The 56,285-nt window shown below is 46.7% G+C and carries 52 protein-coding genes and 1 riboswitch; of the genes, 49 read left to right on the top strand and 3 right to left on the bottom strand.

The annotated features are described in order from the left end of the window. Positions 1 to 470: 470 nt before the first annotated feature. Entirely contained in the window at positions 471 to 995 is a 525-nt protein-coding gene (locus WH46_RS22995; RefSeq protein ID WP_017815555.1) for a hypothetical protein, read from the bottom strand. 279 nt (positions 996 to 1,274) lie between these two features. Between WH46_RS22995 and WH46_RS22990 the strand changes: the two genes are divergently transcribed. The 9 genes from WH46_RS22990 (at position 1,275) to rsmI (ending at position 9,402) form a co-directional block, all read left to right on the top strand. After that, the gene (locus WH46_RS22990) at positions 1,275 to 3,017 is read left to right on the top strand and encodes an aminotransferase class I/II-fold pyridoxal phosphate-dependent enzyme (protein WP_052714346.1); all 1,743 of its coding nucleotides are present in this window, start codon (positions 1,275 to 1,277) and stop codon (positions 3,015 to 3,017) included. Positions 3,018 to 3,141: 124 nt separating this feature from the next. After that, on the top strand, positions 3,142 to 3,813 hold the full coding sequence (gene tmk / locus WH46_RS22985) for a dTMP kinase (protein WP_017815553.1): 672 nt from the start codon (positions 3,142 to 3,144) through the stop codon (positions 3,811 to 3,813). A 114-nt stretch (positions 3,814 to 3,927) separates the two neighbouring features. Continuing rightward, positions 3,928 to 4,257: a cyclic-di-AMP receptor gene (locus WH46_RS22980; protein ID WP_017815552.1), complete on the top strand. Its 330-nt coding sequence runs from the start codon at positions 3,928 to 3,930 to the stop codon at positions 4,255 to 4,257. A 379-nt stretch (positions 4,258 to 4,636) separates the two neighbouring features. Continuing rightward, a complete protein-coding gene (locus WH46_RS22975; protein WP_017815551.1) occupies positions 4,637 to 5,080 on the top strand; it encodes a YaaR family protein in 444 nt (147 codons plus the stop codon). Positions 5,081 to 5,322: 242 nt separating this feature from the next. After that, a complete protein-coding gene (gene holB / locus WH46_RS22970) occupies positions 5,323 to 6,297 on the top strand; it encodes a DNA polymerase III subunit delta' (protein ID WP_046228498.1) in 975 nt (324 codons plus the stop codon). 176 nt (positions 6,298 to 6,473) lie between these two features. Beyond that, positions 6,474 to 7,274 (top strand): PSP1 domain-containing protein, encoded by an 801-nt coding sequence (locus WH46_RS22965; RefSeq protein ID WP_017815549.1) that lies wholly within the window; start codon positions 6,474 to 6,476, stop codon positions 7,272 to 7,274. Positions 7,275 to 7,305: 31 nt separating this feature from the next. Next, on the top strand, positions 7,306 to 7,683 hold the full coding sequence (yabA, locus tag WH46_RS22960; RefSeq protein WP_017815548.1) for a DNA replication initiation control protein YabA: 378 nt from the start codon (positions 7,306 to 7,308) through the stop codon (positions 7,681 to 7,683). A 67-nt stretch (positions 7,684 to 7,750) separates the two neighbouring features. Then, positions 7,751 to 8,503 (top strand): tRNA1(Val) (adenine(37)-N6)-methyltransferase, encoded by a 753-nt coding sequence (locus tag WH46_RS22955; RefSeq protein ID WP_046228497.1) that lies wholly within the window; start codon positions 7,751 to 7,753, stop codon positions 8,501 to 8,503. Next, positions 8,500 to 9,402 carry a 16S rRNA (cytidine(1402)-2'-O)-methyltransferase gene (rsmI, locus tag WH46_RS22950; protein ID WP_046228496.1) on the top strand — a complete coding sequence of 301 codons (903 nt, stop codon included), beginning with the start codon at positions 8,500 to 8,502 and terminating at the stop codon, positions 9,400 to 9,402. Before WH46_RS22955 ends, rsmI begins: the two co-directional genes overlap by 4 nt. Positions 9,403 to 9,666: 264 nt before the next feature. On the opposite strand, the gene WH46_RS22945 is transcribed toward rsmI, so the two are convergent. Beyond that, positions 9,667 to 9,921: an AbrB/MazE/SpoVT family DNA-binding domain-containing protein gene (locus tag WH46_RS22945; RefSeq protein WP_017815545.1), complete on the bottom strand. Its 255-nt coding sequence runs from the start codon at positions 9,919 to 9,921 to the stop codon at positions 9,667 to 9,669. Positions 9,922 to 10,253: 332 nt separating this feature from the next. Between WH46_RS22945 and WH46_RS22940 the strand changes: the two genes are divergently transcribed. The 11 genes from WH46_RS22940 to WH46_RS22890 all read left to right on the top strand — a co-directional run bounded on the left by WH46_RS22940 (position 10,254) and on the right by WH46_RS22890 (position 21,513). Next, positions 10,254 to 11,576: an HD domain-containing protein gene (locus WH46_RS22940; RefSeq protein WP_017815544.1), complete on the top strand. Its 1,323-nt coding sequence runs from the start codon at positions 10,254 to 10,256 to the stop codon at positions 11,574 to 11,576. A gap of 49 nt (positions 11,577 to 11,625) precedes the next feature. Further along, the gene (locus tag WH46_RS22935) at positions 11,626 to 12,393 is read left to right on the top strand and encodes a TatD family hydrolase (RefSeq protein WP_017815543.1); all 768 of its coding nucleotides are present in this window, start codon (positions 11,626 to 11,628) and stop codon (positions 12,391 to 12,393) included. A gap of 195 nt (positions 12,394 to 12,588) precedes the next feature. Continuing rightward, a riboswitch (cyclic di-AMP (ydaO/yuaA leader) is annotated at positions 12,589 to 12,821 on the top strand. Positions 12,822 to 13,135: 314 nt separating this feature from the next. Next, entirely contained in the window at positions 13,136 to 14,239 is a 1,104-nt protein-coding gene (locus WH46_RS22930) for a 3D domain-containing protein (protein ID WP_046228495.1), read from the top strand. A gap of 176 nt (positions 14,240 to 14,415) precedes the next feature. Beyond that, positions 14,416 to 14,961, top strand: a complete 546-nt coding sequence (rnmV, locus tag WH46_RS22925) for a ribonuclease M5 (protein WP_026136410.1) — start codon at positions 14,416 to 14,418, stop codon at positions 14,959 to 14,961. 4 nt (positions 14,962 to 14,965) lie between these two features. Further along, complete coding sequence (gene rsmA / locus WH46_RS22920; protein ID WP_046228494.1) at positions 14,966 to 15,850, top strand: 16S rRNA (adenine(1518)-N(6)/adenine(1519)-N(6))-dimethyltransferase RsmA; 885 nt, start codon at positions 14,966 to 14,968, stop codon at positions 15,848 to 15,850. 106 nt (positions 15,851 to 15,956) lie between these two features. Then, positions 15,957 to 16,232 (top strand): biofilm formation stimulator Veg, encoded by a 276-nt coding sequence (gene veg, locus WH46_RS22915; protein ID WP_017815539.1) that lies wholly within the window; start codon positions 15,957 to 15,959, stop codon positions 16,230 to 16,232. 176 nt (positions 16,233 to 16,408) lie between these two features. Beyond that, the gene (gene ispE, locus WH46_RS22910) at positions 16,409 to 17,263 is read left to right on the top strand and encodes a 4-(cytidine 5'-diphospho)-2-C-methyl-D-erythritol kinase (RefSeq protein ID WP_046228493.1); all 855 of its coding nucleotides are present in this window, start codon (positions 16,409 to 16,411) and stop codon (positions 17,261 to 17,263) included. 169 nt (positions 17,264 to 17,432) lie between these two features. Continuing rightward, on the top strand, positions 17,433 to 18,266 hold the full coding sequence (gene purR, locus WH46_RS22905) for a pur operon repressor (protein ID WP_017815537.1): 834 nt from the start codon (positions 17,433 to 17,435) through the stop codon (positions 18,264 to 18,266). 197 nt (positions 18,267 to 18,463) lie between these two features. Beyond that, on the top strand, positions 18,464 to 18,748 hold the full coding sequence (gene spoVG, locus WH46_RS22900) for a septation regulator SpoVG (RefSeq protein WP_017815536.1): 285 nt from the start codon (positions 18,464 to 18,466) through the stop codon (positions 18,746 to 18,748). Between the two features lie 225 nt (positions 18,749 to 18,973). Continuing rightward, positions 18,974 to 20,365, top strand: coding sequence for a bifunctional UDP-N-acetylglucosamine diphosphorylase/glucosamine-1-phosphate N-acetyltransferase GlmU (glmU, locus tag WH46_RS22895; protein WP_046228492.1), 1,392 nt, complete (start codon positions 18,974 to 18,976; stop codon positions 20,363 to 20,365). Positions 20,366 to 20,559: 194 nt separating this feature from the next. Then, a complete protein-coding gene (locus tag WH46_RS22890) occupies positions 20,560 to 21,513 on the top strand; it encodes a ribose-phosphate diphosphokinase (protein ID WP_017815534.1) in 954 nt (317 codons plus the stop codon). An 82-nt stretch (positions 21,514 to 21,595) separates the two neighbouring features. Here WH46_RS22890 and WH46_RS22885 read toward each other — a convergent pair whose 3' ends face one another. Then, on the bottom strand, positions 21,596 to 21,796 hold the full coding sequence (locus WH46_RS22885) for a hypothetical protein (protein ID WP_017815533.1): 201 nt from the start codon (positions 21,794 to 21,796) through the stop codon (positions 21,596 to 21,598). 124 nt (positions 21,797 to 21,920) lie between these two features. Between WH46_RS22885 and pth the strand changes: the two genes are divergently transcribed. The 29 genes from pth (at position 21,921) to lysS (ending at position 55,171) form a co-directional block, all read left to right on the top strand. Next, positions 21,921 to 22,481 (top strand): aminoacyl-tRNA hydrolase, encoded by a 561-nt coding sequence (gene pth / locus WH46_RS22880; RefSeq protein ID WP_017815532.1) that lies wholly within the window; start codon positions 21,921 to 21,923, stop codon positions 22,479 to 22,481. Positions 22,482 to 22,682: 201 nt separating this feature from the next. Beyond that, the gene (gene mfd, locus WH46_RS22875; protein WP_046228491.1) at positions 22,683 to 26,207 is read left to right on the top strand and encodes a transcription-repair coupling factor; all 3,525 of its coding nucleotides are present in this window, start codon (positions 22,683 to 22,685) and stop codon (positions 26,205 to 26,207) included. Beyond that, positions 26,194 to 27,372: a peptidylprolyl isomerase gene (locus tag WH46_RS22870; RefSeq protein WP_046228490.1), complete on the top strand. Its 1,179-nt coding sequence runs from the start codon at positions 26,194 to 26,196 to the stop codon at positions 27,370 to 27,372. Before mfd ends, WH46_RS22870 begins: the two co-directional genes overlap by 14 nt. 143 nt (positions 27,373 to 27,515) lie before the next feature. Beyond that, a complete protein-coding gene (locus WH46_RS22865; protein ID WP_046228489.1) occupies positions 27,516 to 29,156 on the top strand; it encodes a putative polysaccharide biosynthesis protein in 1,641 nt (546 codons plus the stop codon). Between the two features lie 48 nt (positions 29,157 to 29,204). After that, positions 29,205 to 30,689 (top strand): bifunctional methyltransferase/pyrophosphohydrolase YabN, encoded by a 1,485-nt coding sequence (yabN, locus tag WH46_RS22860; RefSeq protein ID WP_046228488.1) that lies wholly within the window; start codon positions 29,205 to 29,207, stop codon positions 30,687 to 30,689. A gap of 133 nt (positions 30,690 to 30,822) precedes the next feature. Further along, positions 30,823 to 31,095: an HU family DNA-binding protein gene (locus tag WH46_RS22855; RefSeq protein ID WP_017815527.1), complete on the top strand. Its 273-nt coding sequence runs from the start codon at positions 30,823 to 30,825 to the stop codon at positions 31,093 to 31,095. Between the two features lie 2 nt (positions 31,096 to 31,097). Next, complete coding sequence (locus WH46_RS22850) at positions 31,098 to 31,376, top strand: RNA-binding S4 domain-containing protein (RefSeq protein WP_017815526.1); 279 nt, start codon at positions 31,098 to 31,100, stop codon at positions 31,374 to 31,376. Positions 31,377 to 31,539: 163 nt separating this feature from the next. Then, the gene (locus WH46_RS22845; protein ID WP_017815525.1) at positions 31,540 to 31,902 is read left to right on the top strand and encodes an FtsB family cell division protein; all 363 of its coding nucleotides are present in this window, start codon (positions 31,540 to 31,542) and stop codon (positions 31,900 to 31,902) included. A gap of 137 nt (positions 31,903 to 32,039) precedes the next feature. Then, positions 32,040 to 32,543 (top strand): S1 domain-containing RNA-binding protein, encoded by a 504-nt coding sequence (locus tag WH46_RS22840; protein ID WP_046228487.1) that lies wholly within the window; start codon positions 32,040 to 32,042, stop codon positions 32,541 to 32,543. Between the two features lie 204 nt (positions 32,544 to 32,747). Then, on the top strand, positions 32,748 to 33,686 hold the full coding sequence (locus WH46_RS22835; RefSeq protein WP_046228501.1) for a protein kinase domain-containing protein: 939 nt from the start codon (positions 32,748 to 32,750) through the stop codon (positions 33,684 to 33,686). A gap of 17 nt (positions 33,687 to 33,703) precedes the next feature. Next, positions 33,704 to 35,137, top strand: a complete 1,434-nt coding sequence (tilS, locus tag WH46_RS22830) for a tRNA lysidine(34) synthetase TilS (RefSeq protein WP_052714344.1) — start codon at positions 33,704 to 33,706, stop codon at positions 35,135 to 35,137. Positions 35,138 to 35,192: 55 nt separating this feature from the next. Further along, positions 35,193 to 35,732: a hypoxanthine phosphoribosyltransferase gene (gene hpt / locus WH46_RS22825; RefSeq protein ID WP_017815521.1), complete on the top strand. Its 540-nt coding sequence runs from the start codon at positions 35,193 to 35,195 to the stop codon at positions 35,730 to 35,732. A gap of 148 nt (positions 35,733 to 35,880) precedes the next feature. Next, positions 35,881 to 37,926 (top strand): ATP-dependent zinc metalloprotease FtsH, encoded by a 2,046-nt coding sequence (gene ftsH, locus WH46_RS22820; RefSeq protein ID WP_017815520.1) that lies wholly within the window; start codon positions 35,881 to 35,883, stop codon positions 37,924 to 37,926. Between the two features lie 358 nt (positions 37,927 to 38,284). Next, positions 38,285 to 39,229, top strand: a complete 945-nt coding sequence (gene nadA, locus WH46_RS22815) for a quinolinate synthase NadA (RefSeq protein WP_017815519.1) — start codon at positions 38,285 to 38,287, stop codon at positions 39,227 to 39,229. 30 nt (positions 39,230 to 39,259) lie between these two features. Continuing rightward, positions 39,260 to 41,071, top strand: coding sequence for an L-aspartate oxidase (gene nadB, locus WH46_RS22810; RefSeq protein WP_046228486.1), 1,812 nt, complete (start codon positions 39,260 to 39,262; stop codon positions 41,069 to 41,071). Continuing rightward, a complete protein-coding gene (gene nadC, locus WH46_RS22805; RefSeq protein ID WP_017815517.1) occupies positions 41,061 to 41,927 on the top strand; it encodes a carboxylating nicotinate-nucleotide diphosphorylase in 867 nt (288 codons plus the stop codon). The genes nadB and nadC overlap by 11 nt, the downstream gene beginning before the upstream one ends. A gap of 6 nt (positions 41,928 to 41,933) precedes the next feature. Next, positions 41,934 to 42,731 carry a type III pantothenate kinase gene (locus WH46_RS22800; RefSeq protein ID WP_017815516.1) on the top strand — a complete coding sequence of 266 codons (798 nt, stop codon included), beginning with the start codon at positions 41,934 to 41,936 and terminating at the stop codon, positions 42,729 to 42,731. A 221-nt stretch (positions 42,732 to 42,952) separates the two neighbouring features. Then, entirely contained in the window at positions 42,953 to 43,852 is a 900-nt protein-coding gene (gene hslO, locus WH46_RS22795; RefSeq protein ID WP_046228485.1) for an Hsp33 family molecular chaperone HslO, read from the top strand. 15 nt (positions 43,853 to 43,867) lie between these two features. Then, positions 43,868 to 44,779, top strand: coding sequence for a peptidylprolyl isomerase (locus WH46_RS22790; RefSeq protein ID WP_046228484.1), 912 nt, complete (start codon positions 43,868 to 43,870; stop codon positions 44,777 to 44,779). 156 nt (positions 44,780 to 44,935) lie between these two features. After that, complete coding sequence (gene cysK / locus WH46_RS22785; protein ID WP_017815513.1) at positions 44,936 to 45,874, top strand: cysteine synthase A; 939 nt, start codon at positions 44,936 to 44,938, stop codon at positions 45,872 to 45,874. A 235-nt stretch (positions 45,875 to 46,109) separates the two neighbouring features. Beyond that, positions 46,110 to 47,753: an anthranilate synthase component I family protein gene (locus tag WH46_RS22780; protein WP_046228483.1), complete on the top strand. Its 1,644-nt coding sequence runs from the start codon at positions 46,110 to 46,112 to the stop codon at positions 47,751 to 47,753. A 2-nt stretch (positions 47,754 to 47,755) separates the two neighbouring features. After that, positions 47,756 to 48,340, top strand: a complete 585-nt coding sequence (pabA, locus tag WH46_RS22775) for an aminodeoxychorismate/anthranilate synthase component II (protein WP_046228482.1) — start codon at positions 47,756 to 47,758, stop codon at positions 48,338 to 48,340. Continuing rightward, the gene (locus WH46_RS22770; RefSeq protein ID WP_046228499.1) at positions 48,340 to 49,287 is read left to right on the top strand and encodes an aminotransferase class IV; all 948 of its coding nucleotides are present in this window, start codon (positions 48,340 to 48,342) and stop codon (positions 49,285 to 49,287) included. The genes pabA and WH46_RS22770 overlap by 1 nt, the downstream gene beginning before the upstream one ends. Further along, complete coding sequence (folP, locus tag WH46_RS22765) at positions 49,284 to 50,150, top strand: dihydropteroate synthase (RefSeq protein ID WP_046228481.1); 867 nt, start codon at positions 49,284 to 49,286, stop codon at positions 50,148 to 50,150. The genes WH46_RS22770 and folP overlap by 4 nt, the downstream gene beginning before the upstream one ends. A 25-nt stretch (positions 50,151 to 50,175) precedes the next feature. Further along, complete coding sequence (gene folB / locus WH46_RS22760; RefSeq protein ID WP_017815508.1) at positions 50,176 to 50,538, top strand: dihydroneopterin aldolase; 363 nt, start codon at positions 50,176 to 50,178, stop codon at positions 50,536 to 50,538. A 9-nt stretch (positions 50,539 to 50,547) separates the two neighbouring features. Further along, complete coding sequence (folK, locus tag WH46_RS22755; protein ID WP_046228480.1) at positions 50,548 to 51,090, top strand: 2-amino-4-hydroxy-6-hydroxymethyldihydropteridine diphosphokinase; 543 nt, start codon at positions 50,548 to 50,550, stop codon at positions 51,088 to 51,090. A gap of 150 nt (positions 51,091 to 51,240) precedes the next feature. After that, entirely contained in the window at positions 51,241 to 52,287 is a 1,047-nt protein-coding gene (gene dusB, locus WH46_RS22750; RefSeq protein WP_017815506.1) for a tRNA dihydrouridine synthase DusB, read from the top strand. A 443-nt stretch (positions 52,288 to 52,730) separates the two neighbouring features. Further along, positions 52,731 to 53,207, top strand: a complete 477-nt coding sequence (gene greA, locus WH46_RS22745) for a transcription elongation factor GreA (RefSeq protein ID WP_017815504.1) — start codon at positions 52,731 to 52,733, stop codon at positions 53,205 to 53,207. A gap of 425 nt (positions 53,208 to 53,632) precedes the next feature. Further along, positions 53,633 to 55,171, top strand: a complete 1,539-nt coding sequence (gene lysS / locus WH46_RS22740; protein WP_017815503.1) for a lysine--tRNA ligase — start codon at positions 53,633 to 53,635, stop codon at positions 55,169 to 55,171. Positions 55,172 to 56,285 lie beyond the last annotated feature (1,114 nt).

The raw sequence follows: 56,285 nt of genomic DNA, 5'->3' as shown, positions 1-56,285 counted from the left end.
TAGGACGTTGCCAAGCGACGCAAAAAGAAAGACGTTATCCACTGGATAGCGTCTTTTTTGTTTGCTTTTGTAAGCTTATATAGACTTTTTGAAGTGTTAGCTATGTATAGAACGGATTTATATATACTAAAATTTTAATTTTATGCAGTATACATTTTAAGTTTGAATTATGAGTTAATTGATATCGATCTTCAATCAGATTTTGGCAGCTTTATCGCAATGTTATAAGTTATACTATTATAGATTTTGTTAGGATAGAAGATTTAATAATACAATGTTGTATAGCCTATTTTATAATAAATGACTTTATGACAAGGTATTATTTATTCTGAGGTTTTAAAATAACGAAAAACCACGTACGGATTCTCTCTACATAAGAGATAAGAAGTACGTGGTTTTTATATAGGTAAAGGAAATGTCAGTATATTCGAATACAGATAGCAACTACTTTTACCGTCGTTTTTTGTTTGTTAACTGATATAGTAGGAAACGTCTTCTTTACTGAGTTTGAGCATACCATCTTTGCGCTGTCGTGTTAGTCTTAATAAGATCATCAGACGTGGAATGCATAGCCAGAGATGCCACACAATCAGCGAGGCTGAGAAGGATACCGGCAACCACATAAACAACACGGCAGTAAAACAAAGACCGATCCATGTGGTATGCAGCAGTACACGCCGGAATATCATATATCCCATGTATTGATCAGGCAGATAGCCTATCCATGGATACTGGAATTGGAACCGCCACCTTTTACGCAAATGATTTACTGTCATAATAAGTACAGATCGGGATATAACAAATTGTACCCATAGTACGAGAGGGAAAGATAGTATCCAGAAGCCGATACTTTCCCAGGAAAAATAGAACAGTTCTATAATCAATGCGATGATAGGCAGAGATAGATAGCTCCAGAACCATAGCTTGGAGATTGTCCATTTTTTGATAAGTTTATATTGATAGAATGTTGCGTTTTGCTGAGGCTCTGCTGCCATAGGGGAGCAATCCACCTTTCTGCATGTGTTTGGATAGTATTCCATATGTATATCGGTTATCTGCCATTATTTCAATACAGAACTTTAGGCTCAATTCTTGTACAGTGAGTCCCACATGATTGGGATAGAAAAATAGAGAAAACAACACCGTCTTAATTGATCAGTATCCAGTGGTAAATGATCAATTAGTATCGTATTCAGCATCACAGGACAATGCCTATTGTTATGATTATAATAAGAATACGCGGCAGCGTACAATAAATTTATGGGAATGACACGATGAATCATAAAAAAAATAAGCCATACCAAATAAAGAGCAAGAATAATACTGTTTTTAATGTAAATAACAGTACTGCGCCTTTGTATGAAAGACTGGTACAATATGCCTCTTCCGGGCAGCGCAGTTTTCATGTACCGGGTCACAAAAATGGCTCAATATATCAAACAGCTGGTATGTCTGAAGCATTAAAGCAAGATATCTGGGAAGCGATACTCAGGATAGACGTTACAGAAATTGAAGGAACCGATGATCTTCATCATCCGGAGGAAGTGATCCTCAAAGGACAGCAGCTGGCTTCAGCATGTTTTGGAGCAGATGAATCACACTGGCTGGTCGGTGGAAGTACATCGGGTAATCTGGCTTTATTACTCACTGTATGTGCTCATCCTGGTGATATTGTGATTGTACAGAGAAATGTACACAAGTCTATTATTCATGGACTCATGATGGCAGGCGCAAAAGCTGTCTTTCTAACACCCGATGTAGAGCCACATAGTCAACTGGCCGTTATTCCTGATCTGCAAAGTGTAAAACAAGCGCTTCATCAATATCCAGAAGCCAAGGCAGTTATGCTGACCTCTCCCAATTATTATGGAATAGGGATAGATCTGACCGCAATTGCAGCAGAATGCCATCTGCATAGTATTCCTTTATTAATAGATGAAGCGCATGGAGCACATTACAGTCATCATTCTAGATTTCCCTCCAATGCGCTGAAGGCAGGAGCCGACGGTGTTGTACAGTCCACGCATAAAATGCTCGCAGCTATGACAATGGGCGCTATGCTGCATATACAAGGACCCTTAATTAATCGTACGCTTTTGAAGCAGCGTCTCACCATGCTGCAAAGCTCCAGCCCTTCTTATCCGATTATGGCTTCGCTTGATCTGAGCCGGTATCTGATTGATCAGTATGGAGAAGAGCTGTTTGCCAAGGGACTGGAAGCAAGAGATCACTTTGTACAAGGAGTAAAGAAGAGCACTCGTTTTGGAGTACTGGAGGTAAGTTACTCTAATACCGAACACATGGAAAGTATAAAGTCAGCTGAACCCCTTAGTATGAATGGAGATAAACTGGAAGGAAGTAAGGATGACGTGATCTCCTACTGGACACAGGACCCTTTTAAAGTCGTTATCTACGATCGTATGGATCGTCTTCCGGGAACTCAGCTGCAGAAGATGCTGGAGCAGTATGGGTGCTTTCCTGAAATGAGTGATGATCGATACGTGGTACTGGTGTTCAGTCTCGGCTCACAGATGGAAGATACTTTGCATGCATTGCAGGCACTGGAACAAATCGAAGAGCAGCTTGTTAGAAAAGAGGCTCAAGAGCAAATACAGGAGAACCATCAGGATGAAGGCACAGCAGGAAAAGAACTTCTGTATTCACATGGGTATCATGAATCCGATAAGGCAAGTCAGTATGAATTGTGCGAAGTGAATCCCCAGGATACCCGCACACCACTACTGTCTGAACCTGTTGAGTTTACGATGATCCCTGTATCCGAGGAACAGATTGAGACTATTCCTTTGGAGGAAGCGAATGGTAGACAAAGTGCGGAAATGATTATTCCATATCCTCCAGGTATCCCTGTACTATATCCAGGTGAATATATTGGCGAACAGATGCATAGACAGTTAATGCTTGTGCGTAGCCACCCTATAAAAGTACAGGGAGCTGCGGACTCTTCATTACACACTATTCGGGTCTATATCGTATCGTACGATCAATCAAAAGACTGAAAAACGCATATGATATAATACAAGTATATAAAACATGCATCAGCCTATATGCTGCTGTCATGTTATCAAAAGATGAGGCCAGTAATTGTGATCTGGACCGGTGAACATGGAAAGCAGGAATACAATGAAGCAAAATGGATTGTTTATTGCAATTGAGGGCATGGATGGTAGCGGCAAAACAAGCCAGCTAGAACGGATCAAACAGTATCTGACCGAGCAAGATGTTTCTTTTTTATCTACAAGGGAGCCTGGCGGCATTCCGGTATCCGAGCAGATTCGCAATGTGATTCTGAATGTGGACAATCATATGAGCGGTCTCACAGAGTGTCTGCTGTACGCCAGCGCGCGTAGAGAGCATCTGATTCAGAAAGTGATTCCGGCTGTACAGTCAGGCCAGCTGGTCATCTGTGACCGGTATGTTATGTCGTCGCTCGCTTATCAAGGATACGGTCGCGAACTGGGTAAGGCTGTTCTGGATATTAATCGTCTGGCAATTCAGGTCGATCAGCGTGAATATTGGGCAGATGTGAATATTTATATTAATGTCCGTCCGGAAGTAGGACTGAAGCGGATCATGGCCAAAACGAGTGACCGAGAGATCAACCGACTGGATCTGGAAGCGATTGATTTCCACCATCGTGTATATCAGGGCTATACGGAACTGTCAAAACAATATGCCGACCAGTTCATTATGGTTAATGGTGAACAGACTGAAGAAGAGGTGTTTGAAGAGATTAGACAGGTGATCGATCGGCTGATTGCTTCTCAAGCTGGACAAGCAAGTGAGTTAGAATAGAAGAAAGTGGTTACAATATTGGAACCAGGGTTGAAAAAAAGGATTTTGTATAGGTTGTGTCAAATGAGTAATAGAGGAATAAGATGCTAGATTCTGATCGAGGAGGCCATGATAATGAAACTGATTATAGCGATCGTACAAGATAAAGACAGTAACCGTTTATCTGGAGAGCTGGTAAAGGCGAACTTCCGTGCAACCAAGCTGGCAAGTACTGGGGGATTTCTGCGAGCAGGAAATACGACTTTTCTGATCGGTGTAGATGACAGTCAGATTGAAGCAGTTATGGACGTTATCCGTAACAGCTGTAAGATTCGTGAACAACTGGTTACTCCGGTCACACCGATGAGCGGCACAACCGATTCGTATCTGCCACTTCCGGTAGAAGTCCAAGTGGGCGGAGCAACGGTATTTGTACTGCCAGTTGAGCGTTTCGAGCACTTCTAAGCTCTTTTATTTCATATTATTCAGTAAAAGTGTAAATTTACGTAATTCCTATGCAACATAGCATGCAATAAATAGTATAATAAATAGAAGGTAAGGATCGGGGACAGTTACTGGCACCGGTCCATCTTCTTTATATGGACGTAAATAAACAGCAGGGATATAAGGTAGTGCTGTAGGATAAACCTGTATAGATGAAATATAAATTTCTTTTTTCCGTTTTGCTATTCTTAAATGGCTGCATTTGAACGATACTGATATATATATCAGTATTTGGCAGACCATTCACACAGGCAATGATTTAGCTTAGGCTAATTACGATAAAAGGATGGTTACGAGCCAGTGTATTCCTATTACAGGTGCAATGGAAAGGAAGAGATTTATGAAAATTAATCCCGGTTACCCGATGATGAAGAGTAACCCTATTATAGCGGATACACCCAACAAGGTTGTTCAACCAAAGAATTTCTCGGATGTGCTGCAGAATCATGGCACACAGGCTACACATGATGAAGTACAGCGCCAATTCAGAGAGATTCAGATGCAGGGTGAACGTCTGGCCAAATCCATGACACTGCGTGAATTGAAATCCTATCAGATGCTGGTCAAGCGCTTTCTGGAAGATACGGTTCGTCGTGGTATCAAGTTAAAAGAAACGCACAGCTTTGATCGTCGTGGACGCAGCAAGAAATACAAGCTGCTTGATGAAGTAGATGCTGCCTTGATCAGTATGGCAGAAGAACTGCTGAACAGCGAGCAGGGACGAATCGAGTTGCTGCAGCGAATGGGCGAAATTCGCGGCATGCTGGTTAATTTTCTATACTGATCCATTTCAATATTCGCTGATAAACATGCGTTCATTCTCTATGAAGAAGTGGATGATAGAAGCAAAGCTACCAGGATCAAATGTAATGGACCGCTCATCTGATCACAAAGATGAACGTGATTCTGGATCTGACCGCATAGATGTAATATCAAGGCAGGACAGGAAGCCTGCAGTTATACGACATGTTAGCCGATACAGGCCATGTTGATGACTGCAGGCTTCGGGTACGGTAAGGAGGAAGTATGTCTTTTCAGGAGATTATTGGACAGGAAATGGCAAAGCGTGTGTTGCAGAACGGACTGCGAAGCCAGAAAATCTCACATGCCTATTTGTTTAACGGACCTGCAGGCAGTGGCCAGTTGAAAATGGCCCGCAGCTTTGCCCAGGCACTGGTATGCATACACCAGGGGGATGAAGGATGCGGAGAATGTATCGAATGCCGCAAAATGGAGCATGGCAATCATCCGGATTTTCATGTGGTGGTACCGGATGGCAACTCGATCAAAATTGAACAGATTCGCGAATTACAGCGAATTTTTTCTTATCGTTCCGAGGCGGGCAACCGCAAAATATATATTATCAAAGATGCCGATAAAATGACGGTACAGGCTTCCAACAGCCTGCTCAAATTTCTGGAAGAGCCGCCTGCGCCAGCGGTTGCGATTCTGCTGACCGAAAATGTACAGTCTATTCTGCCAACTATTCGTTCACGTACACAACCGGTTATGTTTACCGCGCTCGACCCGCAGCAAATGACGCAAATTCTGGCTGATGAGAACTTTCCGATGCCACTTATACGCTGTGCGGTACAGATCGCTTCCGACCCGGATGAATGTCGTGAACTTCTAAGTGAGAATTGGTTTGCAGAAATTAGAAACGTAGTGTTACAATTAGGGAAGGAATCCGCAGGTAGAGGGAGCATAAGCCTTATTACCGCGCAGCAAAAGCTGTTCAAGGGCGGACTGGGAGATCATCTGGATCGAATATTTGATCTTTTCCATCTATGGTTCAAAGATATGATCCATATCCAGATCGGCAGAAATGAAAGTATCGTTTTTATAGATCAGTTAGAGTCTCTCTCCAAGGTGGCTCACACCCGCAGCATGCAGCATTGGGTATCCTGTATGGCGCTTGCTGCCGAAAGTAAGAAAATGCTCCGCTCCCATGTGAATGGGCAGCTGTGTATGGAGCAGTTTCTCATAGGGGTAAGTGGCTAAGGTATAGAAGAAACTTCTGTAACTGGACAGGCAGTGTACACATCATGCGCAACACATTACTGGAAGAGCAGCGACTTTTTCAAAACACGCCATGTCCGTGAGAACTAGAAGGGATCTTCTTATCGTTTTTGCAGCAAGTAGTAGGAACGGTATTGGCAAATGAGGAGGCTTATCTTTTGTATAACGTAGTAGGCGTCCGCTTCAAAAAGGCGGGTAAAATATATTACTTTGATCCGCTTGAATTTGCAGTGGATAGCGAACAGCATGTTATTGTCGAGACAGCAAGAGGGATCGAATATGGCAAGGTTGTGATTGGGCGCAAGCAGGTCAATGAGGATGATGTGGTTCTTCCTTTGAAGAAGGTCATTCGGATTGCCGGTAATGAAGATGCTCAGATCGTTGAAGAAAATCGGGTGGCGGCGAAGAATGCATTTGCGACCTGTCTGAAGAAAATCAAAGAACACCAGCTCAAAATGAAGCTGGTCGACGTTGAATATACATTCGACCGTAACAAGATCATCTTTTACTTTACTGCGGAAGGCCGAGTAGATTTTCGGGAATTGGTCAAAGATCTGGCTAGCATTTTCCGTACACGGATCGAGCTCCGGCAAATCGGGGTTCGGGATGAAGCGAAAATGCTGGGAGGGATTGGTCCCTGCGGACGAATCCTGTGTTGTTCTTCCTGGCTGGGTGATTTTGAACCCGTGTCGATCAAAATGGCCAAAGATCAGAGCTTGTCTCTGAACCCGACCAAAATCTCGGGATTGTGCGGCCGTCTGATGTGTTGTCTGAAGTTTGAACATGACAATTATGAAAGTATCAAAGAAGAACTTCCTGCTGTGGGAAAATTTGTCGTTACCTCTTTGGGGGATGGCAAAGTTGTGGGCATCAATGCGAATTCCAGAACTGTGCATGTCCAGATCTTCGATATCAGCAAGGTCAAGGAACTGCCGTTTGATGAGGTGGTTGTGAAGTAAACCGGTCAAAGGCTGCTTTTGAGGTGGAAACTTGGAAAAGAAAAATCTTTTTGAGCATATTCATGAACTGGAGACACAAATGAACCATATGCACGGAGATATGGGAAGATTAAAGCTCGCCGTCAAAGAATTACTGGAGGAAAACCAGCGTCTCACCATTGAGAACGAACAGCTGCGCCGTGTACTCAAAAAAGAAGTACCGCTTGAAGTGAAAGTGGCAGAACCTCAAATCGCCGAGATTTTCAAAGACACGCACAGTCATCCTTATCCGGAAGTAGTTGGAGAAGGATATGATAATCTGGCTCGTCTGTACCATGAAGGATTCCATATCTGTAATGTCTATTATGGACATCTGCGTACAGAAGGCGACTGTCTGTTCTGTCTATCGTTTTTGAATAAATCCGAATAAATTGATCCTATAAGCCGCGGAGTGCATCCGCGGTTTTTATGTAGCCGGAATAAGGAAAGGAATAACCATGAACCAGGAATTTACCGAACCCGGAGAACGGATCGATGATCTGTTAACCAATAATCTCAAAATTATTCAAAGCCGCGAAGTCTTCAGCTTCTCGATGGATGCTGTACTGCTCGCACGCTTCGCCAGCGTACCGCCACAGGGACGAATCATGGATCTCTGTACCGGAAATGGGGTTATCCCCCTTTTGCTAAGTACACGAACCCGTGCAGCTATTGAAGGTGTGGAGATTCAGGAGCGTCTGGCCAGTATGGCACGCCGCAGTGTAGCGCTGAATCAGATGGAGGAACGGATTACGATCCGCGAACAGGACCTAAAGGAAATGCCTTTGGCAGGAGAGCATGGAAGTTATGATGCTGTTACCGTGAATCCTCCGTATGCCCAGATGACAGGCAGTGATATCAAGCTGAATATGCATCAGGCAATGGCGCGTCACGAGATTGGATGTACACTCGAAGATGTGGTTCGTACAGCATCCCAGCTGCTGCGTACAGGCGGCAAGCTGGCTATGGTACACCGTCCGCATCGTCTGGTTGATATTCTGTCACTGATGCGTACGTATGGAGTAGAGCCAAAACGTGTACGTTATGTACATCCTCGCGCTCATATGGAAGCCAACATGGTACTGGTCGAGGGACTGCGCGCCGGCAAGCCGGAGCTGCGTATCCTACCGCCGCTGATTGTATATAACGAGAATAACGAATATGTACCTGAGATTATGGATATTTATTATGGACAAAAGGAGTCATTATGAGCATACAGATTCAGAAAAGCTTTGTCGCTGGGGATACAGAAAATAAAAATACAATAGAACCCGGTATTCTGTATCTGGTGGCGACGCCGATTGGTAATCTCGAAGATATGACATACCGGGCAGTACGAACCCTGCAGGAGTGCGATATCCTGGCTGCAGAGGATACCCGCCAGACACGCAAACTGCTAAACCACTTTGAGATTACACCGCGCAAGCTGGTCAGCTACCACGAGCATAATAAAAAGGCGAGCGGACCGGAGTTGATTCGTCTGATCTGTGAAGGACAGAGCCTGGCTCTGGTTAGTGATGCTGGTCTGCCGGCTATATCGGATCCTGGACAGGATCTTGTACAACTGGCGCTGGAGCAGGGAGTACGTGTCGTGCCGATTCCAGGAGCCAATGCAGCACTGTCGGCATTGATTGCGTCCGGATTATCGACGGAACGATTTACGTTTATTGGCTTCCTGCCACGAGATGCCAAAGGACAAGAAGCTATTTTGCAAGGAGCACGTGCTGCGGAAGGAACGCTTTTATTTTATGAATCGCCTCACCGTGTGATCAAGACGCTTAGAACCATGCTGGAGCATCTTGGCAATCGACCGGTTGTACTGGCCCGGGAATTGACCAAGCGTCATGAGGAATGGCTACGAGGGACGATCGAGGAAGCTCTGCTCTGGCTGGAGGAACATCCGCCGCTAGGAGAATACTGTATTGTACTGCAGGGACAGTCTGCCAGTGAAGCAGAGGCAGAAGCGAATGAGTGGTGGCAACAGATGACGATCGAAGAGCATGTAGAGCATTATGAACAGCGAGAGCAGCTTCCACGCAAGGATGCAATGAAAAAAGCAGCCAAAGATCGCGGTCTCTCCAAAAGAGACGTGTATCAGGCACTACTATAAACGGTATTTTTTATAGTAAAATGGGTAAAAACATTATAATAGTAGAAACGAGAAAAAAAGGGATATTGACGACGTCAAGGTCCCTTTTTCCTATGTAAGTTGGAAGTGGTCACAAAAAGAAAGTATAATGTAATTTAGGATATTCATAGGAGCGTATAAACAAAAAAATACCTTTACCCAGACAGTAACTGCCGGGTAAAGGCCCAAGGAGATATATAAAGGTTAGAATTAATAAGTGTATGGATCTATTATAACCTATTTTATTTATTTTGTCACAGGAACAGGAATTTCTGAAATACATTCGTTACAAACGATTTTACCTTTGAAGTAAGTTACATTTTCAGCATTGCCACAGAAGATACAAGCTGGCTCGTATTTTTTCAACATGATGCGCTCGCCATCTACGTAGATTTCCAGAGCGTCTTTTTCACCAATACCCAGTGTGCGGCGCAATTCGATAGGAATAACAACGCGTCCCAATTCGTCTACTTTTCTTACAATACCAGTTGATTTCATCATACTGATCAATCCTCTCAATTTTGGTTTTATTAGTTTAAGTTGTTTTATTAAGTGTCAGTGTTCGACAAATTTCTATCTTTTATGATATTCATAATACCAACGTTTCCCAAATCAGTCAACCTAAAAATTATATAAAAACGCCTTTTTTAGAGGAAAAACGCAATTTTTTTTTATATAAAGCAGGTTTTGGGCTATATTATTATTATAAAAAGCGTTTGTCGATTTGGAAAATGATTTATTGTATATAACGACACTGTTCGACAATAAAGGCATGATTCTATTTTAACGCATAGAAAATACTGGAATCAAGTTTCGGTGAAGGAGGGCTAAAATTGAAACCTATACAACCTTTGGAAGAAGAAAAAGTATTTAAAGATCCCGTTCATAATTATATTCATGTACAGGACCGTCTGATTTGGACATTGATCAACACGCCCGAATTTCAACGATTGCGGCGGATTCGTCAGCTGGGTACTTCCTATCTGACATTTCATGGTGCCGAGCACAGTCGATTCTCCCACTCTCTCGGTGTGTACGAGATTACAAGACGAATCATCTCTCAGTTCGAACGTGGAGGTTATGAAGACTGGCCAAGTGAAGAGCGGATGGTCGCGCTGTGTGCCGCGCTGCTGCATGATCTGGGACACGGCCCCTTCTCTCATTCCATCGAAGAAGCTTTTGATATGAATCATGAAGAGTGGACCTGTCGAATTCTGCTTGGTAACACCGAGATCAACCGGATTCTGGAAGAAGTAGAACCAGGATTCGCCGAGAAGGTTGCAGCAGTCATTCGCAAAGACTATGAAAAAGCGATTGTGGTTAATCTGGTATCCAGTCCCCTAGATGCAGATCGCATGGATTACTTGCTCCGGGATGCCTATTTTACCGGCGTCAATTATGGAACGATTGATATGGATCGGATTATCCGGGTGCTGCGCCCGCATGATGGACGAATTGTCGTCAAGGAATCAGGTATGCATGCAATTGAAGATTATCTGATGTCGAGATACCAGATGTACTGGCAGGTATACTTCCACCCGGTTACCCGGAGCTCGGATATTGTACTGCGGCATATTTTCCAGCGGGCCAAAGAACTGTTTGATCAGGGATATGCTTTCAAATTCCTGCCGCATCCGCTGCCTTCCTTATTTGAAGGAACATTGAATGTAAATGAGTATCTTCTATTGGATGAAGCACTGGTACAAACTACATTTATGCAGTGGACACTGGAGCAGGACGAGATCCTCGCAGATGTATGTTCACGCTTTATGGAACGCAGACTTTATAAATATGTAGAAACAGAATTAATCGACCTTGATATGATCGATGAAATCCGTTCCGAATTTGAGCGAGCCGGGCTTCATCCCCACTACGATCTGGAGATCGATTTCCCGACTGATCTGCCTTATGATGTATTTCGTCCGGGAGATCCCAAAAAAGAGAAACAAATTCTGCTGTTGAATCGTCAAAACAAGGTACAGGAAATCTCGGAAGTGTCTGACGTGGTACGATCCATTAGCGGCATCCATCGTGGTCGTTATCATCTGTACTTTCCACAGGAAAAGCTGGAAAGGGTAAAAAATCAGCTGTCCAAGCAGGTAGCGGATATCTTTGAAGACAAACTTGGCCCTGCACAGATGGAATTCGAAATTTAAGTCTACGGATTAAAAATAGAGTATTAGGGAGTAAAGGAGAGTTAAACATATGTTATTTGATACACATACGCATCTGGATTCCAAAGATTTTGATGAAGATCGCAAAGAAGTCATCGAGCGTGCTTATGCAGAGGGTGTAACGCGGATGGTAAATGTAGGATTTGACCGTGAGACGATTCCGACTACTATGGAACTTGTCGAAGCCTATGATTTCATCTATGCAGCTGTCGGATGGCATCCGGTCGAAGCGATTACGATGCAGCCTGGAGATCTGGAATGGATTGAATCTTTATGCAAACATGAAAAAGTGGTTGCTATCGGCGAAATCGGACTGGATTATCACTGGGATAAATCGCCAAAAGATGTTCAACATCGTGTATTGCGCGAGCAAATTGGTCTGGCACGCTCCATTAATATGCCGATCGTTATCCACAATCGTGAAGCCCATGAAGATATTGTACGTATCCTGAGAGAGGAAAAAGCATCTGAAGTCGGCGGCATTATGCACTCGTTTTCGGGCAGCTGGGAGACCGCCAAAATGTGCCTTGATATGGGCTTCCATTTATCGTTTGGCGGGCCGATTACTTTCAAGAATGCGAAGCAGCCCAAAGAGGTGCTTCAACAGGTGCCAATGGACCGGTTGTTACTCGAAACGGACTCCCCTTATTTGACACCTCATCCTTATCGTGGGAAAAGAAATGAGTCTGCTCATGTGCGTCTTGTAGCCGAGGCAGCTGCCGAGCTAAAAGGGGTCTCACTGGAAGAAATTAGTGAAATCACGACGAAAAACGCCCTTACATTATTTGGCATACGGTGAAAAAGGGAGAAAAACCACTGAAAAACCGAGCTATACCGATATATAAATGAATTTTAACGAATAAATGCTAAAATGTTACAAGATTTTAACTACTTTTTAAGAAAAACGGAGTTGCCTATCGCTTTACAGTGGGGTTGGGTTCAGGATATCATTTCATCAGTGATTTAATCTTGTTATTGATAAACGAGATTCCATGATTCGGTCTCGCTGAGTTTCCTACATAGGAGAACGGGGGAACCAACAGCTGCCTTCAGCATTTAAACCAGTAGTAACGGAAGGCAACTTGTCTGATTCCTGATACAGGGTCTATGGGGTGAATTGGGGATACTTGCGCCATGAGCGGAGGACTCTTCAAAGGGCATGAAATACAAGTAGTTCAAAATGTCCGAACCCGACAGCTAACCTCGTAAGCGATGCAGAGGCAACCTCGCATTTTCTAGTGTTTCCCGAATGTTGTAATCGTCGGAAGCCAGGAAGAGTTGCTCTTGCGCTTTTCCATAGGCTTCTTTTTGTTTTGGCCAAAAGGGAAAGCAAGAGTGTATTATTCTGAATTTTGCTGTTCAGAATCAGGAAGCCACTAAGACTGACCATGGCGCAGGTACCTATTACATCATGAAAGATTATCGCAATATGCGGATGATCTTACAGCTTTACAAACGGCCTGCGAAAATTCTTATATAGTCGCGTCATATTGTATTTACGTCACAGCTAGACGGCGAGACTATGAAGGAGGACGGAAGAAGTGGGAATGGCTCCTTTCGAAGAAACCCATGGTTCACGCTCATCCAGCATGTCTTACGCGCTGAGTTGGAAGCAGAAAAATCTACGCTTTGCCTCGTTAACTGCATTGGCGGTCATTGCGGTCATCGTTATGCTGCTCGCTATTCTGTATAATCAGGCAGGCAAAAATATTTATGTTGTCATTGACGGTAAAGCCCAGGAGATGGAAACACGCAAGCTGATGCTTTCCGACATGCTGACAGAACACCAGATTCAACTGGCACCGCAGGATAAAGTATCCATGCCTCTAAACGGCGCGATCCAGGATGGAGATAAGGTCTATATCAACCATGCGGTAGCAGTAAACATTACGGCTGATGGAGGTACCAAAAAGGTATACACCACTGCCAAGACAGTAGGCAATACACTGGATCAGGCCGGAATCGATTTGAAGGAACAAGACAAATTGAATCCACCAGTCGAAGCTTCGGTTAAGCAGGACATGGATATCAAAGTAATCCGAACAACTTCATTTGTTACGAAGCAGACAGTCAAGCTTCCGTATGAGGTAGTGAAGAAAACCAGCAGTACCATGCTGGAAGGCAAAACCAAGCTGGTCCAATCCGGACAAACGGGTAAAGTGGTCCAGTACATCGAGAAAGTATACGAAGATGGAGAATTCGTCTCCAAACGTATGATTGACAAGAAGACAACAACCGAGGTTCAGGACAAGATTGTAATGGTGGGTACCAAGAAAGAACAACCCAAGCTGCTTGCAGCGAATACATCTGATAGTTCTTCCAAATCGGATAAAGGCTTCTCTTATGCTAAAGTCCTCAACAATGTAACTCTTACCGCCTATTCTTCAGGCGAACCGGGTCTGGGTACCACTACTGCTTCCGGTACAAGAGTAACCGAAGGACGTACGATTGCTGTAGATACCAGTGTAATCCCGATGGGATGGTGGGTATACATTGAAGGTATCGGTTACCGCCGTGCGGAAGATACCGGCAGTGCCATTAACGGCAATAAAATTGATGTGTATATAGACAGTCTGAGTCAGGCCAGAGCATTCGGACGCAAGACAGGTTATACCGTGTATGTGATTGGACCGGTAAAACCTTAGTATAGCGCCAGGATAGCTGTTGCCTGCATCAAAGCAGCTGTTGTATGATATAGTTATTATATTAACCATGAGCGTGAATAGAACCGACAAAAAGAAGAGGATGAATCCTCTTCTTTTTGTTTGTTATACTGGAGACAGATTCATAGATGAACGCAGAAGGGAAGCGTACGGCAAAAGTGATTAAAGAAGTGATTGTGGTAGAAGGCAGAGACGATACCGTAGCCATCAAGCGTGCAGTGGAGGCGGATACGATTGAGACAGGCGGATCAGCAATAGGTCCGGAAGTAATCAGACGCGTAAAGCTGGCACAGGAGCGCAGAGGAGTCATTATTCTGACCGATCCCGATCACGCCGGAGAACGTATACGCAAAATTGTGGCCCAGCAGGTGCCCGGCTGCAAACATGCCTTTATCCCGGAAAGCGAAGCTACACGCAAAGGGGATATCGGGGTCGAGAATGCTTCCCCCGATTCTATTCGCGCAGCTCTCGCGCGAGTGCATACGGAGATGCCATCGGCAGAAACTCTGATTGACTGGGATGATCTGCTTATGACAGGACTCGTCATGCACAAGGATGCGTCCGAACGACGTATGAAAATGGGCAACCTGCTCGGAATCGGCTATTGCAACGGCAAACAATTTCATAAGCGACTGCGTATATTTGGCATCACCCGTGAAGAATTTGCCGCAGCACTTTCACAACTGGAATCGGAGGAACAATAAATCAATGAGTGACCAACACGATATCGCTACACCCAGACGAACCAAGGAAATTATTAGCAAGCACGGATTTTCGTTCAAGAAAAGTCTGGGACAGAACTTTCTGATCGATGCAAATATTCTAAATAAAATTGTAGAGGCAGCCGGTCTGACACCGGAACGCGGCGCTCTGGAGATCGGTCCAGGGATCGGAGCGCTCACAGAACGTCTTGCCCAGCAGGCCAAAGCAGTAACAGCTGTCGAGATCGATCAGCGTCTGATCCCGATTCTGAAAGATTCACTGCAGACGTATTCCAATGTGAATGTTCGTCACGGCGATATTCTTAAAGTAGATCTGCATGAGCTGTTCCGTGAAGACTTCGGTAATGTCGATAAAGTCAGTGTGGTGGCCAACCTGCCTTATTACGTGACGACACCGATCCTGATGAAGCTTCTGGAAGAGCGCCTGCCGCTGGATAACATCGTTGTCATGATTCAGAAGGAAGTAGCCCAACGCATGGCTGCAAAGCCGGGAGGCAAGGAGTACGGCAGTCTGAGCATTGCTGTCCAGTATTACTGTGAGCCGGAACTCGTCTGCATTGTGCCAAAAACGGTATTTATTCCCCAGCCCAATGTAGAATCGGCAGTTATTCGTCTTAAGCTGCGCGAACAGCCTGCCGTACAGGTAGAAGACGAACAGCATTTCTTCGAGATTGTGCAGTCTTCTTTTGTTCAGCGCCGCAAGACCATCGCCAATAATCTGAAAACACGCTATTTTGCAGGTGGAGACCGGGAGCAGCTGGAGCAGTTGTTGAACCGTGCAGGGATCGAGCCAACACGACGTGGCGAGACGCTCAGCCTGGAGGAATATGCGATACTTAGCAGGGTATTTTTGGAAGCAGGCATCCGCTGAAAAAAATCGTTGACAAGATAAATTTCTGACTGCTATAATTTAATGTTCCTTTGACAACTCTTTCTTTTTCTGGTATACTGGAATAGGAAAAGAGGTGGTTGTAGGCATGGCTAACAATGCGCTTACGGAAATTAAACGCAATCTTGATGCTCACGTTGGGCACAAAATTACTTTGCGTGCAAATGGTGGTCGCAAGAAGACCATTGAACGGACTGGCGTTTTAGAAGAAACCTACCCTTCTGTTTTTACAGTAAAGCTTGATGATGATCATCAAACTTTTGAACGAGTGTCTTACAGCTACGCTGACGTGTTAACCGACTCTGTCGAGATCACGGTTTGCGATGAAGATTCCCAGACGCAGATCGAATACGCAGGGAATTGAATAACTGTTTTATCATAAAACAGTCTTTATCTCCTTTCGGGGTAGAGACTGTTTTGTTTTGTGAATGGACTTCATAATCTATTTTTTTTATAATATGGATTATTCATGCTGACTGGCAGAACGCCGGTCTGAATATAGATGTAGAACGGACGGACTGTTGAAGGTGGAGGAACCTCATGAAGTTATATGAAAAAGCGCCCGCTAAAATTAATCTGATGCTGGATGTATTACATAAGCGGCCGGATGGCTACCATGAAGTCGAGATGATTATGACGATGGTAGATCTGGCGGACCGGCTTACCATATCGGAACTGGCAGGGGATACGATCAAAATATCCAGCCAGGCCGGTTATATTCCGCTGGACGAGAAAAATCTCGCTTATCAGGCAGCCAGAAAAGTAAAAGAAAAGTATCATATTCGTCAAGGTGTACACATTCATATTGATAAGAAAATTCCGGTAGCTGCCGGATTGGCAGGAGGCAGCAGTGATGCGGCGGCAGCACTGCGCGGTTTGGATCGCCTCTGGAACCTTCATATCCCGCATGAGGACATGATGGAGCTGGGAGCTTCGATCGGCTCGGATGTGCCTTTCTGCATTACAGGTGGTACAGCGCTGGCTACAGGCCGCGGAGAGATCCTGACGCCGCTTCAGAGCCCACCAGACTGCTGGGTGATTCTGGCCAAGCCGCCGATCAATGTATCGACAGCGAACGTATATGGCCGTCTGCAGGCGGATCGTATAGCTCATCATCCATCAGCTGCCAATATGCGTGCAGCGTTGGAGCAGCACTCCTTTGAACAAATCTGCAGCGAACTGGGCAATGTATTGGAGGATGTGACACTGTCGCATTATCCAGAAGTACGCCAGCTCAAGCAGGCTATGATTCAACTGGGTGCAGATGGCGTATTGATGTCGGGAAGCGGTCCTACGGTCTTTGGACTGGTGTCCAAAGAATCCAAGGTAGCCCGTATTTATAATGGGCTGCGAGGCTTCTGTCATGAGGTCTATGCTGTCAGAATGTTAACCTGAATGAATACAGGTCGCAATCTTGTTCATACCATTGTGCAGAATTTAGGCAGAATGGATGAAAAAGATTGCGATTTTCTTTTACAAACACGTACAAAAATGTTATATTCACTTTAATTATTCGGGTTTGGGTATATAATTGTAAATTTTTTGGAGATAGTGAGGAGTCAAAGTGAAAAAATTAAAAAGGAGTGCGCGTCTGGTTGAGCTGACCCAGTATTTGACATCCCGACCACACACGCTGATTCCATTAACCACGTTTGCTGACCGATATGGAGCGGCCAAGTCATCGATCAGTGAAGATTTGACCATTATTAAGGAAGTCTTTGAAGAAGAAGGTGTCGGAGAACTTTTGACACTGGCAGGGGCAGCCGGCGGAGTGAAATATATTCCAAGACTGTCGCGGGAAAAAGCTTTTTCTTTTATGAGCAATCTGTGTAATCAGCTGGAGCAGCCGGAGCGTCTATTGCCTGGCGATTATATTTACATGTCCGATCTATTGGGACAGCCGGCTATTCTGAATGAAGTTGGCAAAATTTTCGCGTCGGTATTTGCGGATACGCCGATCGATGTAATCATGACGGTAGAGACCAAAGGTATTCCTCTGGCGCATGCCACAGGTACGCAGCTGAATCTGCCGGTTGTACTGGTACGCCGGGATCATCAGATGACCGAGGGATCGGCAGTGAGTATTAATTATGTATCCGGTTCGCACAAGAGTCTGCATACGATGACGCTGTCCCGCCGTGCACTCAAGGAAAAATCGCGTGTATTGATTATCGACGATTTTATGAAAGCCGGAGGAACGATTCAGGGTATGGTCGATCTACTGGATGAATTCAATGCTACCGTCGCTGGTGTCGGCGTCCTGCTGGAATCAGGTGCAGTGGATACGGAAGACCGTCTCTGGGCAGATTATGTGTCGCTGGCAACATTGACCGAAGTTGATGCCAAAAGCAAGAAAATCATGGTCAAACCGGGCAATTACTTTGAAAATGAAAAGTAATACGCATCGCAGCCTATAGAACCCATTTTCATATTGAGAATGTCTATCAATCAAATTTTTCGCAATTCGTCGAAAAACGGCAAAAAAAGCAAAAAGACAAAAAAATGCGCAATAAATTTTCAGAAAAAAAGAGGGATTTCCCTGCCATGTGTGGAATTACACAACCAAGTCTTTATGGAAAAAGGTGGTGAACACATATGGAAATAACGGATGTACGACTCCGCCGGGTGAACTCCGAAGGCAGAATGAAAGCCATTGCATCTATCACAATCGACAGCGAATTTGTCGTTCACGACATTCGCGTTATCGACGGTAACAATGGCATGTTTGTCGCAATGCCAAGCAAACGGACACCGGATGGCGAGTTCCGCGATATCGCGCATCCTATTTCTTCAAGCACTCGCGAGAAGATTCAGACAGCCGTGCTGACTGAATACGAACGTGCCGGTGTAGAAGAAGAAGTTATTGAAGAAGGCGCATAATCAAGTACTTATTGGGGTTTAAAAGAAAAGGGAGTCACAGGGAGCAAGAGCTGTGGCTCCCTTTTCTTTTTGTCCGGAATAAGATATATTCAGTATGGAGTTTTTTTGACGGCTGTATAATTCTGGTTGAAGAATAAGATTACAAAGTCCCGCAAACAGGCTTATTTCCAAGCAAATCAGGGATTATATGTATAAATGGATTTAATTATAGAGGGGGCAATTTTTTTGAAAAGGATGGCAGTAGTACTGGCGGCAGGTAAAGGCAAACGGATGAAATCCAAGCTGTATAAAGTGCTTCATCCGGTATGCGGCAAGCCAATGGTAGGTCATGTACTGGACGCTGTGCAAAAGGTGAATTGCGAGCGCAGTGTAGTGGTAGTAGGACATGGAGCAGAAGCAGTACAATCCTTCCTGGGAGATCGCGCAGAGTATGCACTGCAAAGCGAGCAGCTGGGTACAGGACATGCGGTTCGTCAGGCTGAACCACTAATTGGATCCGAGCAGGGTACAACGATTGTAATCTGTGGAGATACACCACTGGTTACACCGGAGACGCTGGAAAATCTGATTCATCAGCATGAATCCGAAGGCGCCGCTGTTACGATTTTGACAGCAGTAATGGAAGACCCTACAGGTTATGGCCGCATTATTCGCGATGCCGACGGCAGTGTAATCAAGATTGTAGAGCAAAAGGATGGTACTCCGGAAGAACTGGCTGTACAGGAAATCAATACAGGCACGTACTGTTTTGACAATTCCCTGCTGTTCTCCGCACTATCCAAAGTAACCAACAACAATGCTCAACAAGAATATTATCTGCCAGATTGCATCACTATTTTGCGTGAACAGGGTAAACGTATCTCCGCTTACGTAACAGCTGACATTTCCGAATCGATCGGGGTTAATGATCGTGTGGCTCTGTCGGAAGCCGAGCAGTTCATGCGCAGACGCCTGACTCGTTATCATATGCTGAACGGTGTTACTATTATTGATCCGGACTCTACCTATATCGGTGCAGACGTACAGATCGGTTCAGACACTGTATTGCACCCGGGCACAATCCTCAAGGGAAACACCGTGATTGGTGAAGACTGCGTGATCGGTCCAAATACGGAGATTGAAGATTCCAGAGTGGCGAGTGGCACAACAATTCGTCAATCCGTATTGTCGGAGACCGAAGTGGGCCAGGAAGGCATGATCGGACCGTTCGCATATTTGCGTCCGGGTACTGTACTGGGTGACCAGGTCAAGGTAGGCGATTTTGTTGAATTGAAAAATGCCAAAATCGGCAATGGTTCTAAAATACCTCATCTGAGCTATGTCGGCGATGCAGAAGTGGGTTCTGGCGTAAATATCGGCTGTGGCGCGATTACAGCCAACTATGACGGACTGAACAAGTTCCAAACGATCATCGAAGATGATGTATTTATCGGCAGCAACTCCAACCTGATCGCACCAGTGCGTGTAGGCAAAGGTGCTTATGTCGTAGCCGGCTCCACGATCACAAAGAATGTAGATGCGAATGATCTGGCGATCGCTCGTGCACGCCAGGAAAACAAGGCTGGATACGCGGATAAAATCCGTGCCAAAGCCAAAGCAATCAAGGAACAAAAGTAAGAATTTGTGAATCATCGTGCCATTTGATTAAATTATTATCCATTTGCACTAACATAATGCCACTATTCGCTAGAAAATTATTATATAATGTTAAGTGTATGATGCTTGTTGAATGATCTGATCGACCATATAGAGAGAAATAAGACCGATATGATGAGCATTCCAATGAACCACCACGGAGGGTTTTAACCATTATGACTTATTGTGATTCCAAACTAAAGATTTTCACTTGTAATTCCAATCCCAAGTTGGCGGGTCAGATTGCCGACTACATCGGTATTCCCATGGGCGAATCCCGTACGACCAGCTTCAGTGATGGCGAAATTCAGGTGAAATTATCCGAAAGCGTCCGCGGTTGTCATGTGTATATCATCCAATCAACTTGCGCGCCGGTAAATGATAACCTGATGGAACTGCTTGTCATGGTAGATGCACTCAAACGTGCTTCGGCCAAGAGCATTAACGTCGTGATTCCTTATTACGGTTATGCACGTCAGGATCGCAAAGCACGTTCACGTGATCCAATCACAGCAAAACTGGTAGCGAACCTGATTGAAAAAGCAGGCGCTCACCGTGTTATCGCGATGGATTTGCACGCGATGCAGATTCAGGGCTTCTTCGATATTCCGGTAGATCATCTGCTCGGCGTACCAATTCTGGCTCAATATTTCCGTTCCAAGCAAATCGAAAACCCGGTTGTCGTGTCCCCTGACCATGGTGGTGTAGTACGTGCACGCAAACTGGCTGATCTGCTCAGCGCACCGCTGGCAATCATCGACAAGCGCCGTCCGGAACCAAATGTCAGCGAAGTCATGAATATTATCGGTAATATCGAAGGCAAAACCGCGATCCTGGTCGATGATATCATCGATACGGCAGGTACGATTGTATTGGGTGCGAATGCACTGATCGAAGGCGGCGTCAAAGAAGTGTATGCATGTTGTACGCATCCGGTGCTGTCTGGTCCGGCGATGGATCGTCTGGAAAACTCTCCGCTTAAGGAAGTCATTGTAACGGATACAATTCCGATCACGCATCCGAATCCGACCAGCAAGCTGAAAGTATTGTCGGTTGCTCCTCTGATGGGTGAAGCAATCATCCGTGTACACGAAGAACTATCGATCAGCAAGCTGTTTGAAATCGAATAATCAGGTATATAAACAAAGGGTTACTTCCTCACTTGGAGGCAAGTAACCCTTATCGTTGTATCTATCGAAATAGGCTTTGCATCTAATAACCTGGTCTGGATACAAAGGTATGACGCTGTCGATGATACAGAATATGGTTCATCTCAATAAACTGATGATCATAGGCGGTAATCAGACCAATATCCACAGGAATACCATGACGGTAAATCTGTACAGGCATTTCCTGTCTGAAATGATCGTAGAAATGACGGTTTTTCAGCAGCTGCTGCCCAAAGGTATACATGCTGAGTGTCCTCCTTGTTAGACTTATCCGTGTGGTGTAACCCAATTTTAACAAAAAATGAAAATTACTGCACCGTAGACATATGCATATCGACATATACCGAAGAAATGAGGATTATGAAACAATGAAATGGATTGTAGGATTGGGTAACCCGGGGCCGGAATATGCCAAAACACGCCATAACGTAGGCTTTATGGCGCTGGATCGACTGGCTGAACGGCACGGTATATCCATCAGTCAAAGCAAAAGCAAATCGCTGATTGGTGAAGGCCATATCGGCGGAGTCAAAGCCGTGCTGATCAAACCGATGACTTATATGAATCTGTCGGGTGAAGCCGTACGTGCCTATATGGATTATTACAAAGTCGCTCTGGAAGACCTGATCGTTGTCTATGACGATATGGATACAGAGACCGGCAAAATTCGTCTGCGCTTTCAGGGTAGTGCGGGCGGCCATAATGGAATCAAGTCCATTATCCAGCATACCGGTACCCAGAAGTTTGACCGGATTCGCATGGGCATCTCCCGGCCGGAGCCCGGGTATGCGATTGTAGATTATGTACTGGCTACTTTTCCCAAGAAGGAAAAGGAATTATTGGATCAAATGATCGAGAATACATGTGACGCACTCGAATTTAGTATGAAGCATACGTTTGAGCAGACCATGGCTAAGTTTAATGGATAATGGTATAATAAAGCTTAATAATTATATCTTTTAAATCGTATATATACCGCCTTCCGGACCCGCAATGAACAGGTTAAGAAGGCGGTTGTTTGTAGGCAAATCGGTATTTTATCCGGTTTGTCGTTTTACCGTTGTGTTATGTGTGTATAATCCTTTGTTTATATATTTTGATACTGATCCAAGAATAAGTGAGGTGCCGCTTTGTTACACAATCTGATACAAGCATTTGCCAAAGATAATGACTTTGGTTCTGTTCGCGATGGTATTGTGTCCGGAATGAAAGATCAACTCATTTCCGGATTGTCTGGCTCGGCTCGGCATTTACTGATTGCGGGCCTTTTTGCAGAGACGCAAAGACCAATGCTGGTCGTTACTCATAATATGTTCCATGCTCACAAAATAGCTGAAGATCTGCAAGAAGCACTCACGCCGGAGCAGGTACTGCTTTATCCAGCGAATGAGCTGGTAGCTGCAGAGTCTGCTATTTCCAGCCCGGAGACGCTGGCGCAGCGTATTGATGTATTGACGCAGTGTGCCGCCGGATTCCGCGGCGTTGTTGTTGTGCCATTTTCCGGTGTACGCCGTTATTTACCAGCGCGTGAAAATATTGCCGGCGCAGAAATTATTCTGAAGGATGGCGGCACACTGGAACTGGAAGCTTTCCTCAAACGCATGGTAGAGCTGGGGTATGAGCGCGTAGAACGTGTAGAATCCCGCGGAGAGATGAGCGTTCGTGGAGGCATTATCGACTTTTACCCAGTGACGACGAGTCTCGCCTATCGGGTAGAGTTATTCGATGAAGAGATTGATTCGATCCGTACTTTTGATCCGGATGATCAGCGCTCGATTGATAAAGTGAAATCGGTCACCATTACGCCATGCCGCGAGATTATTGCGGATGAAGAGCGCATGCGCAAGGCTGCTGATCTGGTATCGGCTCGTCTGGATATGCAGCTGGAGAAAATGAGCGACCGTCAGGCCAAAACACGATTGAAAGAAGAGATTGGCCGTGAAATCGAGCTGCTGCGTCAGCATGTCTATTTCCCGGAAATCTACAAATATATCGCTCTGCTGTATCCGGAGCAGGTGACTCTGTATGATTACCTGCCGGAGGATACGGTAGTTATTATGGAAGAACCGGCACGTCTGCAGGAAACAGCGCGTCAATTGGAACGCGACGAGAGCGAATGGGATATGCATCTCTTGCAAAATGGCAAAAGTCTGCCTTCTTTGGAGCTGGCTGCCCATACGGATGATGTAATGTACCGCAGTCCTTTCCAGAGCATCTGGATGTCGGTGTTCCTGCGTCAGGTGCCGCATGTACAACCGGGCAATATCGTAAACTTTGTCAGTCGGACGATGCAGGATTTCCATGGACAGATGAATGTACTTAAGTCCGAGATGGAACGCTGGAAAAAAACCGGTATCCATGTCGTGATGGTGGCAAGCGGCGAAGAGCGGATGGAACGAGTTCGCCGTGTGCTGGATGACTACGATATCGAGACGCCTGTCATGATGGATGGTAATCTGCAAGCCGGCTTTGAACTGCCATCGATTCAGCTGGCAGTGATTACCGAAGGAGAAATGTTCTCCAAAAAGCAGCGTAAAGTACGCAAAGTCAGCAAAAACGTGGATAATGCAGAACGTATCCGCAGTTATACCGAGCTGAAGGTAGGCGACTATGTCGTTCACCAGAACCATGGTATCGGTAAATACATGGGAATTGGTACGCTTGAGGTAGGCGGTATCCATAAGGACTACATGCATATTATGTATGCCGGTGGAGACAAGCTGTCCGTACCGATCGAACAGATCGATCTGATTCAGAAATATGTTGGCTCCGAGGAAAAAGAGCCTAAAGTCTACAAGCTGGGCGGCAATGAATGGATTCGGGTCAAAAACAAAGTTCGTTCCTCGGTACAGGATATTGCCGATGATCTGATCAAGCTGTATGCCGAGCGCCAGGCAGCACCGGGGTATGCTTTTGAAAAGGATACCAACGAGCAAAACGAATTCGAGAATACGTTCCCGTATGATGAGACTCGTGACCAGCTGCGTGCGATTGATGAGATCAAGGGTGATATGGAGAAAAACCGTCCGATGGATCGTCTGCTCTGCGGCGACGTGGGTTACGGCAAAACAGAAGTGGCGATTCGTGCAGCATTCAAAGCGGCGATCGAAGGCAAGCAGGTAGCGATCCTGGTGCCGACGACGATTCTTGCCCAGCAGCACTATGAGACGTTCCGTGAGCGGTTTGCCGAGTATCCATTTAATATCGGGGTACTGAGCCGCTTCCGTACACGCAAGGAGCAGAATGAGACGATCAAGGGGATCAAGCAAGGCACGATCGATGTCGTGATCGGTACGCATCGTCTGCTGTCCCAGGATCTGGTGTTTAAGGATCTGGGTCTGCTGATCGTCGATGAAGAGCAGCGGTTCGGCGTATCGCACAAGGAGAAGCTGAAGCGTCTCAAAACCAATGTAGATGTACTGACTCTGACAGCAACGCCAATTCCGCGCACGCTGCATATGTCGATGCTCGGTGTGCGTGATCTGTCGGTTATCGAGACACCTCCGGAAAACCGCTTCCCGGTACAGACCTATGTAGTGGAACATAGTCCTACACTGGTACGCGAAGCGGTCGAGCGTGAATTGAACCGCGGCGGACAGGTGTACTATTTGTACAACAAGGTACAGGGTATTCATGAGATGGCTGCCCATATCTCCGAACTGGTGCCCGATGCACGGGTAGCAGTAGGACACGGACAAATGTCCGAGCAAGAGCTGGAGAAGACGATTCTGGACTTCCTGGATGGTGAGTTCGATGTACTGGTTAGCACCAGCATTATCGAGACCGGCGTCGATATCCCGAATGTAAATACGCTGATTGTACATGATGCAGACAAGATGGGGCTGTCCCAACTGTATCAGCTGCGTGGCCGGGTAGGACGTTCCAACCGGATCGCGTACGCCTACTTTACGTATCAGCGGGATAAAGTACTGACCGAGGTCGCCGAGAAGCGTCTCCAGTCAATCAAAGAATTCACAGAGCTCGGTTCCGGATTCAAAATCGCCATGCGTGACCTGTCGATCCGTGGGGCAGGTAATCTGCTTGGTGCAGAACAGTCAGGCTTTATCGCTTCGGTCGGTTTTGATCTGTATTCGCAGATGCTGGCAGAAGAAATCCAGAAGCGTAAAGTTACCATGCTGGGTGAGCAGGATCTCAAAGCCAATGACTGGAATACGACGATTGATCTGTCCATTGATGCGTATTTGCCTTCCGATTATATTTATGATAGTATCCAAAAAATAGAAATTTACAAGAAAGTGGCAGCTGTATCTTCCTTTGATGATATTGCAGAGCTGGAAGACGAATTGCTAGACCGCTTTGGCGAATTGCCGGAAGCTGTTATCCAGCTAATGCAGGTGGCCCGCCTGAAACTGTATGGCAAACGTTATGGTATTGAGCATATTTCCCGTCAGGGCGATAATGTACAGCTCAAATTCCATGCTGGTCAGGAAAAAGCATTCGATATGACCCTTCTGTCCGAGATTGGCAATCGCTACGAAAGACGTGTACAATTTAATCAGGGTTCCAACATGATCATTCAGGTTAAAGGCAAAGGAATGACAGATGGCGAGCTGCTGGAGCTATTGCGCCAGTTTCTTGAGGCTGTCATGGAATCATTCAAATTAAAGGGGGAACTACAGAATGTGGCCAATTAAAAAAGCTGCTCGTAAAACAGCGGTATTGACAGCAGGAGCTGTACTTAGCATCAGTCTGTTGGCAGCTTGCAACAACGGCAATAACGCGGCAGCTCCACAACAGCCCAAAGCGGCAGAGCAAGCCAAGGATAGCAGCCCGGTTGTTGCTGAATATGAAGGTGGAACCATCACCGAAAATGAATTTAACAAAGAAGTCAGTATGCTGAAATTCCTGACTCCTCAATATGCTCAAATGTTCGATATGGATCAATATAGAGAAGTACTGCTGGAACAGGAAGTTGCTTACGAATCTCTGGCACAAAAAGCCAGTGAGGCTGCACAAAAAGCAGGAGCAACCCAAGCGGAAGAGCAGTTGACTCAGCTGAAATCCAGTGTTGACCCGGAACAGCTGTCTCAAATGCTGAAAACGTCCAAACTGACAGAGCAGGATATCAAGGACTATATGACACGCGTTCTGACTGCTTCTGAAGTAATGAAAGAAAAAGTAACGGATGACAAAGTCGAAGCGTACTTCAACGAGCACAAAAAAGACTATACAACGGCTACAGTACGCCACGTGCTGATCGGTCTGCAAAGTGCAGACGGCAAAACAACCCGTACCGATGCACAGGCACTGAAACTGGCTAAAGAAGTCAAAGCCAAGCTGGACAAAGGCGCTGACTTTGCAACAATTGCCAAGAAATATACAGACGATACTGGTTCCAAGGAACAAGGTGGTCAGTACAAAGATCAAAAAGTCGGTAACTGGGTGGAAGGCTTCAAAAATGCAGTGCTGACGCAAAAAATCGGTGTAGTCGGCCCACCGGTTAAAACCGATTATGGCTATCATGTGATCAAGGTAGAATCCCGTACGGAAAAAGAATTCAAAGATCTGACTGCCGAAGAAAAGGATACCATCAAGTCCCAACTGGCTTCCCAGAACTTCAGCAACTATATGGCCAATGATGTTCCAAAAATGATCAAGAGCAAAAACCTGCCTAAAGCACCGGCACCTGCCGCTACTGAAGGAGCAGGCGATGCTACAGGTGGTGCTACCAGCACGCCGGGAACAACAGAAAGCCCGGGAACTGCCGGGGATGCTTCGACAGGCAAGAGCACGACTGAAAGTGGTGCAAAATCTACTGAAACTGCACCAGCAGAAAGCACAACCGAAAGCAGCAAGTAATCGTTCATGGAGAAGCCCTCAGGGCTTCTCATGCACTGTTATACTGAATAGCGCGGATTTCCGCGCTATTTTTGCGTGATACGGCTGAATTCTGTTATTCTTACTCGGAGATAAGTAGAAAATCAGGAAAGGAGATCCTCGTTATGAAAGAATCAGCGACCCCATCATCACGGATGCTGCAAGGAGCATTTATACTTATCGCGGCAGCTGTACTATCCAAGCTGATCGGGACCATACAGAAAATTCCTCTTCAGAATATGGGAGGTGATGGGGTATTTGGCATTTATAATGCTGTTTATCCATTTTATACGCTGGTTCTTCTGGTAGCGACAGCCGGATTTCCGGCAGCGGTCTCCAAGTTTGTCGCCGAAGAAATGGCTTCCGGCAATCCAGCCGGCGCCCGCCGGGTAATGCGTTTGTCGTCTTTGCTGCTGATGGTGCTGGGAATTGGCTGCGGTATCTGTATGTATGTATCTGCGCCGCTGCTGGCCAGCTGGATCGATAACAAGCATACCGAACTTGCCATCCGCAGTGCAGCGCTTGCGCTGCCGCTGGTGCCCATTATGGCAGGGCTGAGGGGGTATTTTCAGGGATTGCATGATATGGTCCCTACAGCAGTATCCCAGGTGACGGAGCAGACGATACGTGTAGCATCGATGGTGGTACTGCTGGTCATTCTGAATCAAGCAGGCCAATCCGATGACTGGATTGCTGCTGGAGCTACATTTGGCTCTGCTGCAGGCGGAGCTGCGGGGCTGATCGTGATGCTGATTTACTGGTGGATTCACCGGCGGCGTACCGGCACTATAGCTACCGAGAGCGTTGTACTGCCCGGAGGCGAACGTGAGCCGGTCTGGCCGCTGTTCAAGGCATTGCTGCTGTACGCACTGCCTGTCTGTCTTGGTTCGCTCTCTGCGCCGCTGATCAGCCTGGTCGATACCTTTACCATGCCTCGTCTGCTCAAAGGAACAGGCTGGAGCGAAGCCGAGGCGATGATCCAGTTCGGGATCTATAATCGCGGTATTCCGCTGGTGCAGCTGCTGGCCATGCTGGCAACGTCCATGTCGGTGCTGTTTATCCCTGCACTGGCGGAAGCAAGGGTGCGGCAAAGAATGGATCTGATCCGCAGCCAGACGCAGCAGACGGTCAATTGGTTCTGGCTGCTAGGGTTCGCTTCATCTGTAGGCATAGCTTTGCTCGCGGTACCGGTCGATATTATGCTGTATCAGGATGATGCAGGCAGCGCGGCTATCCGCTGGCTCGCTTTTACCGGTATAGGAGCAACATTGTCGATTGTTACGGCAGCGATGCTGCAGGGAATGGGTTCAGTACGCGCACCGGCAGTTCATCTGCTGCTGTCTACTGTCGTCAAGGCCATACTGAATATTCTGCTGGTTCCACTGTATGGTATTAACGGAGCCGCTATTGCAGGCATTGTTGCTTATAGTCTGGGAGCTGTGCTAAACATCCTGCTGCTGGTTCGCCTGACCCGTTTCTCAATGTCCTGGCGGGATCTGCTCTGGAAGCCGCTTCTTGTTACGACGGTAATGGGTGTATGTGTGATCGGATGGATGTGGGCAGCAGGAATGATGATGGACATGATGCATATTCATCCGCGAATGGAAGCACTGGTAGTTACGCTGGGTGGAGTGGTCATTGGCGGATTGGTATTCCTGATCGGACTATTCCGTACACAGCTGATGACCGAGGAACAGGCATTGGCATTGCCAAAGATTGGCGGCAAGCTGGTGAAGCTGCTTAGAACGATGCGAATTACAGGCTAGACGAATATAGACAAGTATCAAATACAGATCAGGACAGGAGGAGAGCCAATGAGTGGAATATTAACGATTGTGGGGCTTGGATCGGGCGATGTGGATCAGCTGACTGTCGGCATTTTTCGCAGACTTCAGCAGGCGAGTCGTCTGTATGTACGAACCAAGGATCACCCCGCACTGGATTCAGTAACTGCCGAATTTATAACTTTTGATGATGTATATGAGACGAAAGAATCTTTTCCGGAAGTATATGCAGAGATTGCTGAGCGGCTGCTGAATATTGCTGCAGAGGCGCAGGACAGCGAAGAGATTATCTACGCCGTACCGGGACATCCGATGGTTGCCGAGCGTACTGTACAGATTCTGCGCGAGCAGGGCGAAGCCAGAGGCATTACCGTTCGTATACTGGGCGGAGAAAGTTTCTTGGATGAGACGTTTACCCGTCTTGGATTTGATCCGATCGAAGGGTTCCAGCTGCTGGATGCTGCCCAGCTTAATGCCCAGCTGCTTCAGCCGCAGATGCATACGGTAATTGGACAGGTATATGATACCTTTACCGCATCCGATGTAAAGCTGAGTCTGATGGAGCTGTATCCGGATGATTATGAAGTTCAAGTATGCCATTATCTCGGTGTAGAGGGCAAAGAAGTCATTGCTTCTGTACCTGTATACGAGCTGGATCATATCCAGGATTATGGCAATCTGTCTCTTATCTATGTGCCGCGTACCGACGATGAAATGATCCGCAACCGTACCTTTGCCCGTCTGCATGAGATCGTGGAGACGCTGCGCAGCCCGGGTGGCTGTCCATGGGACCGCGAGCAGACTCACCAGTCGCTGCGTCAGAACTTTATCGAAGAGACCTATGAGGTTCTGGAGACGATCGATGATGATGATCCGGAGCATATGCAGGAGGAGCTCGGCGATGTGCTGCTGCAGATTATGCTGCATGCCCAGATTGAGGAAGAGACCGGTACATTTAACGTGTATGACGTTATTGAAGGATTGAACCGTAAGCTGATCTTCCGTCACCCGCATGTATTTGGTGATAAGCATGCCGGTGATGCCCAGGCGGCTCTGCAGAACTGGGATGCCATGAAAGCCGAGGAAAAGCGTCTCAAGGGGATAGATACAGCAGCCGTTTCTGTACTGGACGGCGTACCACGTGATCTGCCCGCACTACTCAGTGCCTACAAGATCCAGAAAAAAGCAGCCAAGGTGGGCTTTAACTGGGAAGATGTTGAAGGGGCTCTTGGCAAACTGGATGAAGAACTGGCCGAGCTCAAGGAAGCGATCCGCGAAGGCCATGATTCTCTGGATCAGCAGCTGGAATTGGGAGATCTGCTTTTCTGCGCGGTCAATATTGCCCGCTTTATCAAGGCGGATCCCGAACAAGCGCTCGCACTGGTCAATCGCAAGTTCAAGCAGCGTTTCCAGTATATCGAGCAGTCGCTTCAGGCTCAGGGTACCGCTATCGACCAGGCCAGCCTAGAAGAGATGGATCGGCTCTGGGACGAGGCAAAAAGCAAAAATCTGTGAATATTGCACAGGAATTTGGGCTGAGAGCAAGAATGTACTATACTAGAGAAGCAGCTATATGTTAACATGCTGTTCATGGGACAGAACATGTTATCCAGTTGAATTTTTTTGAAAATTTGGGAGGCTTTTAATAATGAACAAAACAGATCTGATTAACAACATTTCCAACAATAGCGGTTTGACTAAAAGAGACGTAGAAACTGTCTTGAACGGTTTTCTTGATGAAATCACAAGCGCACTGTCCAGCGGTGACAAAGTTCAGTTGATCGGCTTCGGAACTTTCGAAACTCGCAAACGTGCTGCACGTACCGGACGCAACCCACAAACGGGTGCAGAAATTAACATTCCTGAGTCCAATGTTCCTGCATTTAAAGCGGGTAACAAACTCAAAGAAGCGGTTAACTAAAAATGCGTCTGGACAAATTCCTGAAAGTATCAAGACTGATCAAGCGCCGTACCGTGGCCAAAGATGTGTCTGAGCAGGGAAGAGTCCTGTTGAACGGGCGTGAAGCGAAGCCGAGCGCCACGGTAAAGGTAGGCGACGAGATCACTGTCCAGTTTGGACAGAAGCTGGTCACCGTCCGCGTCGAAAGACTTGCTGATACAACACGCAAAGAAGAAGCGGCAACCATGTATACTCTGACCAAAGAGGAACCGGTAGCCAAATCCGAAGATTTTCCGTTTTAATAGAAAGGCTGTTTTGTGGTCGTTTGGACACAAAGCAGCCTTTTTGTCATTTTATTTGGTTACAAAGTGTTACATTTGATTATTTTGTGGTAATGTAAAGTTATACGGTATAGTTATGTCAATCAATTATAAAAATGGAAAGACTGAGCAAGGAGGAGACCTGATGATTCCAAAACCGGTGCCGATGCGAGGCGGCAGCCAACAACATAAAAAACAGACAGCTCCATCGTCAAATCATGGAGCACGTAGAAGGCTGCGGATTTGGATGGTAGTCATGGTATTGTTCCTTGGTTGGGCAATCTATACATTTGTGGTCCAATCCATTCATTTATCCGAGAAAAAGGCAGAGCTTGCCCAGCAGGAAGCCAAGAAAGTTCAGGCCGAGGCTGCGCTTGGTCAATCCCAGAATGAAGTTAAACGTTTGGAAGACCCAGAATATATCGGACAGGTAGCACGCAAGCAGTACGGCATGTATTTGCCGGGCGAGAAGCCAATCTGGGCTACCGATCCCGAAGAAAAAAATTGAATAATGCTGTGAAATGGGTCGGAATATACGCTATTCCTCAGTTGACCTAATTTTCGGCTTCCGTTATAATTTAATCACCGCAGGTCGTAATCCTATAGGATTTTACTGTATATTTTAAGGGAGGATCATTTTACTCTATGGCAATTGAAGTGGGCACCAAGTTAGAAGGCAAAGTGACGGGAATAACGCACTTTGGAGCATTTGTAGATCTGTCGGGAGGTGTCACTGGTCTTGTTCACATCTCGGAGATTGCCGACAATTATGTAAAAGACGTTAACGACCACCTCAAACTGGGCGATGTCGTTACTGTCAAAGTCATCAATGTCGACAAAGATGGTAAGATTGGTCTTTCGATTAAGCAGGCCGTAGACAAGCCGGCAGAAGCAGCATCAGCACCATCTTCTAGACCACCTCGTCCTGAATCACGCGGCGGTGGAAGAGATGGAGGAGATCGTCCGGGTGGCGGCGGTGGATTTAACCGTGGTGACCGTGGAGGACGTTCCTTCAATAAGCCTTCTGTTCCTAAAGCTACATTCGATGATAAAGTATCCCGTTTCCTCAAAGACAGCGAGGAGCGCATTTCATCATTGAAGAAAAATACGGAATCCAAACGTGGAGGCCGTGGTGCCAAGCGAAGCTAGTCCTCACCTGGCATACAGTATATAAATAACGACCGTAGATGCTCCGGCATCTACGGTTTTTTGCTGCTTGTCTGCCAGTTCATCCTGTGCAGCTGTTTGACCCGGGCATCCATCTGGATTCTGAATTTGTATAAAATGGTTATTTAATTGTGTTACACTGAGACCAGACCCAACTTGGAAGGGGAAGGAGAGACTCGCTTGTCGATGTCTTATCATTCTGAATTGCCAGCAGGAACTACGGTTACAGGAAGAACGAGAGGACAGCAGTACGTCATTCAGCGGACGCTGGGTAAGGGAACCAATGGAATTGTATACCTGGTAAATGGTCCGCAGGGTCAACCGTATGCTCTCAAGCTGGCGACGGAGAACCACGATCTGCAGCCGGAGATCAAACTCCTTGTCTCTTTACATAAGCACTGGAAACTGACGGGAAGAAATGATTCCAATCGTTACCTGTATGATGCTGATGATTATGAGGACGAAGGGAGACAGATCCCTTTTTATGTTATGAAATATGTAAAAGGCCAACCACTGAGTGCCTACCTGCGTTCACGTGGGAGCGATAAAATCGGTATGGCCGGTCTCGGGATACTGGAAATCCTGCTGGAGCTGCATGAGTCCGGCTGGGTATTTGGTGACCTCAAGGCAGAGCATGTGATCATCACGGAAGAAGGCGAAGTCGAGCTGATTGATTACGGTGGAGCACGTCAGCAGGGCAAAAGCATACACCAGTTTACCGAGTGGTATGATCGTCACTACTGGAAAGCAGGGACGCGTACAGGCGACTTTGCCTATGACCTGTTTGCTTTTGCAGTAATCTGCCTCAAGCTGTTTAATGAGCCGGCTCTTCATAAAATGATATCCACGCGATTGCCCCAGATGCGCAGTGAAGCGGATCTGGTTGTTCTTATCGATGAGACCCCGGGATTAACCCTTTATAGCGGCTGGCTCAAAAAAGCGGTACGCGGAGAATTCAGAAATACCCGGGAAGCTTATAACAGCTGGAAAGCAATCAGCCGTTCCGGGCTTCCATCCAGTCGCAGCAGCAGCGACATGATGACCCAGAAGCTCAAGCGGGCGTTTATCTGGTCACTGATTGCGCTGGCAGTCGTACTGTATATTACCATTTATATCAAAGGTTAAAGTTAGGAGAGAAGCATATGGAGCCGCAGACATGGAACAGGACACTCGATCATGTCCGCATGCTGGTACAGCAGGAGACATGGTGGAGACCTGGTAGCTGTATCGTCGCGGCAGTATCCGGTGGGCCGGATTCTATCGCTTTGCTGCATGTACTGCACCAGCTGTCCCCGGAATACGGATGGAGCGTCATCTGTGCCCATATGAATCATGGATTTCGGCCAGAGGAATCCGCAGCCGAAGCCGAGTTTGTCGAAGCCCAGGCGATGGCACTCGGCATCCCGTTCGAATCGGAGCAGGTGGATGCGCCTGTTTATATGCAGCAGACCGGCAAAGGGGCACAGGAGGCTGCGCGCGAGCTCAGGTACCGGTTTTTGCACAGAATCGCTGCCAAACACAGCGCAGATTCTATTGCGCTTGCCCATCATATGGATGATCAGGCAGAGACGGTAATGATGCGGATTATCCGTGGTACCGGACCTGACGGAATGGGCGGCATTAAAATGAATAGAATCGAAAAAAATGTGGAACTTGTGCGTCCTTTTCTGCGTATATACAAGGCAGACCTCATCCGTAGTTGCGAGGAATGCCATTTTCAGTATATGAATGACAGCAGTAACGAGCTTCGCAAATATACGCGTAATCGCATCCGGCTGGATGTTTTGCCCTTTTTGCAACAGTACAACAGGCAGCTTGTTCCGACACTGTCCAGGCTTGCCGAGATTGCCGGACCGGAAAGTGAATATATTCAGCAGCAAACCGAGGCGTTATATGCGGAATTGGTTAAAGAAAAAGAAGGATCATTTTCATTTCCCGTGACTTCCTTTGTGGGCGCTCATGTCGCTTTACAACGGAGGTTGATTAAACTAATATTAAATTATCTGTCATCAACTGCTGAACAATTTGATTTTACCAAAATCGAATTAATCCGCCAGCAGATTGTAAACAGTCATCTCACAAGCTGGAATCTGGATGTTGGAGATCGGGTAATCTGCGTACGCGAGTATGAAGATATCCGGTTTATGCAGGATTACCGGGATGGAATAGAGCCATTTTGTATTCCTCTGCAGCGTGAAAATGCCACCATATCCATACCAGGGTCTTCGGATCAGGTAGAGATTCGCTTGCTGGAATGGAAAGAGTGTCATTCCGAAGCTTTACAGCTTTCTTCGGATGAAGCGTTATTTGATGCGGATTTAACGGATTTTCCGCTTTATTTGCGTTCCCGCCGTCCCGGCGATATGATCAAGCTGCTGGGCAGTGGAACGAAGAAAGTTAAGAATCTTTTTATCGATGCCAAAATACCATTATCTCAGCGTGATTGCCTGCCATTATTGACGGACGATCATGGCCGCGTACTGTGGATTCCGGGAGTCCGGCGCTCACAGGAAGCACTTTTGCATCCGGGCTCGATTCATTGTCTGTATATGAGACGGATAAAGTCTGCAAAATAATGTTTGATTTCCATCGATTTAGCTTGATAAGTATAATGTAGGAGGTTCATCCAAGTTGCACAACGATATCAAAGAAGTGCTCATCAGCGAGGAAGAAATTCAGCAGAAAATTCTGGAACTGGGCGCGAAGCTCGGTGAAGATTACAAGGATCGCAATCCGCTTGTAATCTGTGTCTTGAAAGGCGCATTTGTATTTATGGCCGATCTGGTAAAACGGATCGAAGTACCACTGGAAATCGATTTTATGGCAGTGTCCAGTTATGGTGCTTCCACCAAATCATCCGGTGTCGTTAAGATTATCAAAGATCTGGACGTATCTGTAGAAGGCCGTGATGTACTGATTGTTGAAGATATTATTGATAGTGGTCTTACGCTCAGCTACCTCATGGAGATTCTGCGTGGTCGCAGTGCCAAGAGTGTGCGTGTAGTCACCCTTTTCGATAAGCCGACAGGCAGAACAGTCGAGCTGGAGGCAGATTATACAGGATTCATTATCCCGGATGCCTTTATTGTTGGTTACGGTCTGGACTATGCCGAGCATTACCGGAATCTCCCCTACATCGGGATTTTAAAACCGGAAATTTATTCGAACTAATTACCGGCTCTGCGGGCAATAATGGAAATGGTTATGAATGGGCATTTTGCTCATTAATAACAATATCTGTTATTGCACTCTGACATCTATTGAGAAGGTCAGACGGGCTATGGTAAAATAATTTAAGTGTCTTGAGAGGAGGTAGGGGATGAATCGGTTCATCCGGAATTCTGGGTTCTATTTAATACTATTTTTAGTCGTGGTGGGCATTGTCCGTTACGTAAGTGACGGAAGTGAAGCTGCCGATAATCCAAGATATGACCAGCTCAAAGCCGCACTCAACAGCGGTAATGTAGCATCGGTAACGATTCAATATGATAACTATGCTTATCTGGTTACCGGTATGTACAAAGAGCAACCTGAAGGTGCAAAGACCAAGCAGTTTTCATCCTACATCCCTGCCACCGACGCAGCGTTGGATTTAATTAACACTGCCAGTGAAACCAAGGGGACGCAGGTAACCGTTAAGCCTAAGGAAGGCGACAGTATCTGGTTGTCTTTTATAACATCCATGATCCCGCTCGTGATTATGTTTATTCTCTTCTTCTTCCTCTTCAATCAGGCTCAGGGTGGCGGCGGCAAAGTGATGAACTTTGGCAAAAGCCGTGCGCGTCTGTATAACGAAGAGAAGAAAAAGATTACTTTTGAGGATGTAGCCGGCGCAGACGAAGAGAAACAGGAACTCGTCGAAGTGGTTGATTTCCTCAAAGATCCGCGTAAGTTCAATACCGTTGGTGCCCGTATCCCTAAAGGGGTACTGCTCGTGGGTCCTCCGGGTACAGGTAAAACACTCCTTGCCCGTGCAGTAGCCGGTGAAGCAGGAGTACCATTCTTCAGCATCTCGGGTTCTGACTTCGTCGAAATGTTCGTCGGTGTCGGTGCATCCCGTGTACGTGACCTTTTCGAGAATGCGAAGAAAAATGCGCCATGTATCATCTTTATCGATGAGATTGACGCAGTAGGACGTCAGCGTGGTGCTGGCCTGGGCGGCGGTCACGATGAACGTGAACAAACGCTCAACCAGTTGCTCGTTGAAATGGATGGTTTTGGAGCCAACGAAGGTATCATTATCGTAGCAGCAACCAACCGTCCGGATATTCTGGACCCTGCGCTTCTGCGTCCAGGTCGTTTTGACCGTCAGATTACGGTTGATCGTCCGGATGTTAAAGGCCGCGAAGCGGTACTGAAAGTCCATGCACGCAACAAACCGCTGACCAAAGATGTCAAACTGGATATTATTGCGAAGCGTACAACCGGCTTTACCGGAGCGGATCTGGAGAACCTGCTGAACGAAGCAGCGCTTCTGGCAGCACGCCGCAACCGTCGTGATATTTCCATGCGCGAGGTAGACGAAGCGATTGACCGTGTTATCGTAGGTACAGAGAAACGAAGCCGCGTAATCAGTGACCGTGAGAAACGTATCGTCGCATACCACGAAGCAGGACATACCATCGTTGGTTATTTCCTGGAACATGCCGATATGGTACACAAAGTAACGATCGTGCCGCGCGGACGCGCTGGCGGTTATGTAATCATGATGCCAAAAGAAGATCGTACACTTGTAACCAAGCAGGAACTGCTGGATAAAGTAACCGGTCTCCTGGGCGGACGTGTAGCGGAAGAATTGTATATCGGTGAGATTGGTACCGGCGCATACAGTGACTTCCAACAGGCGACCAGCATCGTGCGCAGCATGATCGTTGAATACGGTATGAGTGAGAAGCTCGGCCCTATGCAGTTTGGTAATTCGCAGGGTCAAGTATTCCTGGGACGCGATTTTGGACATGAGCAGAACTACAGTGATGCGATTGCTTACGAAATCGATCAGGAAATGAATCGCTTCATCACCGAGTCTTACGAGCGTTGTCGTGAGCTGCTGCAAAAACACTCTCGCGAAATGCATCTGGTGGCACAAACATTGCTTGAAGTGGAGACACTGGACTTCGAACAAATCAAATACCTGATCGAAAATGGATCATTGGAAGGTTTGGGTGAAGGCACAACTGGCGGTAACGACAGTGGTCCTTCCGAAGGTGGAGAACCTACTTTTGACAGCATTGGCGACTCCCAGGTACGTCTTGAAAAAGACAATAATCCATCATCAGCTCCAGGAGCGGGCGGAACCATTCCGAACAATCCAACTGACGGTTCTGATGATAATCGTGGCTCTGGTGGCGGTACGCCGACCATCTAAGTTCATAAAATGCAATCTTATCAAAAGCCTGAAGATCTCTAAGATCTTCAGGCTTTTTTTGTATGGGTTATAAAACGATAAAAATGACATGAACGTTAATGATTCTCCTAATACCTCCTAATACAATGACCTCTCTATAATTCCATAAAAAGAATGTTAACTTCGTGCCCAATAATGGATTGACAATCCTATAGAGGATTGTGTACAGTATTGGAGATGTTGATCACAATTTTGACACATTTCGCAGTCGACTACGAGATTTTTTTCACAAAGTCAATAAGATCATCCATTTAATGATGAACCTATAAACGTTCAAGATTGTGAAAACTGTCTCAAACTATTACAGGGAGATGAATTCATGGAAGCTCTGGCATTGGAGAAAAAGGCAGAACGTGATGCAGAATTAAGGAAGCGTCTGCTTCAGTTGAAAAAGGAACGAAATGCTATTATTCTGGCGCACTATTACCAGCGGGATGAGATTCAGGAAGTGGCTGATTTTCGGGGAGATTCTTTTTTGCTGGCTCAAAAGGCAGCACAGACAGACGCAGATACGATTGTATTTTGCGGAGTTCATTTTATGGGAGAAAGCGCCAAAATACTAGCACCCAACAAAACGGTCATTATACCGGATGAACGGGCAGGCTGCCCAATGGCCGATATGGTCAATGTGGATGGACTGCGTCGTCTCAAGGAAAAGCATCCGAATGCCAAAGTGGTTACCTATATCAACTCCTCTGCCGATGTCAAAGCAGAAACCGATATCTGCTGTACATCCGCCAATGCGGTAAAAGTGATCCAGTCGGTCGATTCTGACGAGATTATCTGGGTGCCGGATAAAAACCTCGGTCATTATGTACAACAGCATACGGACAAGAAGATGATCATCTGGGAAGGATACTGCAATACCCATGATATGCTCACCGTCAAAGACGTGGTCGAGATGAGAGCCAAGCACCCCAACGCACAGTTTGTCGTTCATCCGGAGTGCCGTCCTGAAGTCGTAGCACTGGGTGACTTTGTAGGTAGTACGACTGCGATTATTAAATATTGCCGGGAATCGGATTGTCAGGAATTTATTGTAGGCACGGAAGATGGCACTGGTTATCAGCTGCGCAAGGATAGTCCAGACAAGGCATTTCATTTTGCCAGCAAATATCTGGTATGTCCCAATATGAAAGTAAACAATCTCAAAAAGCTCGTTAACTGCCTGGAGACGATGAAACCGCAAATTTATGTACCGCCAGCTGTTGCTGACCGTGCACGGATCTCGCTGGAACGAATGTTGGAAGTTTCTTCTTCCTAGAATCGGTCAATAGAAAGGCAGGCGTATGGGATGAATGCGGAATATAAGCAACCGGATAAAAAGGCGCATCAACACCTGGAGCAGAAGACAACAGATGTGCTGATTATCGGTTCCGGGATAGCGGGTCTGTATACGGCTATCCTCGCAAGTGAACATAAGAACGTGCTATTAATCACAAAGAAAGCATTACTGGAAAGCAACACTCGTTATGCCCAGGGCGGTATTGCAGCGGTAATCAGTAATGACGATTCGCCCGTTTATCATCGTGAGGATACTCTGCTCGCCGGAGCCGGACTTTGTTCATCCCCGGCTGTAGATATACTGGTACATGAAGGCCCGTCAGGTGTTCAGGAGCTGATACGGCTGGGGACTGCTTTTGATACAGCGAATGGACAACTGGAACTGACCCGTGAGGGCGCACATAGTCATCGCCGTATTTTGCATGCCAATGGAGACTCAACAGGCTACGAGATTGTCAGAGCATTGGCTCGTCAGGTAGCGGAAAATAAACGGATTACGATCTGGGAGCATCATTTTACGGTAGATCTGGTGCATGATAAAAAAGAATGCAGTGGTGCGATCGTACAGCGGCCGGATGGAAGCAGAGTATATGTGGAGGCAGAAGCAACTGTGCTTTGTACAGGTGGAACCGGCCAGCTGTATGAGCAGACGACTAATCCGGATGTAGCGACAGGAGACGGCCTGGCGATAGCCTACCGGGCTGGCGCAGTACTTCGGGATATGGAATTTGTGCAATTTCATCCGACCGCTCTTTGTTATCCGGGTGCTCCGCGGTTTCTGATCTCGGAAGCTGTGAGGGGAGAAGGCGCTATTCTGCGGAATCGGCAGGGAGAAGCTTTTATGGAGCGATATCATCCTTTACGTGATCTGGCTCCGCGTGATATTGTGGCCCGTGCTATCGTGAACGAGATGCAGCAGGATGGCAGCCCGAATGTGTATCTGGATATTACTCATGAGACGGCAGAGAAGCTTCAGCAGCGCTTTCCGACCATTTATGAGACCTGTATGAATTATGGACTGGATCTGGCATTGGACTGGATACCGGTTGCGCCGGCAGCTCACTACATGATGGGCGGCATCCGTACAGATCAATATGGAGAAAGCAGCATTCACAGGCTGTTTGCTTGCGGTGAAGTATCATCCACCGGAGTACATGGAGCGAATCGTCTGGCGAGTAACTCCTTGTCCGAAGCGATTGTATTTGGTAAAAGGATTGTCGAGCGCATTATCGATCCTTCATGGTCAGCTGTAGAAGCAGATAAACAGCGGTTCTACCATGATCGGCACACTCAATCGGTAGCAAGAATCGAATTTGATTATGGCGCAGCTGCCGCAGCTTGCGGAAATAAAATAGTCGAACCGAGTATACATCTGGCTACGCAGCTTTCTCGGATCAGCCGGCACTCTGAGCCACTGGCGTCTTCATCTTCTTTTGGCGACTGGAGAAATGTAAATAAATTCACAAGCGAAGCATCCAATCTAATGCTTGCTGTAGATGAACATGAAATACGGAAGCAGCTCCAGCAGATCATGACTGGATATGCAGGGATCAGCCGTAGTAGCGATGGGTTGCAGGAAGGTATGATGCTTCTCGCACGACTGCCAGATTTGCCTTATGAAGATTGTACCTTTGAGCAACTGGAGCTTCGCAATATGCATCTGTGTGCAGCTTTGATCTTGCAGGCAGCCTGGTATCGCCAGGAAAGCCGTGGTGGCCATTACCGTGAAGATTTCCCTGAACGAAATGATCTGGATTGGCAAAAGCATACACTACAGCATATTACACACGGACTCATGGAGGAGAATAGAGATGATGTTTAACGGATATCAGGAGAATCTTACGAATTGGATCAAACTGTGGCTGCAGGAGGATGTAGGATCAGGCGATATCACGACCGCTGCTACAGTTCCGCCAGGTCATCATAGTGTGGCTGTTATCCATGCCAAACAGGATGGTATTCTGGCCGGATTGCCTGTGGCCGAGCATGTATTTCATACGGTTGACCCTGAACTTCTATTTACCGCTGTTGCGACAGAAGGACAGCCTCTTGCCCAAGGGGATATTATCGCCAGAGTGGAGGGCAGCACCCATTCTCTGCTCACCGGAGAACGACTTGCTCTGAATCTGCTGCAGCGCATGTCCGGCATTGCTACACGCACGCGCCAATATGTAGATATCATTGATGAGCTGCCGGTGCGGCTTGTCGATACGCGCAAGACTACACCAGGCCACCGGATGCTGGAAAAGTATGCTGTCCGCGTCGGTGGTGGCAGCAATCACCGATTCGGTCTGTATGATGCAGTCATGATCAAGGATAATCATATCAAAGCGGCTGGTGGAATTCTGCCTGCTGTTCAGTCGGCCCGAGCACAGATTCCGCATACGATGACAATTGAAGTAGAGACCGAGACCCTGGAGCAGGTAAAGGAAGCCCTGCAAAGTGGTGCAGATATCATTATGCTGGATAATATGAATCATGAGCTGATGCGCGAAGCGGTCGCTTTGATTCGCAGGCAGAGCCCTCATGTCCGTATTGAGGCTTCGGGAAATGTATCGCTCACGACGATTCGCGGATTAGCCGAGACGGGGATCGATATTATCTCGGTTGGACGACTGACCTATTCTTTTGATAATCTGGATATCAGTCTGGATCTGGGAAACAAGAAGAGGGAGTGACACGTATTGGTATTGGTGATTGATATTGGAAATACGAATATTGCGTTTGGCGTATATCGAGGCGAGAAGCTGCTGCATCATTTTCGTATCAGTACCAATCGGCAGGCAACACCGGATGAGTATGGAGTGACGGTTCATCAATTATTTCAGATGTCGGGCATTATTATTGCCGATATCAAAGGCATTATCATTTCTTCCGTAGTGCCGCCGATTATGCATACTTTGGAAGAAATGTGCGAGAAATATCTGCATCATACGCCCATGATTATCGGTCCTGGCATACGTACCGGACTGAATCTGCGCTACGAGAATCCGCGCGAAGTGGGAGCCGACCGGATTGTGAATGCTGTAGCTGCTATTTCCCTGTATGGCAGTCCGGTCATTGTCGTAGATTTTGGAACCGCAACCACATTTGACTGTATTGATGACCAGGGCAATTATCTGGGCGGTGCGATTGTACCGGGCATCGGTATTTCCACAGAAGCACTGTATCAGCGTGCTTCCAAGCTGCCCAATATCGAACTGGAGAAGCCTCGTAAAGTGATTGGTCGCAATACAGTGCATGCGATGCAGTCTGGTATTATTTTCGGCTATGCGGGTCAGGTCGATGGCATTGTCAAAAGAATTCGCGCCGAAATGGGCGTATCTGCCCGAGTCATTGCAACCGGTGGATTGGCAGAGCTGATCTCCAGCGAGACCGAGACGGTAACCGAGGTGAATCCCATGCTGACGCTGGAGGGACTTCGTCTGATTTATGAACGGAACATCAGTACGAACCGTCCTGTACCACGCAGTGGTGAATAACCGCCATTTCTCTCCTTTGCAAAACTTTTGACGTGATGATCGCGTCTAATTAAAATAGATATAGCTTGGATACATTTGGTAATCAGATGCTTATGATAGGTAATATACGCATTTTTGCACAGCAGCTATCGAATTAAGCTGCAATGTACCCTATAATAGACTATATGTGCTTTGTATGACATCACGATCAAGCAGGCAGAACGAGAGGAGTTCATTTATATATGGAACAACATAACAGCAATACACAACCGGATCGTCTGATCCGTGGAATAGCAATGGGGGGCAAAGTACGTGCATTTGCTATCCGCTCTACCCATCTGGTGGAGGAGCTGCGTCGTCGTCATGATACATGGCCAACAGCGACTGCAGCAATGGGACGTACACTGACTGCAGCAGCCATGATGGGCGCTATGCTCAAAGGCGAAGAAAAACTGACTCTTCAGGTCAAAGGTAACGGACCAATCGGACAGATTGTTGCCGACGCCAATGCCAAAGGTGAAGTGCGCGGTTACGTGGACAATCCGCATGTTCATTTGCCGAGCAATGCGATGGGCAAGCTGGATGTGGCTGGAGCCGTCGGAACCGAAGGTTTTATTTATGTCATCAAAGATCTGGGACTCAAAGATCCTTACCGCGGCAGCGTACCGATTGTATCGGGAGAGCTGGGCGAAGATTTCACGTACTATTTTGCAACTTCCGAACAGACTCCGTCTGCAGTAGGCGTAGGTGTACTGGTGGATACGGATAATTCGGTCATCGTGGCAGGCGGATTCATTATCCAGCTGCTGCCGGGTCTGAACGATGCCGAGATTGATCAGCTCGAAAAAGGGCTGGGTAGCCTGCCGCCGGTAACTTCGCTGCTCAACGAAGGACTGGAACTGGAAGAGTTGCTGGGACGTGTTCTGCCAGATGTGGAAGTTATGGACGGTATGGATATCGTATTTAACTGTTCCTGTTCCCGTGAACGTGTTGAACAGACGCTGGTGAGTCTGGGTGAGCACGAGCTGGTACAACTGATCGAAGAAGACGGACAAGCAGAAGTGGTATGCCATTTCTGTAATGAGAAATACCAGTTCGATCGTCAGGACCTGGAACGCATTCTGGCTGAAGCCAGAAATTAAGGGATACTAAGACATATGACGAAGGTTAAATCACCGGTATGGACAGCCGTCATGGTCTTATTCATAGTCATCATTATGCTGCTCGGAGCCTTTTGGGTGATCCGGGCAGTTCAGCATTCTGGGGATCAATCGGATGTAGCAGTGGTGGGTAATGAATCTATTAGTGAGCAAGCATGGATAAGTGAATTGAAAAAGCGGTATGGTCAGGAAACACTGACACAGATGATGAATCGGCGGGTCGTGCAGTTGGAAGCAGATGCTCGCCATATTACAGTCAGTGATACGGAGATTCGGGATGATCTGGCAGAGCGGATGAGCGGGTACGCATCGCCGCAGGCTTTTTACAAGGAAATGCAGACGCAATTCGGTCTGACTCCCGAAGATCTGCAGCAGGAATCCAAGTATCAGATCCAACTGGAAAAGATAGCGACTGAGCGTATTGAGGTCAGTGATGCCCAGGTAGATAACTATTTGCAGCAGCACGCACAGGAGACGACGCAGCACCAGTATGATCTGGCATGGATTGAGGCAGATACCGAGCAGGCTGCCGAAGAAGCGGTACAGCGTATAGAGAACGGTGAGGATTTTGCAGCAGTAGCACAGGCGATGTCTGTGGACTCTTTTTCCTCCGGCAAAGGAGGAGCGCTGGGCTGGATCGATGGGGATGATCCCTTTCAGCCGCCTGAAGTGATCAAGGTTCTTCCACAGATGCAGGCGGGAGATATTATGGGTCCGCTGGCCCTGAGTACCGGTCATTATGCTGTAGTACAGGTTAAGGATATTCGTACCCCTTCCTCTTCCAAACTGCAAATTAGTCGCGAGACTGCGAGACGCAAAGTGGCGCTGAATCAGGCAGAGCCGCTGACAGAGATTGAGCAGCAGCTGCGCAGCAAGTATGATGCTCATATTTTATCCGCTGCCCCCTAGGATTCTGAGCCGGTAACATTGACATTGTGCGGTGGGATTGATAATATTAAAGCATACTAATACCAACTATTTTACTCGGAATAACGTAGTTTGAAGACATAGATAGGTAGTGAACTGAACACAGCTACGTTCCATTATCTGAAGGAGGGCAACAGCATGGCAAAAGTCGTAAATAACGTGACCGAATTGATCGGAGGTACTCCGCTCGTTCGTCTGAATCGTTTAGTACCGGAAGATAGCGCAGAGATCTACCTGAAACTGGAATACCAGAATCCGGGTTCCAGCGTCAAGGACCGTATCGCACTGAGTATCGTGGAAGAAGCGGAAAAGCAGGGCTTACTCAAGCCTGGCGGTACGATTGTCGAGGCAACAAGCGGTAATACTGGTATCGGTCTGGCTATGGTCGCAGCAGCCAAAGGTTACAAATGCGTGATCGTAATGCCGGAGACGATGAGTATAGAGCGACGCAATCTGCTGCGTGCTTACGGTGCCGAGCTGGTGCTGACTCCAGGATCGGAAGGCATGAACGGAGCAGTCAAAAAAGCCGAAAGTATCCTGAATGAGAATCCGGATTACTTTATTGCTGAGCAGTTCAAGAATAAAGCTAATGTCAAAATGCACCGTGAGACCACAGGTCCGGAGATCGTCGAGGCGATTGAATCGATCGGTGGAACCCTGGATGCCTTTATTGCGGGTATCGGTACAGGCGGTACCATTACAGGAGCAGGCGAAGTTCTGAAAAGCCGTTTCCCGGATATCAAGATCTACGCGGTAGAGCCTGCTGCTTCTCCAATTCTGGCAGGCGGTCAACCAGGTCCTCACAAAATTCAGGGAATCGGTGCTAACTTTGTACCGGAGATTCTGAATCAGGATATCTACGATGAGATTATTCATGTAGAGAACGATGAAGCTTTTGAAGTAGCCCGTCGTGTAGCCAAAGAAGAAGGCGTGCTGTCCGGCATTTCTTCCGGTGCTGCTGTACATGCTGCGCTCAAGGTTGCCAAGCAGCTGGGCAAAGGCAAGCGCATTGTGGTTATCATTCCAAGTAATGGTGAACGTTACCTGAGCACACCACTGTACAATTTCGAAGCATAATTTATGTTAGTCAGCCGTTATGAATCTGCGGCTGACCTCGCGCCTCTGATTCTTTCTGTCCACAGATATGCGGATAGAGAGTCAGAGGCGTTTTGCTTACCTGTAATAACCCGGAGTATACTCACAGGGATATAGTTTAAACATATAGAGCGTATTTCACAGCAGACCTTCTCAATTGCCAACCGCTTTAGTATACTAACGACAAACTACAGTTGATCAGGTTGGAGGAAGCAGATTGACCAGAGTATGTATATCCTTACAAGATTGGCAGCATTGGCTGAAGCAGGGATTCAATCAGCTGCCTTATATGATAGAAATACCACTGGAAGGCTATTTGCTGCCGGATAGCTGGGAATCGGTATGGACAGAGCAGTACCCTCATTCTTTTTTGTTGGAAAATGGTAAAAACGGACGGTATACCTATCTGGGACTGCATCCGGTGGCTTTATTGAGCGGTCAGGGCAATCGGTCAGTCATTCAGGAATATGCGCCAGGTAATGTTTTCGAGCAGTCACCACAGTTGGTGACTATTGCCAAAAAAACGGGCAAACCGCTGGACATACTGCGTAAGTGGATGTCAGCTCACCGGGCACCACGTGTGGCAGAGTTACCGCCTTTTACAGGAGGCTGTGTCGGCTTCCTCGGTTATGATGTGGCTCGTTCTCTGGAGAAGCTGCCTCATCAGCTGCAGGATGATCTGGATCTACCGGATTATGTATGGATGAAATTTGACCAGGTCTGGGTGATTGATCATCATGATCGCAAGCTCTACTGCTGTGTGCATACGTCCGCTTCGGAAGAATGGTCAGCATTATTGCAAGAGACCGATTTGAATAATACTGCCTCTATGCCGGACAGTATCAAGCAAGCCTATTATCAAGCAGATCATCAGACAGCTGGAATGCTGGAACAGTGGAACAGGTGGCATCAGGCAGCGGACGTAGACTCGTACTCCCTGCACCATCGCCAGCAATTTCTGCTACATCATCCCTTGTCTTCTACCGATTCGAGAGCAGACCATGGCCAGTTCCAGACCGGATTCCAGCAGGAATCGTTTGAGAAGGCTGTGCTTGCCGTACAGGAATATATTCGTCAGGGTGATGTATTTCAGGTGAATCTGTCTCTGCGCAGTGAGCGTAAGATTTCAACAGCACCGGAATCTATTTATGAATGGCTGCGGGTAACGAATCCTTCGCCTTATATGGGGCTGCTGCGTCTGCCTGGTTTCCAGCTGGTATCTGCTTCGCCGGAGCTGCTCGTCTCCGTGATAGGCGATTCAGTCTCCGCTCGGCCGATTGCAGGTACGCGCCGCCGTGGAATGAACGAGCAGGAAGATCAGGCCATGGAAGCCGAACTTACGGGTAATGACAAAGAGCGAGCCGAACATATCATGCTGGTGGATCTACAGCGCAATGACCTGGGGCGTATTGCCCGTTATGGAACAGTCCGTGTACCGGAACTGATGACCATCGAACGATACTCCCATGTGATGCATCTGGTCTCCGGTGTCGAAGCGGAACTTGCGGCAGACCGGGATGTGTATGATGTGATCGCAGCTGTTTTTCCGGGCGGAACGATCACCGGTGCACCCAAGATTCGCACCATGGAGATTATAGAAGAGCTGGAGCAGACCCGCCGGGGAGCCTATACCGGTTCAATGGGCTGGATTGACTATAACGGCAATATGGAATTAAATATTATTATTCGAACATTAACCGTCAAGGAAGACATCGCCTATATGCAGGCTGGAGCCGGCGTCGTGATCGATTCCAATCCTTACCGTGAATACAGAGAGTGCTTTAACAAATCCAGAGCGTTAGCCAGAGCCGTGCTGCTTAGTGAACAGTACGATGCGGCCCTGCAGAAAAGGGAGGATTAACCATGATTCTTGTAATTGATAACTACGACTCGTTTACGTATAACCTTGTGCAGTACCTGGGAGAGCTTGGAGAAGAGGTTGTTGTACGCCGCAATGACGAGATTGATATGAATGGTATTCGTGAACTCGCACCGGATCATATTCTGTTGTCGCCAGGGCCTTGTACACCGACAGAAGCTGGCATTACGATTGATGTGATTCAGCAGTTCAAAGGCGAGATTCCGATTTTTGGTGTATGTCTGGGCCATCAGGCTATTGGTCAGGCATTTGGCGGTAATGTTATCCGTGCGGAGCGTCTGATGCATGGCAAGACTTCTCCGATTTTGCATCAGGGAAGTTCGGTATTTGAGAGTCTGCCGTCTCCATTTACAGCAACCCGTTATCATTCTCTGATTGTCGAACGCAGCAGTCTGCCGGATTGTCTGGAAATCACAGCAGAGACTGAAGAAGGCGAAATCATGGGACTTCGTCACAAAGAATATGCGATCGAGGGTGTACAGTTTCATCCGGAATCTATCGTAACGGATCATGGACATACGATTCTGCGTAATTTCCTGAGCCGCAAAGTAGACAAAGCTACCGTATGATGAAGTACGTTAGTATAAATGGTGTGATTACACCTATAGATCAGGCCGTGGTCTCCGTCATGGATCACGGCTTCTTGTATGGAATGGGATTGTTCGAGACATTTCGTACGTATAACGGGCAGCCTTTTTTGCTGAATCATCATCTGGAGCGATTGCAGGCTGGCTGTGAATCCCTTCATATCCGCTGGCAGGCGGATGAAGAGCAGGTCCGAGCGCACATTTATTCATTAATGCAGGCGAATGATCTGGAGGAAGCGTATATTCGCTATACGCTGTCTGCCGGAACAGATATTTTGGGACTGCCTTCCGGTGCTTATGAACAGCCAACTGTGGTCATTTATGCCAAGGGACTGCCGGATACCACTCGCAGAGTCCAGCTTCAGCAAGAATATTCGAATATACTTTCTTCATCGGAGCTTGAGAGTCTGCAGCGGCATTTATCGAGCCGGAGCAAATCCTTACGCAAACTGCATACGCTTCGCAATACTCCGGAGGGTGATATTCGTCTAAAGTCGCTTCATTACATGAACAGCATTCTTGGCAAACAGGAACTGCTCCAGTATGAAGATCAGCCTGCTACAGCTGTAGAGGGGCTTATGCTTACTTCGCGGGGAGAGATTGCGGAGGGAATCGTCAGCAATCTATTTTTTGTGAAAGATAACCGTCTTCATACCCCTTCGCTGGATACAGGTATTTTGCCGGGTATTACCCGCGCACATGTTGTGGAGCTGGCTGGTCATATCGGCGTACCTGTTGAAGAAGGATTGTACAGCTGGGAGAATCTGCTTGCCGCTGACGAGATCTTTCTTACAAATTCGATTCAGGAGATTGTGCCGGTAACCCGTCTTTTGGCGGAAGACCGTAGTTACGCTGTACAGCAACAAGAGGTCGGCATTATAACCGCCCGTTTATATGCAGCTTATGAAAAGGAGGCTTATCATTTATGAGACAGCCTGTACACTATACACGACAATACACATGGGGTCCGGCAATACTGGAGTTGGGCCAATCAACACTAATTATGGGCATTTTAAATATTACTCCCGATTCCTTTTCGGATGGCGGAAGTTATACGTCGGTCGAACACGCACTGCAGCAAGCGCGCCTTATGATCGAAGAAGGAGCGGATATTATCGACATCGGCGGGGAATCTACACGTCCCGGTCATGATCCGGTATCCGAGCAGGAGGAACTCAGCAGAGTCATTCCGGTTATTGAAGCGCTCCGTCAGCATCTGTCCCACATTCCACTCTCTATTGATACGTACAAGGCAGAAGTAGCCAGACAAGCTCTTGCAGCCGGTGCCCATATAATCAATGATGTCTGGGGAGGCATGGCAGACGAAAGGATGTTTGCTGTAGCCGCCGAAGCAGGTTGCCCTTATATTCTGATGCACAACCGGTATGATATGAACTACACCGATCTGGTAACAGATGTGAAAAATGATCTGCAGCAACGAATTACCCTTGCTCTGCAAGCCGGCATTCAGCCGGACCACCTTATTTTGGACCCCGGCATCGGCTTCGCCAAACATGCCGATCACAATCTGGAGCTGATGAGCAGACTCGATGAGCTTACGGAACTGGGTTATCCCATGCTGCTGGGCACCTCACGCAAGCGGTTTATACGTACGGTACTTGATCTGCCTGCAGACGATGTAGTGGAAGGTACGGCTGCTACTACAGCATTTGGGATTGCCCAGGGCTGTCAGATTATCCGTGTACATGATGTGAAACCCAATAAACGAACAGCAACTATGTGCGATGCGATGCTTCAGGCAGCCGAATCGCCAGGTAAATACAGCAATTGATATCAGAAACGAGGAGGAACGGGCAGTGGATAAGATGATCATTAACCGCATGGAGTATTACGGTTATCACGGTGTATTTGAAGAGGAGCGCAAGTTGGGTCAGCGCTTTTATGTAGATTTGGAACTGGAGATGGATCTGTCCGAGGCTGGTCAAACCGATAACTTGGAGACTACGATCAACTACGCTGAGATTCACGAAAAGGTCAAAGACGTCGTCGAAAAAAAATCATTTAAATTAATAGAAGCCCTTGCTGAATGTATTGCGTCGACTCTGCTGGAAGCTTATACTGGGGTACATGTATTGACCGTTAGAGTCACCAAGCCGCATCCGCCTTTTGATATTCATTTTCAGGGCGTTACTGTTGAATTGCGGCGTACACGAAAGTGAGTGCAGGTTATGAATTCATCCGTTCCCTCTGAATTTTCAGAGGCTTATATTGCTTTGGGCGCCAATCTGGGCAACCGGGAGCAGACTTTGACTGAAGCCATACAGATGCTGGAGGCATATTCCGATATTTCGGTAATTCGTTGTTCCGGCTTTTATGAGACGGCACCGGTTGGTTATGTGGATCAGCCTTCTTTTCTGAATATGGCAGTCAGACTGCATACAACGCAGAGCCCGCATGAATTGCTATCCACCCTGCTTCATATCGAGAATCGTCTCGGACGCGTTCGGGATATACGCTGGGGACCGCGCACAGTGGATCTTGATCTGCTGTGGATGGATGATCTTCATCTGAACTCCGAGACACTGGAGCTGCCGCATCCGCGTATGCATGAGCGGGCATTTGTACTGGCGCCGCTGCAGGAGATTGTGACGACAGAGACGCCTGCCTTATTTTCCCTTGTCGACAAATCAATTGTTCAGGTTGCTGATCAGCAGCAGGATGTTCATTACGTCAGTGCCTTTCCATTGTCCTTTAGTTCAAAATTGAAATAATTAATGGCGATTAGCCGCAATTGTGTATAGTCTGTCTCTCTATCAGCCATGGCGAGAAAATATTCTTCGCAGCATGGTACAACAAATGTATAAACTGTGTTTGCTTATCCGAATGATAAGAGCAGCAGTAACAAAGGAGTCAATCATCAGATGTTCAAAATCGGTGATATTGAAATGAAAAATCGGGTGGTACTCGCCCCGATGGCCGGCGTATGTAATCCGGCATTCCGTCTGATTGCCAAAGAATTTGGTACCGGTCTGGTCTGCGCAGAGATGGTCAGCGACAAAGCCATCCTGGCTGGTAACAAGCGTACTCATAAAATGCTGTTTGTCGATGAGCGTGAGAAGCCGATCAGTTTGCAGATTTTCGGCGGTGATCGTTCTTCTCTGGTAGAAGCAGCCAAAGTAGTAGACCAGGATACCAATGCAGATATTATTGATATCAATATGGGTTGCCCTGCTCCCAAAATCAATAAAATCGATGCAGGTGCCCGCTGGCTGCTTGACCCTAACAAGATTAATGAAATGGTTGCTGCCGTTGTCGCCAATGTCAGCAAACCGGTAACTGTCAAAATGCGTATTGGCTGGGATCATGATCATATCTATGTGATTGATAATGCCAAGGCAGTCGAGGCAGCCGGAGGCAAAGCGATCAGTGTACATGGACGTACCCGCGAACAGCTCTATACCGGTCAAGCCGACTGGTCTTATATCAAGCAGGCCAAAGAAGCAGTATCTATCCCTGTGATCGGCAACGGTGATGTTGTTACACCGGAAGATGCCAGACGCATGCTGGATACGACTGGCTGTGATGGTGTAATGATCGGTCGTGGCGCACTGGGCAATCCATGGATGCTTTATCGTACGGTAGAGTATCTCAAGACAGGCGAATTGCTGCCTGATCCATCGGCCGAAGAGAAGATCCGCATCGCTATTTTGCATATGGATCGTCTGATTGATCTCAAGGGTGAAGTCGTCGCGGTTCGGGAAATGCGCAAGCATCTGTCCTGGTACCTCAAAGGTCTCAAAGGATCAGCCAAAATCAAAGATTCTATTATGGAAGAAACCAGACGCGATGAAATGGTGCGAATCCTGCAGGACTTCCTGGAAAACCAGCCCAATCATGTCGCTTCGGCAGCTGATCATGAAGCAGCTCCGTTTGTACAGGTACAATGTGCTGCGCCGGCGACAGTCTGATCTTCTGGTCCGCCTTTCTAACAAGCAAGCATAAGACTTCTCTTTAATAGTCTGTACTTCTATAGCTACTGTACATGTAGATTCTGCTTATCTAGATCCTATCTATATAAATCATCTACTCGAAATCATGCTGATCTGAATATAGTAAAAACCGAGGCACTCTCCCATGAGCAGCTTCGGTTTTTTCGCTGTTTTTATCATTCCGCAGCCGATCCGGCCTTTTGGTTGACATTTCACATTCATTCCCATATACTTTTGCAGTATAAATTTGCCTGAGTCCATGATTAGATATCATATATCCTCTGGGGAATTTCCCTGCGTCACTATCGTTTTGATAATCTTGCATGAGTCTTCGCTGTTTCTGAATCACTGGCTATTATCATGCTGGGAGACCCCAAAGCGAATTTTCGAAAATTATTCACATGACAGGAGAATTGGTTGAGATGAGCGATAAGGAATTCATTTTAACACAGGACGGTCTACGCAAGCTGGAAGATGAATTGGAAAACCTCAAGTCCGTCAAAAGACGTGAGATAGCGGAACGTATCAAAGTTGCCATTGGATACGGTGATATCAGTGAAAACTCTGAGTACGAAGATGCCAAAAATGAGCAAGCCTTCATCGAAGGACGCGTTATTACACTGGAGAAAATGCTGCGTAATGCTCGCATTATCAACAGTAATGAGATTGATACAGATTCGGTTAGCATTGGTGCAACCGTTATCGTTGAAGATCTGGAGTTTGGTGACACGATGGAGTACACGATCGTTGGTACAGCCGAATCCGATCCTTCCCAGAACAAGATTTCCAATGAGAGCCCGGTAGGCAAAGCGATCCTGGGCAAACAAAAAGGTACCGTTGTTGATGTAAACGTGCCTGCTGGCGTAATCCAGTACAAAATCCTGGAAATCAAAAGATAAGATGGATGTGTCCGAATAACGTGCAGATACGCTTTGTAGCGAACTGCAGCGGTATGTATACTTACAGTTTGACCAAAAAGCTTCCCTAGGGGAGCTTTTTTCTTGAAATAAGCAGTGTTTTTGCGAAATAAGCGCTAATATTGGTTTTAAAGATTTCAGATTGTCCTCAAATCAAGTACACTATAATTATGTGGCTTGTTGACTGAATATAGCAGCTTATACAGAGATTCTGTATTGGATTGGCTGCAGGCGAGATGACGCAGATATTGCAGTACAGGAGAAGGCTTCTGCCAGATCGTGCAGGTATTCGGATGATTCGCGTGGAACAGCCGTATACATCCTATATTCGTATCTGCATTCTTCTGTCGTCATAAGAGAGCGAGAGAGCCGGCAAGTTATTACCTTCAAAGGAGTGAGACCCAGCGATGTCTGATGAAACATTGAATCCTGGTCAAGAAGAACAGGAACACATAAGTGAAAGTGAACTGAACGAACTACTGCAGGTACGCCGTGACAAACTGGACGAACTGCGCGGACTGGGCATTGACCCATTTGGTAAAAAGTTCGTACGCACGTCTAGTGCAGCAGATTTGCTGCACACGTACGAGACTATGACCAAAGAAGAGCTCGAAGAAAAAGAAGTAACCGTAAGTCTGGCTGGTCGTATCATGACCAAGCGTGGCATGGGTAAAGCAAGCTTTGCGCATATCCAGGATCTGAGTGGCCGTATCCAGATTTACGTTCGCAAAGACACTGTGCCTGAAGCCAAATATGAGGCTTTTACCATTCTGGATCTTGGAGATATCGTCGGTGTGACCGGTACGGTCTTCAAAACCAAAACAGGTGAGACATCCATCAAAGTAAAAGATCTGGAAGTGCTCACCAAATCCCTGCTGCCACTGCCGGATAAATATCATGGTATGAAAGATGTAGAGCTGCGTTATCGCCAGCGTTATGTCGATCTGATCGTGAACCCGGAAGTGCAGAAAACATTTATCACCCGTTCCCGTATTATCCAATCCATGCGTCGCTATCTGGATTCCCTCGGCTATCTGGAAGTGGAAACACCGACACTGCATGCAATCGCCGGTGGCGCTGCAGCCAAACCATTTATTACGCATCACAATGCGCTGGATATGGAACTGTATATGCGTATCGCTCTGGAGCTGCACCTCAAACGCCTGATCGTCGGTGGTTTGGAAAAAGTATACGAGATTGGCCGTGCTTATCGTAATGAAGGTACATCTACTCGTCATAATCCGGAATTCACCATGATTGAGCTGTATGAAGCTTATGCCGATTACGAGGATATCATGAACCTGACCGAGAGTATGGTAGCCCATATCGCTCAGGAAGTACTGGGTACAACACGTATTCATTACCAGGGGCAAGAAGTAGATCTGACGCCTAACTGGCGCCGTGTATCCATGGTCGATGCAGTCAAAGAAGTCAAAGGTGTAGACTTCAGTGTGCATATGACGGATGCCGAAGCACAGGCACTTGCCAAAGAACACAATGTTAAAGTAGAGCCGCATATGACTTTCGGTCATATTGTTAATGCTTTCTTCGAAGAGTTTGTAGAAGAGACGCTGATTCAGCCTACATTTATTACAGGCCACCCTGTAGATATTTCTCCACTGGCCAAAAAGAGCGAAGCCGATCCTCGCTTCACCGATCGCTTCGAGCTGTTTATCGTAGCGCGTGAACATGCGAATGCCTTCACCGAGCTGAATGATCCTATCGACCAGCGTCAGCGCTTCGAAGCACAACTTGTCGAAAAAGAAAAAGGCAATGATGAAGCCTTCGAAATGGATGAAGACTTTATCCGTGCGCTGGAATACGGTATGCCACCAACAGGTGGACTGGGTATAGGTATCGACCGTCTGGTTATGTTGCTCACAGATGCAGCATCTATCCGCGATGTCCTGCTGTTCCCGCATATGCGTAATCAGGCACACGAATAAGAAACCATTAACTTCTATAAGATAATGTCCCTGTATGCCGGTTAATAAGTCAGCCATATATTTCTCTGCATCAGCTATAGTCATGCAGCAATAACATTTATATAAATGAAGTTATAACTCCTTTTATATAAGACAGTCTGACTGAAGCACAGAATATATGTGAATTATTCTCTTCTATAGAAGGTTGTTGTATATATCTATAGGAGATAATCTACTTGTAACTGTAACTGTAACTGTAACTGTAACTGTAACTGTAACTGTAACTGTATACACATCTGCATTTATAAAAGACCCGCTCTTTCTAAAGAGTGGGTCTTTTATCATACTACTGCTTAGCAAAAACTGAATTAATGTCTTTTTAGCTAAATACGAATCTACATATAATCCATATATAGTCCATACTCATAGCTCATATGCCAAATTGAGACTCAGCGGCGGACGGATGATGCAGTAATAAGCTTCCAACTCATTTGTATAGAAAAGAAATCCGAATTCATTTTCTGTGTATCTATTCCAATGTCTCTTACAATAATTCAATATGCTATCAGTCTTGCAAGATATAATGTACGCTTCATAATCACACACACTATTATCCTCATAAGTAGTCAGCCAAATAACGGCCATGTTTAAAATAGAATGTGGCAGACCTAGTAAAGAGTACCTACTTACATCATGAGAGGCAAAACAAGTATTAGAACTTAAAACATAACTATATTATAAATTGGATCAATAATTCTTCTTTAATATCCGACTACATGCTATCAGCAAAAACAAGGCTATTCTCTATAGGAAACGTTATAGATAGCAAGTTAGCAGAACTATTGATCATTTTAATTTATAGAGGCATAAAAAGATTTTATAAAATGCTTGCAAGGTAGCATCATTCATGGTATTCTATAAATCTAGTCGCGATACGGCGTCATGCCGGTGACTACTTATTACATTTCCAATTGAATTAACCGTCGAAAACTTATTCAAAAAAAGTTGTTGACACGAAATTGAAAAGGTGATATGATATAAGAGTTGCTGCGAGAGATACAGCGGTAACGAAAAAGACTTTGATCTTTGAAAACTGAACAACGAGTGAGTGAAGAACTTCGGTTCTTCAAAATAT

Origin of the sequence: Paenibacillus dauci, from assembly GCF_000971985.1 — a bacterium.
Classification (GTDB): domain Bacteria; phylum Bacillota; class Bacilli; order Paenibacillales; family Paenibacillaceae; genus Saccharibacillus; species Saccharibacillus dauci.
The sequence above is the reverse complement of the archived record's forward strand: the minus strand, read 5'-3'. Positions and strand labels throughout refer to the sequence as shown.

What these genes read in the sequence shown, in the direction of transcription:
- WH46_RS22980 (WP_017815552.1), top strand. Translation starts at nt 3,928, where the DNA reads ATGAAACTGATTATAGCGATCGTACAAGATAAAGACAGTAACCGTTTA.
- dusB (WP_017815506.1), top strand. Translation starts at nt 51,241, where the DNA reads ATGTTCAAAATCGGTGATATTGAAATGAAAAATCGGGTGGTACTCGCC.
- WH46_RS22990 (WP_052714346.1), top strand. Translation starts at nt 1,275, where the DNA reads ATGAATCATAAAAAAAATAAGCCATACCAAATAAAGAGCAAGAATAAT.
- folP (WP_046228481.1), top strand. Translation starts at nt 49,284, where the DNA reads ATGAGACAGCCTGTACACTATACACGACAATACACATGGGGTCCGGCA.
- WH46_RS22855 (WP_017815527.1), top strand. Translation starts at nt 30,823, where the DNA reads ATGAACAAAACAGATCTGATTAACAACATTTCCAACAATAGCGGTTTG.
- cysK (WP_017815513.1), top strand. Translation starts at nt 44,936, where the DNA reads ATGGCAAAAGTCGTAAATAACGTGACCGAATTGATCGGAGGTACTCCG.
- WH46_RS22995 (WP_017815555.1), bottom strand. Translation starts at nt 995, where the DNA reads ATGGCAGCAGAGCCTCAGCAAAACGCAACATTCTATCAATATAAACTT.
- rsmI (WP_046228496.1), top strand. Translation starts at nt 8,500, where the DNA reads ATGAGCATACAGATTCAGAAAAGCTTTGTCGCTGGGGATACAGAAAAT.
- nadA (WP_017815519.1), top strand. Translation starts at nt 38,285, where the DNA reads ATGGAAGCTCTGGCATTGGAGAAAAAGGCAGAACGTGATGCAGAATTA.
- ftsH (WP_017815520.1), top strand. Translation starts at nt 35,881, where the DNA reads ATGAATCGGTTCATCCGGAATTCTGGGTTCTATTTAATACTATTTTTA.
- WH46_RS22890 (WP_017815534.1), top strand. Translation starts at nt 20,560, where the DNA reads ATGACTTATTGTGATTCCAAACTAAAGATTTTCACTTGTAATTCCAAT.
- WH46_RS22835 (WP_046228501.1), top strand. Translation starts at nt 32,748, where the DNA reads ATGTCTTATCATTCTGAATTGCCAGCAGGAACTACGGTTACAGGAAGA.
- yabN (WP_046228488.1), top strand. Translation starts at nt 29,205, where the DNA reads ATGAGTGGAATATTAACGATTGTGGGGCTTGGATCGGGCGATGTGGAT.
- pabA (WP_046228482.1), top strand. Translation starts at nt 47,756, where the DNA reads ATGATTCTTGTAATTGATAACTACGACTCGTTTACGTATAACCTTGTG.
- holB (WP_046228498.1), top strand. Translation starts at nt 5,323, where the DNA reads ATGTCTTTTCAGGAGATTATTGGACAGGAAATGGCAAAGCGTGTGTTG.
- WH46_RS22945 (WP_017815545.1), bottom strand. Translation starts at nt 9,921, where the DNA reads ATGATGAAATCAACTGGTATTGTAAGAAAAGTAGACGAATTGGGACGC.
- hslO (WP_046228485.1), top strand. Translation starts at nt 42,953, where the DNA reads ATGGAACAACATAACAGCAATACACAACCGGATCGTCTGATCCGTGGA.
- rsmA (WP_046228494.1), top strand. Translation starts at nt 14,966, where the DNA reads ATGAGTGACCAACACGATATCGCTACACCCAGACGAACCAAGGAAATT.
- WH46_RS22865 (WP_046228489.1), top strand. Translation starts at nt 27,516, where the DNA reads ATGAAAGAATCAGCGACCCCATCATCACGGATGCTGCAAGGAGCATTT.
- tilS (WP_052714344.1), top strand. Translation starts at nt 33,704, where the DNA reads ATGGAGCCGCAGACATGGAACAGGACACTCGATCATGTCCGCATGCTG.
- ispE (WP_046228493.1), top strand. Translation starts at nt 16,409, where the DNA reads ATGAAGTTATATGAAAAAGCGCCCGCTAAAATTAATCTGATGCTGGAT.
- WH46_RS22870 (WP_046228490.1), top strand. Translation starts at nt 26,194, where the DNA reads ATGTGGCCAATTAAAAAAGCTGCTCGTAAAACAGCGGTATTGACAGCA.
- greA (WP_017815504.1), top strand. Translation starts at nt 52,731, where the DNA reads ATGAGCGATAAGGAATTCATTTTAACACAGGACGGTCTACGCAAGCTG.
- tmk (WP_017815553.1), top strand. Translation starts at nt 3,142, where the DNA reads ATGAAGCAAAATGGATTGTTTATTGCAATTGAGGGCATGGATGGTAGC.
- veg (WP_017815539.1), top strand. Translation starts at nt 15,957, where the DNA reads ATGGCTAACAATGCGCTTACGGAAATTAAACGCAATCTTGATGCTCAC.
- WH46_RS22955 (WP_046228497.1), top strand. Translation starts at nt 7,751, where the DNA reads ATGAACCAGGAATTTACCGAACCCGGAGAACGGATCGATGATCTGTTA.
- WH46_RS22790 (WP_046228484.1), top strand. Translation starts at nt 43,868, where the DNA reads ATGACGAAGGTTAAATCACCGGTATGGACAGCCGTCATGGTCTTATTC.
- spoVG (WP_017815536.1), top strand. Translation starts at nt 18,464, where the DNA reads ATGGAAATAACGGATGTACGACTCCGCCGGGTGAACTCCGAAGGCAGA.
- folK (WP_046228480.1), top strand. Translation starts at nt 50,548, where the DNA reads ATGAATTCATCCGTTCCCTCTGAATTTTCAGAGGCTTATATTGCTTTG.
- WH46_RS22935 (WP_017815543.1), top strand. Translation starts at nt 11,626, where the DNA reads ATGTTATTTGATACACATACGCATCTGGATTCCAAAGATTTTGATGAA.
- WH46_RS22975 (WP_017815551.1), top strand. Translation starts at nt 4,637, where the DNA reads ATGAAAATTAATCCCGGTTACCCGATGATGAAGAGTAACCCTATTATA.
- WH46_RS22885 (WP_017815533.1), bottom strand. Translation starts at nt 21,796, where the DNA reads ATGTATACCTTTGGGCAGCAGCTGCTGAAAAACCGTCATTTCTACGAT.
- pth (WP_017815532.1), top strand. Translation starts at nt 21,921, where the DNA reads ATGAAATGGATTGTAGGATTGGGTAACCCGGGGCCGGAATATGCCAAA.
- lysS (WP_017815503.1), top strand. Translation starts at nt 53,633, where the DNA reads ATGTCTGATGAAACATTGAATCCTGGTCAAGAAGAACAGGAACACATA.
- WH46_RS22850 (WP_017815526.1), top strand. Translation starts at nt 31,098, where the DNA reads ATGCGTCTGGACAAATTCCTGAAAGTATCAAGACTGATCAAGCGCCGT.
- nadC (WP_017815517.1), top strand. Translation starts at nt 41,061, where the DNA reads ATGATGTTTAACGGATATCAGGAGAATCTTACGAATTGGATCAAACTG.
- WH46_RS22770 (WP_046228499.1), top strand. Translation starts at nt 48,340, where the DNA reads ATGAAGTACGTTAGTATAAATGGTGTGATTACACCTATAGATCAGGCC.
- nadB (WP_046228486.1), top strand. Translation starts at nt 39,260, where the DNA reads ATGAATGCGGAATATAAGCAACCGGATAAAAAGGCGCATCAACACCTG.
- WH46_RS22845 (WP_017815525.1), top strand. Translation starts at nt 31,540, where the DNA reads ATGATTCCAAAACCGGTGCCGATGCGAGGCGGCAGCCAACAACATAAA.
- WH46_RS22840 (WP_046228487.1), top strand. Translation starts at nt 32,040, where the DNA reads ATGGCAATTGAAGTGGGCACCAAGTTAGAAGGCAAAGTGACGGGAATA.